Below are 56,636 nucleotides of genomic sequence, written 5' to 3'. Positions count from 1 at the left end.
TGGCTAATCACAGACTCGAATGGCAAGCAAATGACGGTTGAAGGTGACGGAGTGGTAGGCCAGCAGCCCTTTATTCCAAGCAATGATGAATACACGTACAGTAGCGGAACAGCGTTAGAAACCCCTGTCGGCGTTATGCAAGGACACTACAAAATGCTGGATGAAAAAGGGCAAGAGTTCATCACCGAAATTGAACCATTTCGCTTGGCTGTTCCAAATGTTTTAAATTAGTAAATTGGAGATTCAGTGGCTACCTATATTGTTGGTGACATCCAAGGCTGTTTTGATGAATTGCAGCGACTACTAGAAAAAGTATCTTTCTCTGCGAAAAAAGACCAACTTTGGCTTGCTGGTGATTTGGTCGCCAGAGGGCCTAAATCATTAGAAACGTTACGCTTTGTGAAGTCACTTGGCGCAAGCGCAATCGTCGTGCTTGGTAATCACGACCTTCACCTTCTTGCAGTGGCTCACGGGATAAAAAAGGTCAAAGACAAAGATAGAACCGCACCTATTTTCACGGCCCCTGACAAAGAGGAACTACTGACATGGCTAGCTCAGCAACCTCTAATGGCCGAGCATGACGAGTTCGTGATGTGTCACGCTGGCATATCACCGCAGTGGAATCTAAAAACAGCGAGAAAGTGTGCCCGTGAAGTTGAGCGCATCATCCAAAGTGAAGAGCTGCCTTGGCTATTAAAAAACATGTACAGCAATCAACCTGATTCCTGGGATGACTCTCTACAGGGTTTGGACCGATACCGTTATATTATCAATGCTTTTACGCGGATGCGCTTTTGTTTCCCTGATGGTCGTTTGGATATGGATTGTAAATTGCCACCGCAACAAGTTTCCGGTAACGAACTTATTCCATGGTTTGAGGTGCCTGAACGTATCCACTTAAACAAAGCGGTGCTCTTTGGGCACTGGGCTGCACTGCAAGGTTATATGAACAGCGAAGTCATCGGGCTAGATACTGGCTGTGTTTGGGGCGGAAGCCTAACCATGATCCGTTGGGAAGATAAGAAAATTTTTACTCAGGATGCGTTAAGTTAAACACTGAATAACAGTCGATAATCCATAGTAGGAGGAATACCTGTCACTTAACACCTCCTGTAGGGTCATTCCAACGAGCCTTAACGAGACTAGAAATCTAATATCCTCGCGCTGCGAATAGATAGAAATACCTTTGACAACAAAGTACTCGTATAGAGGCTCCTGAATCTCGCTCTTTCGTCGCTTTTCAGGATGACGGTAGGTTGGGATGGCCGCTCGCTGTTATACGAACGGCATTACCGTATTAACTACGCGGTGTTAATCTCGAATTACTTTTCTAACACAGTAAAGCGCATGTTGTAGGCGTTTTTCTCATCGGCTTGATACATTTCTGAGTAAGTTTCCTTAAACTCGTCTCCCCAATCTGGGAACTGAGTATCACCATCAATGGCCGCTTCAATGTGTGTTACATACAGTTTATTGGCCATAGGCAGACAAGTGGTGTAAATCGCACCACCACCAATGATCATCACTTCTTCCACATCACCTGCGACTTCCAGAGCCTGCTCAATCGATGTTACGGTAGTGACACCTTCGATCTTTAGTGTCTCATCACGGCTAATAACAATATTCAAGCGACCAGGTAAAGGGCGACCAATAGACTCATAGGTTTTGCGTCCCATCACAACCGGTTTTCCCATGGTACAACGCTTAAACCAAGCGAAATCGGCGGGAAGGTGCCAAGGCATTTGATTGTCTTTGCCAATGATGCGATTGTCGGCCATCGCGGCAATCATACTAATGATCATGTTAGGTCCTTATACAATAGGTCTGCGGCGATAGAATAACAGCCCTGGAACCGCAAGACCAACTGCTAAACCTGCAATAATAAACATGGCCTTAAGAAAGTTTTCCATACAGGTTGCAACAAGCTCGGGTGAGTAGCCAACATGATTGATCTCTACCATAGCGATCATTGCTTTGTAAGCAAACACACCCGGCACCATCGGGATCAAAGCAGCCACAGTAAACACTTTTGGATGCGCGAGAAAACGGTGAGACCAGTACACACCGATCATCCCAACTAACGTCGCAGCAAAAAAGGTTGCCCACTCAATAGGAATGCCAAACTGCATCATCAAGTAGCGGCTACCATGACCAATCGCACCACCAACAGCGCAATACACTAAAGCTCTTTGTGGCACGTTAAAAACCAATGCAAATCCTACGGCGGGAATCGCCGCAAAAAACATGTCATTCAACAGGCCAAACATCAAATCAAATAAACTCATTAGATAGCCCACCCCCAAATTCCAGTTACACTCATCGCAGCAACGATCCCCAAACATGTCGCCAACGTTAGTAAACTAGCCATCACAAATCGAGCAATCCCCATATTAATGTGGCCTTTCAACATATCTGCGACAGAGTTAATGAGTGGGAAACCAGGTACAAGCATTAATACTGACGATGCCATTGCTACGGTAGGTAGATTACCGATTTGGTAAATTTCCGCCTGTGCTGAAATTAAGGTAGTCACAAAAGCGGTCGCAGCAAAGTTCAATAGAGGGTTGAAATGACGATGACCAATTTCTTGGCGAACGATCATGCCACCAGCTGAAGCTAAAAAGGTCATGATGAAGACTCCCCAATCACCACCAGCTAGATGACTGAATGCCGCACAAGACAAGCCAATCATAAACACCACCAACCAGCGGTTATAACGCTCTGGACTGATAGCGTTCAGCTTTTTCTGCGCCATGGTTGCATCGAGCAAACCACGTTCCATCATGATACAGATTCGTTGAATTTGCGTAATAACGCGCATATTGATGCCACGATCAGCGCAGCTTCGGGTGGTGGTGATGCAATGCCCATCCATTACCGTCGTCACAACCAATGCATTAGCTGATAGTGCTACCGCAACTTCATTCACCCCACAAGCAAGGCCAATACGACGCATAATATCGCTCACAAGAGTACTTTCAGCACCATGAGCGAGTAGCATTTGTCCGGCTTGGGCGACAAGACGAGAAATCGATCGTTGAGTAGATACCGCCAACTCTCTAGGCGGTATGGTTTCTAGAGTCATAAATAAGTCTAATTCCTTTTAGGGTGTTACTCATTCATACGCGCGAGGGCCAAACTAACCCTCAAAAAACACGACGTATCGGTTATTGTGCCGTAAATCACATCACCTAAATATGATTTAGATACAAAAAAAGCCGCAATAAATAATTGCGGCTTAATGAATTATAGGCAAACAGGCATTGTTTGACCGTTCTGATTAGTCACGAACGTAGACAACGTGACCGTCATCTTCTTCATCGTCCCAGTCATCCCAATCGTCGTCGTCATCTTCAGTGATAACGTCTTTACCCGCCATCGCATCTTTATGGTAATCATCCCACATGAAGTTAACTTTATCTTCTTCAGCCACTTCTTCCTCTTCGCGAGGTAGGTTATCCATAAAGTCAGCCAGTTTGTAACAAAGCTCTTTAGTACCGTTACGATTGATCGCCGAGATCTTAAAGTACTCGTCTTCCCAACCTAGTGCGTCTAAGATTTCTTGGATCTTCTCATTCGCTTCTTCTTCAGGCATTAGATCAACTTTGTTGAACACTAACCAGCGCGGCTTACTTGCCAGTTTTTCGCTGTATTGTTCTAGTTCATCAATGATCGTCAATGCATTTTGCACCGGATCGGACTGATCAATTGGCATAATATCGATCATGTGCAGCAATACTCGACAACGCTCTAAGTGCTTCAAGAATCGAATACCAAGGCCAGCGCCATCTGCTGCACCCTCGATCAAACCAGGGATGTCTGCAACAACAAAACTTTTCTCTGGTACGACACTTACGACACCCAAGCTTGGGATCAAAGTCGTGAATGGGTAATCAGCGACTTTCGGTTTTGCTGCTGATACTGCGCGGATAAAGGTTGATTTACCGGCATTAGGTAGACCAAGCATACCCACATCAGCAAGAAGCAATAGCTCAAGGCGAATTTCGCGTACTTCACCTTTTGTACCCAATGTTCTCTGACGAGGCGCGCGGTTTACTGAAGATTTGAAACGCGTGTTACCTAGACCGTGCCAACCGCCTTTTGCGATCATCACTTTCTTACCGTGTTCAGCAACTTCCGCCACGATTTCATTTGTGTGGATATCCACAGCGCGCGTACCCACAGGTACACGAAGAACGATGTCTTTACCACGCTTACCTGTACAGTTACCACCGCGACCGTTTTCACCACGCTCAGCTTCGTAGAAGCGCTGGAAACGGTAATCAATCAGGGTATTTAGGTTTTCATCGGCTTGGATATAAACATCACCACCGTCACCGCCATCACCGCCATCAGGGCCACCTTTAGTGATGAATTTTTCACGCCAGAAACTGACAACGCCACTACCGCCATCACCAGCCTGAACTTTTACTACCGCTTCATCTACGAACTTCATCTTTTACTCCGACTACTTCGTGCGTGGATTAAATCTTACTATGTCATCCGACAATTTTAGCAGATGACAGATCTAAGCTCCCAGATTCAAATCGCTTAGGATCTTAGCGAGAAACTTCGATATGTCGACTGCCACAAATAAAAAACCCCGCCGATTCGGCAGGGCTTTTGAATTCAGCTTAAAGCTATTAAGTAATTTGGTTAAAAACCTAATTACTCAGCTTCGATGCTTACAAACTTACGGTTCTTAGGACCTTTCACTTCGAACTTCACTTTACCTTCAGTAAGAGCGAATAGAGTGTGGTCTTTACCGATACCTACGTTGTTACCAGCGTGGAACTTAGTACCACGTTGACGAACGATGATGTTACCTGCAAGTACAGATTCACCACCGAAACGCTTAACACCTAGACGTTTGCTTTCTGAATCGCGGCCGTTACGAGTAGAACCACCAGCTTTTTTGTGTGCCATTGTTAAACTCTCCTAATAGATTAAGCGTTGATACCAGTGATCTTCACTTCAGTGAACCACTGACGGTGACCCTGTTGCTTACGAGAGTGCTTACGACGACGGAACTTAACGATTTTAACTTTATCGCCACGACCGTGTTGTACAACTTCAGCAACAATTTTGCCGCCCTCTACAAGAGGAGCACCAACTTTGATGTCTTCGCCGTTAGCAACAAGAAGAACTTTATCAAATTCTACAGTTGCACCAGTTTCAACGTCTAATTTCTCTAAACGAAGAGTTTGACCTTCGCTTACACGGTGTTGTTTACCACCAGATTGGAAAACAGCGTACATATTTTACTCCGCTTTTTCCGCACAGCCTTTCTTGAGGGTGTGCGCTAAACTAATCATCAATAGGGCGCAGATTCTACAGAATAGATGCTCCTATGACAAGCCATATTTTGAAAAAATTGGCGAAAAGCTAATCGCCAAAGAAAAGTGCGGCAATCATGCCCTTTAGTAATGTATTAATCAACGTTTTTTAGTGTATTATTCGACAATTATATAAATCGAATAAGCCTTGCAGGGTCTAACTTCAGCCGGATATACGATGGATTTTAAAACTATCCAAGCGCTTACTGCCGATGACATGGCAAAAGTGAATGAAACAATTCAAGCCCAACTTAATTCTGATGTCTCTTTAATCAACCAGCTCGGTTTTTATATCGTGAGTGGTGGAGGCAAACGTCTAAGACCGCTTTTAGCGATACTGTCAGCCCGTGCACTTGGTTACCAAGGCAATGGTCATACAATGGCAGCTGCGTTTATTGAGTTCATCCATACAGCGACTTTGCTGCATGATGACGTGGTAGATGAATCAGACATGCGCCGTGGTAAAGCCACTGCGAATGCAGCATTTGGCAATGCGGCTAGCGTATTAGTTGGGGACTTTATCTATACACGCTCATTTCAGATGATGACGGAACTAGGATCCATGAAGATCCTTAAACTAATGAGCAATGCCGTAAACGTGATCGCCGAAGGTGAAGTACAGCAGTTGATGAACTGTAACGACCCTGACACGACAGAAGAAAGCTACATGCAAGTCATCTACTCTAAGACTGCGCGCTTATTTGAATCCGCAACTCAAATCGGTGCAATCTTAAATGATGCTCCTGAGCATGTGGAAATCGCAATGCAAAATTACGGTAAGTATCTAGGCACTGCGTTTCAGCTCATTGATGACGTCATGGATTACACTTCTGATGGCGAAGACATGGGTAAAAATGTGGGTGATGACTTGGCCGAAGGCAAGCCAACTTTACCTCTACTCCATGCTATGCGTAATACCACACCAGAAAACTCAATCATGATTCGTGAAGCGATTGAGAAAGCAAATGGCATGGATCGCTTAGAAGAAATTCTTGCGGTCATGAAAGAAGCAGGCTCTCTGGAATACACAACGCAAAAAGCTCTAGAAGAAGCAGACAAAGCAATCGCAGAACTATCAGTGTTGCCAGAGTCTGAATACAAACAAGCGCTTGTTACTCTGGCTCATGTCGCAGTACAACGCACGAAGTAATCAATAGCTACCCATAACGCAAGACTTATAGCAAAAAGGAAGAGCATGCTCTTCCTTTTTTACGTTTGATACCTAATGACGACGCCCCGAGGCGCTAGTAATATCTGTCACTACCGCCATGCAGTTGTGGATCATCTTCTATTTCATCAAAGCTAACGGCGAGCTGCTGTTCAGTCCCTTGTTTGGACAACAATACCGTCTCTGCTTCATGGTCGACCACTAATATCGTACCGACGCCTTGTTGGCACTCAACAACCATGCCTTTACGGATTCGACTCGCTTCCATCATCTTCTCCTTCACTACGTGGTTTTATTCGACCATTTTTACGAAGTTGAGAAATCAAGGATCAAAAAAGCCGATCAAAATGATCGGCTTTCTTCTTATATAGGCTTTCTAGATTACTTTGCGAATTCAACACCAATGTTGATGTCGCCATTTAGTGTTTCTAGCATACCGTCTAATGCAGACTTTTCGTAATCGCTGAGTTTGCCGTAGCTTAGTACTTCTTCAACGCCTTCTTTACCCAGTTTCACAGGTTGCGCGAAGTAAGTCGCGTGTTCGCCGTCGCCTTCAACGTAAGCGCACTCAACTACGCCTTCTTCACCTTGAAGAGCACGAACCAGAGACAGACCAAAGCGACATGCAGCTTGGCCCATTGATAGTGTTGCACTACCACCACCCGCTTTCGCTTCTACAACTTCAGTACCTGCATTTTGAATACGTTTCGTTAATGCTTCTACTTCTTCAGCTGTAAACTCAACACCTTCTACTTGAGACAGTAGAGGTAAGATCGTTACGCCAGAGTGACCACCAATAACTGGCACGCGAACGTCACCTGGATCTTTGTCTTTTAGCTCAGCAACAAACGTTTCTGAACGGATAACATCCAACGTTGTTACACCAAATAGACGACGCTTATCATAAACACCCGCTTTTTTAAGAACTTCAGCAGCAATTGGCACTGTTGTATTTACAGGGTTTGTGATGATACCAACACAAGCTTTCGGACAAACAACCGCAATCTTCTCCGCTAGCGATTTAACGATACCAGCGTTTACATTAAATAGATCCGCACGATCCATACCTGGCTTACGCGCAACACCAGCAGAAATTAGCACAACATCCGCGCCTTCTAGTGCTGGAGTAGGATCTTCACCAGCGTAACCTTTGATAGAAACTGGCGTAGGGATGTGGCTAAGATCAGCGGCCACACCAGGAGTTACTGGAGCAATATCATATAGGGCTAGATCAGAACCAGCAGGAAGACGGTTCTTAAGTAGAAGGGCCAGGGCTTGACCGATGCCACCAGCGGCACCAATAACGGCTACTTTCATGTAGTTCTCCTTGAGAGTATTTCTCTTATAAACGTATTCGTAGGGTAGTTTGTAACCAACTTAAATAAAGCTATCGGAATCACAACTTGATTACAATCAATTAACGCTAGCTTTGCGACCTCGCGCAACTCGCTGTTACCGTGCTACAAATGGGGCTTGGATTATTCTTTTATTCTGTTGAAATGACAAGGAATTCAAGAAAACAGATACAGCCCTACTTCAGCGCGCTAAAGAATTCTATGTGGTATATAGTTTACAGTGACGCATCTAACATAATCCTGGGACTCTTTGGCACCGCCTGAATATATATGCGAGAATATGCAAAATTGCTGACCCGTAATAAGAGATTTGTAATGACTATGCGCAATTCAGAAAAACAAGACAACTTAGTTCGCGCCTTTAAAGCTCTGTTAAAAGAAGAAAGCTTTGGCTCACAGGGCGAGATTGTTGACGCACTCAAACAGCAAGGGTTTGAGAGTATCAACCAATCTAAAGTCTCACGTATGCTGACTAAATTTGGCGCCGTCCGTACGCGCAATGCAAAAATGGAAATGGTTTACTGTCTTCCTGCTGAGCTAGGTGTCCCAACAGTCAGCAGCTCTCTGCGTGAACTGGTGCTAGACATCGATCGTAATGCAGCGTTAGTGGTAATTCACACCGGCCCAGGTGCAGCACAGTTGATTGCTCGCTTGCTTGATTCACTCGGTAAATCCGAAGGTATTCTTGGCGTTGTCGCGGGTGACGATACCATTTTCATTACGCCAACCATGGCAATTACGACTGAGCAACTCTTCAAATCAGTGTGCGAGCTGTTCGAATATACTGGTTAAGTTCTATAAAGCTTCAATCAGCTAACTCATTGTGGGTTATAAAAGAAGTCTCATTTTGTAGCCCATAATTTATGTAAATTTTTTGCTTACTCCGCTCATTCTTTAACCACCTATTTTGTGATTAACATCACGCAATTGATCTTTTTCATTTCAGTCACTAAACGTTAATTAAGTAATTGTTATAAAAAGAATTAAATCACAAATTGAATCCTATCCCCTGATACAAAATTCAGACTTATCAACTATAACATTTAACAATTGGATAATTTTCTGCCAATTTTTTGTTATGATTCGCTCGCTTTTTCAAACGATTGGATTGAAAAAGGTGCCGTTTCCAAATAGGAAACTCCAGAAGTGATTTATGGTTATTTCCGGGTAAATAATGAATATAAGGAAGGGAAATTCATGGCATTTAACAAACTTCTCAAAGTAGGCGCTATCGCTGCAGCCGTAATGGGCGCAGGCGCAGTTAACGCTCAAGAGTTTATTACCATCGGTACTGGCTCTGTGACAGGTGTTTACTACCCAACTGGTGGTGCTATCTGTAAGTTGGTAAATAAAGGTCGTAAAGACCACAACATCCGTTGTTCAGTAGAATCGACTGGTGGCTCAATTTACAACGTTAACACTATCCGTGCAGGCGAATTAGATTTTGGTATCGTGCAATCGGATTGGCAGTACCACGGCTACAACGGTACGAGCAAGTTTGAAGAACAAGGCCCGTACAAGAAGCTACGCGCAATGTTCTCTCTTCATACAGAACCTTTCAACATCATTGCGCGTGCAGATTCAGGTATTGAAAACGTTGAAGACCTGAAAGGTAAGCGCGTAAACATCGGTAATCCAGGCTCTGGTGACCGTGCAACGATGGGCGTTGTCATGGAAGCGATGGGCTGGACAAACGACAGCTTCAAATTGGCGTCTGAGCTAAAAGGCTCTGAACGCTCTCAGGCACTTTGTGATAACAAAATTGACGCCTTCATTTACATGGTCGGCCACCCGAACGGTTCAATCAAAGAAGCAACCACATCATGTGATGCGAAGCTAGTTTCAGCAACAGGCCCTAAAATCGATAAAATTGTTGCCGACAACCCATACTACGCCTTTAGCTCAGTACCGGCTGGTATGTACCGCGGTACAGACAAAGACGTAAACAGCTTTGGTGTTGCAGCAACAATGGTAACGACCTCTGACGTTTCAGACGATGTCGCTTACAACGTGGCAAAAGCTGTGTTTGAAAACTTTGATACCTTCAAACGTCTACACCCTGCATTCGCAAACTTGAAGAAAGAAGATATGGTGAAAGCTGGTCTTTCTATTCCTCTTCATCCAGGTGCAGAAAAATACTACAAAGAAATGGGTCTAATTAAGTAATTTCCTCAGACTCTACATACAGGCAGGAAAGAATATTTTCTGCCTGTTTGAGCATACAGGTTGTAGCACGTTCTAACTGTATGCTTCATTCGCCAGTTTTCTTCTGAAAACTGCGAGCTCATACCCAAGAAAACTTAAACGCCGCCTAACAGAGTATCCAACAATCAACACTTTGAGTTCAGGCAGCAAAATACTCGAAAGCAAACTTCGCTCCATTCACTACACTGATAGAGGCGAAGTGTGGTTCTCGATAAAAATCAGACAGGACCATCAATAATAAGGAAAAAGTACATGGCGACGAATCAAGCTCCGTCACAAGATGTGCAAGAAATGGTGGCTCAGGCAGACACAGGTGCACGTAGCCCTTCGGGAATGCAAGGACGAATCCTTTGGTTTGTTCCTCTGTGTTGGTCACTATTTCAATTATGGTACGCATCCCCGTTACCATTTATTTTCAATTTTGGCGTACTAAACGACACGGAAGCGCGATCTATCCACCTTACTTTCGCGATCTTTTTGGCTTTCACTGCTTATCCAGCGATGAAGAATTCTCCTCGCGATCATATCCCTCTTGTTGATTGGATACTCGCGTTGGCTGGCAGCTTTTCAGCAGCCTATATATACCTTTTTTATACCGAGCTAGCAGGACGCTCAGGCGCACCGACAACGGTTGATATCGTTGTTGCTGTTATCGGTATGCTCCTCCTTTTAGAAGCAACACGCCGAGCACTTGGTCCACCATTAATGGTCGTGGCTGCTGTTTTCCTTACTTACACCTTTGCAGGCCCTTACATGCCTGACGTTATCGCGCACAAAGGGGCAAGCTTGAACAAGGCCATGTCTCACTTGTGGCTAACAACAGAAGGCGTATTTGGGGTTGCGCTAGGTGTTTCTACCTCTTTTGTCTTCTTGTTTGTATTGTTTGGAGCAATGCTGGAACGCGCTGGTGCTGGTGCTTACTTCATTAAAGTTGCCTTTTCGTTACTTGGCCATATGAAAGGTGGTCCAGCTAAAGCGGCCGTTGTTGCATCAGGTTTATCTGGTCTGGTTTCTGGTTCTTCAATCGCAAACGTAGTAACAACTGGCACCTTTACCATTCCACTGATGAAGCGTGTTGGCTTTCCCGGCACAAAAGCGGGTGCGGTAGAGGTAGCGGCTTCAACCAATGGTCAGTTAACACCGCCAATCATGGGTGCAGCAGCATTTTTGATGGTGGAATACGTCGGTATCTCCTACGTTGAGGTGATTAAAGCTGCCCTACTTCCAGCGCTAATCTCTTATATTGCTTTAATTTACATTGTTCACCTTGAAGCATGTAAAGCAGGCATGACAGGCCTTCCTCGTCGCCACAACCCAACACTAGTACAAAGTCTGCTGTCCTTTACTGGCACAATCTTAGGATTGTGTGTGATCAGCGCATTGGTTTACTACGGAGTGGGTTGGACAAAGGACGTCTTTGGTGATGCCGCGACACCAATTGTTACCGTCGCACTATTAATCGCGTACGTTGGGTTGGTGAAAGTCTCAGCAAATCACGTGCAAGATGGCGCAATTGAGATTGATGCAGAATTAACAGAAGTACCTGATCCTGGCCCAACCGTTAAGTCAGGCTTGCACTACCTACTCCCTATCGTCGTATTGGTTTGGTGTTTGACTGTCGAACGTTTCTCACCTGGCCTTTCGGCATTCTGGGCAACGGTGTTCATGATTTTCATTTTGCTTACTCAACGTCCGTTGATTGCACTGCTGTCAAAGCAAGGTGACATGCTTCAGCAAACCAAAGATGGCTTTGTCGATCTTGCCGAGAGCTTAGTTTCTGGTGCGCGTAATATGATTGGTATCGGCGTTGCAACCGCGGCAGCGGGCACCGTTGTTGGTGTTGTTACACTAACGGGTATCGGCCTAGTGATGACCGACTTCGTCGAGTTTATCTCTGGTGGCAGTATCATTCTTATGCTGCTGTTTACCGCCATCATTAGCTTGGTTCTGGGGATGGGTCTGCCAACCACGGCGAACTACATCGTGGTCTCTACGCTAATGGCGCCGGTTATTGTTACGCTCGGCGCGGCGCATGGCTTGATTATTCCGTTGATAGCGGTGCACTTATTCGTTTTCTACTTTGGTATTTTGGCCGACGATACCCCACCTGTAGGTCTTGCAGCTTTTGCAGCAGCCGCAATTGCGAAATCAGATCCAATTCGTACCGGTATCCAAGGTTTTACTTACGATATTCGAACCGCTATTTTGCCGTTCATGTTTGTGTTCAATACCCAGCTATTGTTAATGGGGATCGACTCTTGGTGGCATTTGGCGCTCACGGTCATCTCATCGATCATTGCAATGCTGATATTCTCTGCGGCAACTCAAGGGTGGTGGTTCACGCGTAACAAGTGGTGGGAAACAGTCCTATTATTAGTACTGACGTTTTCGTTTTTCCGTCCAGGTTTTTGGTGGGACATGCTGTACCCAGCGAAAGTTCTTTCTCCTGGCGTTGAGGTAGCTCAAATCACGGAAACACTAAATGTAGGAGAATCATTGGAGTTACGTGTTGCCGGTGAAAACCTTGAGGGCGACTACATTGAGAAAACGGTTCGTCTTCCATTCGAAGACAGTGCGACAACAGCAGACGCACGTATTTCATCTATGGGTCTAATGCTGACCGAAAGTGACAACAAAATGATTGTCGATATGGTTGAATTTGGTAGTCCAGCAGAGTCCGCAGGTATCGACTTTGATTGGGAAATCAAGTGGGTTATCCAGGATGCAGACCGTCCGATGAAAGAGTGGGTGTTTGTACCATGCTTAATGATTTTGCTGGTGCTTGCAATGAACCAAAAACGTCGTGCTCGTAAGGAACAATTGAGCGCATAACCGATTTGGCCCCGAGGATAAAGGGGCCTTAATGAGAGACATTGAATGTACAAACAAATTCTTGTTCCGGTTGATCTAAATGACCAAGGCTTTTCAGACCGAGCGGTTGAACTAGCGGTTTGGCAGGCAAAGCAAGCAAATGCTCAAATCCATCTTCTGACGGTACTACCTGGTATTCACATGTCGATGGTTGCCACATACTTTCCGAAAGATGCTGCGGCCAAAATGAAGCAAGACGTGAAGCAGCAACTAAAAACTTTCGCTAATGAGCATATTGCTGAAGATGTGGTTTACCAAGTGCATGTTGCTGAAGGCAAGGCCTACGCGACCATTCTTGATTATGCAGAACGTTTAGGCGCAGATCTCATCATTATGCCAAGTCACAAGCGCTCTAAAATCAATAAAGTAATGCTTGGCTCCGTCGCGAGTAAGGTTGTGGAATATTCTCCAATCAATGTGATGGTCGTAAAACCGCAAGGCTAAGTAAATACAGAAACGAAAAAGGACGCTAACATTAGCGTCCTTTTTATATTAAACAAGTAAGGGTTATGCCATCACTGGGTAATCGGTATAACCTTCTGCTCCACCCAAATAAAAGTGTTCTGGTTTCGCCTCATTAAGAGGTGCATTTTTCTTAAATCGCTCAACTAAATCTGGGTTTGCGATAAAGGGAACGCCAAATGCGACCACATCAACTTTGTTTTCTGCAATTGCTGTTGCCGCTTCTTGTGCACTGTAGCCCACGTTCGCCATTAAGTGGCCTTGATAGTTTTCGCGTGCTGGCTTGAGAACATCTGCTTTTTGTACGCCTTTCAGATCCGCACGCACCACGTGCCAATAAGCAAGATCGAAAGAATTAAGTTGCTCTGCTAAGTAACGCACCAAGCCAACTGGATCACTGTCTTTCATGTCATTAAATCCATTTAGCGGAGATGTACGCAGACCGACTCTTCCAGGTCCCCACACCTCAACGACTTCTTTCACTATCTCAAGTAAAAATCGAGCACGATTTTCAACCGAACCACCGTATTCATCGGTACGTAAATTTGAACCGTCACGAAGGAAGTTATCAATAAGATAACCATTTGCGCCATGTATCTCGACCCCATCAAAGCCTGCTTTCTTGGCGTTTTCTGCACCTTGTTTAAACGCCGCAACAATGGAAGCTATCTCATCCACTTCGAGTGCTCGTGGTACCGTATATGCTTGCTTACCCGAAGGGGTATGGACTAATTCATCACGAATGGCCAATGCGCTCGCCGCTACAGGTGTTTTTCCTTCATTCAGATCAGGATGACAAGCTCGTCCCGCATGCCAAATTTGCAGTACAATCTTACCGCCTCTCTCATGAACCGCATCCGTTACCTTTTTCCAAGCTGCGATTTGCTCTTCGCTGTAAATGCCCGGCTCTGCCATGAAAGCAGACGTACCTTCCATCACCATGGTGCATTCAGCAATGATTAGTCCGGCACTCGCACGTTGAGCGTAGTATTCAACCATAAGGTCATTAGGAATATGGTCCGCACCAGCACGAGCTCGCGTTAAAGGCGCCATAATGGCACGGTTATCTAATGCTAATTGACCGAGTTCGATAGGAGAAAATAAGTCTACAGAGTTGGACATGTTGTTTACCTCAAATGACAATAACTTGATGGCTAAGGATGAGGTGCCAGACTATAATCAGATTAATATTGAAACAATATGGATAATTGAAAGTGATTGTTCGCAATTTAGAAACAATTGACTTTAGAACGCTTTCTATCTTTGTCACAAGCTGTCGACTACTGAGCTTAACCAAGTGCGCGCTGGAGTTAAACCTACCAAAATCTACTGTTAGCAAAGCCATAACCAAACTCGAACAACACTTTGAAGCCAAACTGCTAGAGCGCACAACCCGAAAGTTAGTGATCACCGAAGCTGGCCAAATGGTTTTAGAGCGTGCTGCAAGCTTAGTTGAGGAATTCCACTCAATTGGCCATGACGTTCAGGAGATGGAACAACAGATCCAAGGCCGGCTGCGTATTTCCGCGCCACCAGCGTTGGATGCGTATATGGCGGAGCACATCTTTTTGCCATTTTTAAAACAATGGCCAAAAGTACAAATTGCGTTAGAAGCATCGAACGATTTTGTTGATCTCTTTTCACACGGCTTTGATATGGCAATTCGAGTCGGTCAGATAGTTGATGATCGATTGATCGCAAAAAAATTAGGCTATACCACTCGAGTTCTGGCTGCTAGCCCTGAGTATTTAGCTGAGTTCGGCGTACCTGAAACGCCAGAAGATCTGACAAAACACAACTGTTTGAGGTATCAATATGTTTCAGAAATAGGGCCTTGGACGCTGATCTCACACGATAATACCGTCAATGTTTCAATAACCAGTAACTTCTCAAGTACAACTGTAGAAGCAATATTGAAAGGTGCACTTAAAGGACTAGGCATCGCTAACTTACCTGTGCAAAACATGACGCAAGAGCTAGAAAGTGGCACCTTAGTCAGAGTGTTGCCGCAATGGCACACGGTACCAATGCCTATTTATCTAGTCTATCGTCCTGGAGCAAACCGCCCACGGCGCGTACAAGCAATGATTGACCATATCATGAGCTTAAGATCTCAATTTGAATTTGGCCCTAGGCATGGTTTGTGTTGCGGAGAAGCATAACCTAGCAACTATCAGGCACTAGCATGCGGCTCGGATAAATGCCGCAAGCTTCTCACTAGCATGCTGTTCACTCAATGCAGACATATCACCCGCGGCTTCCACTTTACCATCTGCCACAAACACAAAGTGGCTGGCAATCGCTTTGGCATCGCTTAAATGGTGCGTGACCATCAATACGGTTATTCCCCGCTCTGCTGCGAGTTTTTTTACCAAGCTCAGCATCTCTTCACGCAACACCGGATCAAGCGCCGAGAACGGCTCATCCAATAGCCACATGGGATGAGGCTGAACAAAACAACGCGCTAAGGCAACACGTTGACGCTGGCCACCAGAAAGATGCTCTGGCAAACGGTCGAGGTACTCTGCAACACCAACTTGCTGCGCGGCTTGTTCAATCTGACGATTTTGGTCCACCGTAAGCTTTAGCCCTGGGTGTAAGCCCAAACCGATGTTGTCACGCACCGATAAGTGAGCAAACAAATTGTGCTCTTGGAACAACATAGAGAACGGACGCAGATAAGGCTCTTTACGCACAATGGACTCACCATCAACACAAATATCACCACGGTCAGGATGGATGAATCCTGCCACCAACGCCAGCAAGGTTGACTTCCCTGCCCCACTTGGTCCCATCAGCGACACAATCTGTCCTTGCTCAATCGTTAAGTCAAAACGAAACAGTTCACGTTGGTAGGTGTACTGCACATCATCCAACACTAACATTACGCTCTCTCCTTCGTTTTCAATACTTTCTCAATCAAGGCAAAACAGCCCACACTCAACAACAATAAGGTCACCGATACCACCGCAGCCGCGTCCATCTGATAGCTGCCAAGCAGCTGGAATAAATACAGAGGTAAAGTGCGGAACTCTTGCCCGCCAAACAACGCAATAGCACTTAAATCGCCAATCGCAAACATAAAGCTGATCGCAAACGCATGTGCAAACGGCTTGCGTAGCGCCTGCCACTCCACCACTTTAAACCGTTGCCAGCCACGCATGCCTAAGCTGGCACATACATACTGATACTGTTGTTCAATGTGCAGCATTGGCTGCGCTAGCGTTTTGATCACGTAAGGCAAAGCCATCAAACCGTTCACCAAAATCACGACAAAAAATGCCAAGCTAAAAACATCGGTAAATGCGCGCAGTAGTAAGAATAAACCGGTGCTAATCACCAGACCTGGAGTCACCAAAATAACGGTGCCGATTAACTCAATCTGATCGGCTCGCGTGTTTTTGTACTGCAACCGCCAACGGCGACTGGTCAATAGTATGGGCACCCCAGCAGCGACCGCAAGCGCGCTAGCGACACAGGCGACTTTGAGGGAGTTCAATAGCGCAGACCAAAAACGCTCATCGGTTAATACTGTCCAAACTTGTTGGTTGATGCCACTCAGTAACACCATCAATAACGGCGGTATTACCAGTAAAAAGGCACCTATGATCCAAAAGCTATCCCAAGCTTTTGACCACCCATGATCCTTCGTTAAATATTGCTGTACCGATGTGCTTCCAGCACTGATAGAAACAGGCCTTGTTAACTTCTGCACTCCAATAGCAAGCAGTCCACATAACAGCATCTGCCACAGCGCCAATAACGCCCCAGCTTGTAAATCAAAATCAAACTTAATCGCTTGGTAAATGGCCAATTCAATGGTGGTGGATTTTGGCCCGCCCCCCAACGCCATTACAGTGGCAAAACTGGTAAAGCACAACATAAACACCAACCCACAAACGTGGGGAAGCTGCTGCCTTAAACGCGGCCATTCTACCCAGCGAAACTTATCCCAATGGCTCATCCCAAGATGCGCGCAAAGCTTATGCTGCTCGGCAGGAATAGACTCCAAGGCTTGCAGAAGCAATCGTGCCGCGTAAGGTAAATTAAAGAACACATGGGCGAGTAAAATGCCGTTCAAACCGTAAATAGAGAATGGCAGTTTAGTGTCGAAACTTTGCAACCACTGCGCCAACAAACCACTGTTGCCATAAATCGCTAACAGCCCAAAAACACCAACCAAAACCGGCAAAACCAGTGTCGATGCAAACAGCTTAAGCAGTAATGATTTACCAATAAATTGGCGACGCGAAAGTGCGTGCGCTACTGGAATGGCAAAGCCAACACTGAGCAATGTGGAAAGAAACGCTTGGTAGAAACTGAACTTGGTGACATGTTGATAGTACGGGTCGCCCCATACCACAGACACATCAAGTGAAGGGGCTTGAACAATCAAAGCACCTAGGGCAGAAATAACAAAGGTCGCGATGATCATCGCGACCCCTAAACCTATTTTTGGAACAGAATTCAAAGGTAAAACCTATCTCATTCAGATGAGGATGGAAACGTCAGCTAAAACGTCAATGCGCTTTGCCATTCGCGAATCCAAGACTTACGCATTTTTGCCACTTCATCAGCACTAAAGCTCAACGACTTGCTTGGAACACTCAAAGTTTCAAAACCTTTAGGTAACTCAACGTCAGTGACTGGGTACATCCAGTTACCCGTTGGCATCGCCGATTGGAACTCATCACTTAAAATGAAACTCATAAATTGATCAGCAAGTTCTGAATTTTTTGCCCCTTTCACTTTGGCGGCGACTTCAACTTGCATGTAGTGGCCTTCAGCAAAATTCGCCGTAGCAAACTTCGAATCGTTTTCCGCAATTAAGTGGTACGCAGGTGAAGTGGTGTAAGAAAGCACTAAATCGGACTCACCATTGAGGAACATAGAATACGCCTCAGACCAACCTTTCGTGACCGTTACGGTTTTGCTCGCTAGCTTCTGCCACGCTTGCGTCACATCGTCGCCATAAATAGATTTCATCCATAGCATTAAGCCTTGGCCCGGCGTTGAAGTCCGCGGATCTTGGTAAATCACTTTCAGATCGTCGCGCGTTTCCACCAGCTCTTTCATGCTTTTCGGCGGATTAGCCAGTTTCTCTTTGTTGTACACAAACGCGAAGTAGCCGTAATCGTACGGTACAAACGTCGTGTCACTCCAACCGTTTGGTAACACTGTGTTAGCCGTATCCACATTGTGCTCGGCAAGCAGATCGGTTTTCTTCGCTTCTGCCATCAGATTGTTATCCAAACCTAATACGATGTCCGCTTTGCTATTACCGCCTTCAAGACGAAGACGATTCAGAATCGACACACCATCGTCCAACGCTACGAAGTTAACGTCACAGCCACATTTTGCTTCAAAAGCTTGCTCGATTTTAGGACCCGGGCCCCAATCTGCGGCAAAAGAGTCGTAGGTATAGATGGTTAATGTGTTTTCAGCGGCAAACGCTGAAGTAGAGGTGATTGCAGCTAAGGCAATCAGATTTAGAGTGGGTTTCACTGCTCGCTCTCCATGAGTATTTCAGAGAAATAAGTTGAGCGGCACAGGGTTTGAGGCGGCTATTAAGGACTTCCAATATCCAGACTCAATTCCTACGCCAGCATTATCTGGTTCAGGTAATACGGGTCCCTAGTTAAACACTTAGGTCTCAGCGCCCCAATGCATTGATTGACTCAATGCTAAATGGGTTTGCTCCCCGATGAGTTGGATGGATTGTAAAGGTATTTGAGTGGTTACACAATCAGCTCACGAGCGCTGGTCATAACCCCAACGAGGCACCAAACCTTGCTCAATACCTAAGTGGTCGAGAATTCTCGCCACCATAAAATCCACTAAGTCTTCAATGCTCTTTGGCTGATGATAGAAGCCCGGAGCCGCTGGCATGATGGTGACGCCCATTTGCGACAGTTTGTGCATGTTCTCGAGATGTAGCGTTGAAAATGGTGTTTCGCGAACCACGAGCAACAGCTGCCCGCGCTCTTTCATTACTACATCAGCGGCCCGTTCGATCAAGTTGTCCGACATACCGTGTGCTATGGCCGCAACGCTTCCCGCAGAGCATGGGCAAACCACCATTTGCTTGGGTGCAGCAGAACCAGACGCAACCGGCGAGAACCAATCGTCTTTACCGCAAACGGTGATGTTATTTGGATTGCAGTTCAGGTGCTCTACTAATGCTTGCTGCGCCGCTTCTGGGCCACTTGGTAGCTTAAGATTATGCTCGGTTGCCATCACAACACGAGCCGCCGAAGAAATCAGAACGTAGACATGATAATCCGCCGCAACCAAGCATTCTAAAAGACGAAGGCCGTAGGGAGCACCAGAAGCCCCCGTTAATGCCAACGTGATGGCTTTTTTATGAGAGGGTTGTGTTTTGTTTTGCATATCAATCAGGCTTTTTGTTTTAACTGCTCAAGAAGTTTTCCGTGAATACCACCAAAGCCACCGTTGCTCATGACTAGAATTTGGTCACCTGGTCGCGCACGTTCGACGATCTTGGCTACAAAGTTATCTATATCCGCATCGACAAACGCTGGCTGTGTGCATTGGTCGGCAATGTCTTGCACAGACCACTCGATATTATCTGGCTGGAACAAGAAGACTTCATCTGCACTGTGTAGTGACTCTGCAAGTGTGTTTTTGTGTACGCCACGCTTCATGGTGGCAGAACGCGGCTCTAACACAGCTAAGATGCGTTTTTCACCTACCTTGTTACGCAAACCACCGACAGTAAGTTCAATTGCCGTTGGGTGATGCGCAAAATCATCGTAAACCGTCACACCTTGTTCTTCACCTTTCAGCTCTAAACGGCGCTTGGTATTGATGAAACGCCCTAATGCTTGGCAAGCAAGAGCCGGAGTGACTCCAACATGTCGTGCAGCAGCGATTGCCATCAGCGCATTATCCACATTGTGGTCACCCACCAAATTCCATTCGACGGTACCAACCTTCTCGCCTTGCAACGCAACGTCAAATTTTGAGCCATCAAGCACTAATTTGTGCGCTTGCCAGTCACCATTCTCACCAGAGAACTGTTTTTCAGTCCAGCAGCCACGCTCTAATACATCCGCTAACGCCTGATCTTTTCTCGGCGCTAAGATCAATCCATTGCCCGGTACAGTTCGCACTAAATGATGGAATTGGCGCTTGATCGCTTCTAGATCATCGAAGATATCAGCATGATCAAACTCAAGATTGTTCATGATTAAAGTGCGAGGATGGTAATGCACAAACTTAGAACGCTTATCGAAAAAAGCACTGTCATATTCGTCGGCTTCAACGACAAAAAACATGCTTTCACCCAAACGAGCAGACACTCCGAAGTTACCGAGTACCCCACCGACTAAGAAACCCGGTTGATAACCACAATCTTCAAGTATCCAAGCAAGCATGCTCGACGTGGTCGTTTTCCCATGTGTACCCGATACCGCCAATACCCAACGATCATGCAGCAAAAACTCGTTGAGCCACTGCGGGCCAGAGGTGTAACGCATGTTAGTGTTGAGCACATGCTCGACACAAGGGTTGCCACGGCTCATCGCATTACCAATCACCACAAGATCTGGTTGAGGGTCGAGTTGAGACGGGTCAAAGCCTTCAATAATTTCAATACCTTGAGACTCAAGCAGTGTGCTCATTGGCGGATAAACGTTGGCATCAGAACCAGTGACTTTATGTCCTAATTGGCGCGCTAGAATCGCTGCGCCGCCCATAAATGTGCCACAGATACCCAAGATATGAATGTGCATAAACTAAACCTTGTAATGCGTTTTTTAATGCTTTCATTATCGCGATTACCGCCTGAAAAGCGAGTGACTTTAGCCTTCTTCTTGCAGTCCCTTTCACAAATATGACAAGGTTGAACACAGACTGTACAACCTCTTGCTTACTGATGAATCCCTCAAACAAGTCTACAAATAAATTGAGATCTCAAACAGTTACTTCATTACCATTAAAAAGATCTGCGACTTAAACTTACATCCAGCGCAATCGTTTAACATCCATAAAGAGATGCTCACTTGCGCACTACCCCCAATGAAATGAAAATGTAAGGATTAACCATGTCAGGACTGCGCACCCTAGGCGAGTTCATTGTCGAAAAACAAGCGGATTTCCCCCACGCTAGCGGTGATCTATCATCCCTTTTAGCCTCCATTCGTTTAGCTGCAAAAATCGTTAACCGCGAAATCAACGCAGCGGGTCTCGGTGATATCACTGGTGCTGTAGGCACGGAAAATGTCCAAGGTGAAGATCAGCAAAAGCTCGATGTTTACGCGAACGATAAGTTCAAAGCCGCGCTTGAAGCTCGTGATCAAGTGTGTGGCGTTGCCAGTGAAGAAGAAGACGAAGCAGTTGCGTTCAATAAAGAACTCAACCAAAACGCCAAATATGTAGTACTGATGGACCCACTTGATGGTTCTTCTAACATCGATGTGAACGTCTCTGTTGGTACTATCTTCTCGATTTACCGTCGTGTTTCTCCAATCGGTACTCCACCAACTGAAGAAGACTTCCTACAACCTGGTCACAAACAAGTGGCTGCGGGCTACGTAATTTACGGCTCCTCCACCATGTTGGTATACACAACTGGTAACGGCGTAAACGGCTTTACTTACGACCCATCTATCGGCAGCTTCTGTCTTTCTCATGAAAACATGATGATTCCTGATGATGGTAAGATCTACTCCATCAACGAAGGTAATTACATTCGTTTCCCTCAAGGGGTGAAGAAGTACATCAAGTACTGCCAAGAAAACGTGCCAGAAGACGGTCGCCCATACACTTCTCGCTACATTGGCTCGCTGGTTGCTGATTTCCACCGCAACCTACTGAAAGGTGGTATCTACCTTTACCCAAGCACACAAAGCCACCCACAAGGCAAGCTACGCCTGCTTTACGAATGTAACCCTATGGCATTCCTCATTGAGCAAGCTGGCGGCATTGCATCGGACGGCGTGAATCGCATTATGGACATCAAGCCTACTGAGTTGCACCAGCGTGTACCTTTCTTTGTGGGTTCGAAGAACATGGTTCGCAAAGTTGAAGAGTTCCTTGAACTGCACCGCGACGAAGAATAATTTCAGACCTTTGTCCAACGCGGCAGGTGTTTACCTGCCGCGTTTTTGTCGCTAAAGTGAAACGCGAATTTATCATCAGATGAAGCCGCTTTTGTGTGACTCATCGTTAATGAAAAGGAATATTCTAATGAGCTTAAACCATGTACCAGCAGGCAAGTCGCTGCCTGAAGATATCTATGTCGTGATCGAAATTCCTGCAAATGCAGATCCAATCAAGTACGAAGTAGATAAAGACTCTGGTGCTGTATTTGTCGACCGTTTCATGTCTGCACCAATGTTCTACCCATGCAACTATGGCTACGTGAACAATACCCTGTCTCTTGATGGCGACCCAGTCGACGTATTGGTACCAACACCATACCCACTCATGCCAGGTTCAGTCATTCGCTGCCGTCCTGTTGGCGTTTTGAAGATGACAGATGAATCGGGTGAAGATGCAAAAGTGTTTGCGGTTCCCCACTCAAAAATCTCGAAAGAGTACGATCACATCCAAGATGTGGACGATATCCCAGAACTACTGAAAGCGCAGATCACGCAATTCTTTGAGCGTTACAAAGAGCTTGAAGCAGGCAAATGGGTGAAAGTGGATGGTTGGGCAGATGTTGCTGCCGCCAAAGCTGAAATCCAAGAATCTTACGAACGAGCTCAGAAAAAATAAGCATCACTGCTGATACAAAATTAAAAAGAGCTGCTCTAGGGCAGCTCTTTTGCTTTCATCTTACCTGTGTCAACTAGATAGGTGCGCCTGCTGAAGACATTCGTCCAGCGTCGTAGTCATGTTGAAAGAAGGGGTCAACATCATCACAAATGCCAAAATACGGCCGCCCGATAACACCGAGCATATAAGCACTTTGCTCACAATACTCTTGTTTGCCTTGCTGGTAACCCGCTTGATAAGCCATTATCAGTTCTGGCGTCGCATGGTTAACATCATCCAGCTTCGCAATTCGCTCCTCAGATAACTCCCGTAATCCATCTAAAGCTGACTGCTTACCAAACACTTGCCAATCGGTCACATTATTCGAAGTCGGTAGTGTTGTTTGTGCGCATGCAGCAAGAAGCAACGCCATTACTCCAATTACGAATGCTTTCATCGTGACTCCTTAGTGTTTAGCTCGTTGCTATTGATAATGTCAGTATAGCTCACACCTTTTGACACCAATCTCCGGAAGCGATTTCTTCGGTTAGCTGCTCAGTATCTTGATATAAGTAGATCCAAGCTTGGCCAAACGGCGTAACGATGCTCTCTCGGCGATATTCCACTGGCACATCTTCCAACTTATCTAGCTCGGATAAGGTTTCATCATCAATCAGATACACTTCACCTTGAATCGAGCGTTGCCCAACAGACAACGCTGGATAAGGGCCTAAGTCATACATTGCAAATTGAGCATCCGTTTCATGTAAACCAAGAAACTGCGCCGAGCGCAAATACTGATGGTTGTACTCTCCCTTACGTAACGTGCCGTAGACAAAAATCAAATGCAGCATAACCACTCCTTAGTCATGACTGTGTATGCTTAGGTTAAAGCACTTTAATCGAACTCAAACTGATAGAGTAGGTCAACGGCGCTATCTACACCAGATACCGCTTCTAAATACAAGTCTTGCATCAATCGGTAACGCACAGTGAACTCACCTAGGGAGTTAAAGATGCCGACACCATATTTCACCTGCAAACCTGGCAGAATATAACCACTCACCGTCACTTGCGAATCATCGCCCGACCCAGCAGTGTCCAGCTGTAAATCCTGTACGCCAAAGGCTTCACCGATTTCACCAACCACACGACCACTCTTCGCCAAGCTTAAACCAATTAAGGTAGTCGTCATTGCATTACCACCGGCTTCACCATCAATATCTTGACCACGAAGTAGATAAGAAAGTGCATTGGCTTGGTTCATCGCGGGCTCTGAGAAAATTTCTATACTCGGATCAGATGCTGGGCCTGACACTTGTACCCCCGCAATGACATCATCTTGGGTATTGTCTGGATTACGAATCGCTTTGATAGACAAGTAAGGTTGATCTGGTGGACCATTCATCAGAATCTTACCTTCTTTAATCAATAAGTCCTGACCAAACGAGCGATAAGAACCGTCGACAACATTCACTTCACCAACGATGAAAGGACCTTTGTCTTTTTGTGTCACGTTTAGGTTCCCTTTCAACCCACCTTTTAAACCAAAAGCGGCAAGTTGGAAGTCATCACCAATTTTAATGTTGATGTTCGTTTCCACATCAAACGGCATTGCAGCGACATCGTCCACTGGCTGCAAGTTTTTATCGAGAATAACGGTATCACTCGATACGCCTACCGCACTTGGTGGAAGCTCTTCGACGACAATTCTGCCCCATGGCAAATTAATATCACCCTCAATTTTCGCAAGCTGAGGAGTCACATCTATTGTCATGTCAGGCTCAACTTTGATTTTTACCATTGGGGGCAAATCAACATTGAGCTCTTTAGCAAATACACGCGCTTTAGTGCGCCAGTTCTGTAAGTCCTGCCAGTCGGCATCACCAGTAACGTTCAACTCACCATCCGGGGTTAAAATTCCGGCATCCAAGTCCGCTTGATGACCTTTAAAGTTGATGACGACCTGTCCTGAGTTTATATCTATCGGTGTGACTTCACCCTGTAGCTTCATCTGGTCAATCAAGAACTGGCCGTTCAACTTCGGATGCATGACGTCACCTGATATCGCGAGGTCAGTATTCATGTTTGCTTTAAACAAGCTGTACTCACCAATCAACGGTGCCAAGAAATCCAAGTGGAACGTAGAGAGTGAAACCTTACCATCAATAGTGGGCTTTTCAGACGAGACATTCAGTAAAGAAACCTTACCAGACAAGTCACCGTTATCTTTCACATCAAATAGCCACTCGGCATCAAGCTTGTCTTTCGCTAATGCTGCTTTAAAGTTGAAGCTTTCCCAACCGACTTTAATTGGCTGTTCAAGCGCTTGTTCAACTTGGCCTTTTGGCATATTGACACTTAAGGTTACTTCAGGCTTTTTCTCTGGTGCCCATTTAGCAAAAGCCTGTGCATTAACCGAGCCTTGCAGCTTGGTTTCTGGCGGCAGGAATTGTTTGATTTGATCAAAATCAAAATCATTGATGGCTAACTTCGCCTGGCCACTCTTACCGACACTAATGTCTTCGGTTAGACATACGCTCGACTCCGCTTGCAACCAACAATGCGCTTGAACGTTCGCGATCTGTTTGTCGATATTGACCTTGACCGCGGTCGATTTTTGCAACGCCCACGGGCCTTGTTGCGAGCTCAGCGTCAAGCGGCGCAGCGCCCCATCCCAAATCATTTCTGGTTTCTGCTGGAATGTCCCTTCAATTTCTAAACTGGTCGACACCAGGTCAGACACTACATCGAGCGTCAGTTGATGCAGTTTTTCATCCCCAGAGACTTCAAGGTCAGCACTATCAACTTTTATGTCGTCATAGGTAATGTTGTTCGCAATAAGGCTTATGTTCGCTTTTGGTGCTGGCAGAGGCTTCACATCACCCTTTAAGGTGATCGTTTCTACGTTCGCCTGTTGCTGCCAGTTTATCTGATTTAAAGCGAGATCAAGATTGATGTCTGGTTCTTTCAAGCTACCACGTAGTGCGACTTTACCTTGCATCTTACCTGCAAGGTCCGGAACACTTTTCGCAAAATCAGGGAAGTTAACCTCAACATCCATCAGAATTTGCTTATCTATCTTACCCTTTGCACTCAGTTGGTTCGGACCATGAGAAAGCGCTAAACCCTGAGTGGTAAGTTGGATGTCTTCGCCTTTGCCGTTCTTGTCAGACGCTTCAAGTTGCCCTTCAACATTCAGCGGATACCCTCGCAAAATGCCGTCAATGTCTAACTTAGGCAAACTGACTTGCCAACCGCCTTGTTCTGTTAACGACCCCGAAGTCGAAAGGTTACCGCTGATATCCCCTTCAGCTTCTTTCCATTGTAAACCTGGTTGAATGTTTTTCAGGTTTAAGTCAGCTTGCCAGTTGATTGGCGCGGCCCAATTGGCCATGACTTTCCCAGAGAGTTCGCCTCCCAGGGTTTTCACTACAAGACTTTCGAGGTCAATTTGCTCTAACGTACCTTTGCCGTTTAGTGCGACATCAACGGCGGGAATATCTTTGCCTGACGCTTTGGTTTCTAATGCGACTTCATAGCCATCAAGTGAGCCTTTTGCCACCAAGCTTGGTACAGAAACCTGGTAATCGCTTTGTCCAAATAGCGGCCATTGCGCCTGTACATTTTTAATCACGACATCAAACGGTAACTGCGTTTTAAGCGGTTGAATATCACCTTTGATCTCCGCTTGTACAAGCTCAGAAAGCGTAGCATTTAGTGACAAATCACCAACCGAACCCGAGACCGAAAGCGACAGTTTTTGTCCCTTCGCATCTGCTTGCTTCACTAACGCGTCCAATTGCGCTTTGATAGGGTAATCAGAAGAAAGCGTCACTTGTGTGCTCAACTTGCCTTCCACTTCTGGCATGTCGAGCTCTAATGTTTTGACATCAACACGCTCACCGCCTGCTCTTGCAACCAAACCAAGATGATTGACGATCACTGGCGTTTCACCTGCCAGTTTAAAGTTGTGAATATCCAGACGGCGCGCTTCCACCGTCAGTGGAATCCATACTTCGGGTAACACAATATCTTGCGGCGTAGCATCGGCCTCTTTCGGCTCTTCAACAACCGCTTCTGGGGCCGCTTCACTTGGTGCGAGCGCAACATTAATGTCTTTCAACGCAGTAGGTGCGATCACCAAACGATCACCTTGCATCGACAAAGCGGTCGAGAATGTTTGCCAATCAATTTGATTGCCCAGCACATTGACGTTGATGTCATTAAAGCTGACTTTATTAACAAAAATTGGCACTGGCGTACTGATAGAACGCAGTGGTGGTGTTTCCTCTTGCTCCTCGCTTGCTGGCGGTAGTTCTGGCATCTTAAAGTCAAGCCCCTGCAGTCTTAACTCATCGACACAGACCTTAGGGTCAAAGAAACAGCGGAAGTTCACTGCCAAAGCTAAACGCTCGACTTTGGCATCGATATTCAAAGACTCATCGACAAAACTGACGTTATGCAGTTCGAAGCGAGGAAACAATGAACCCTGCACTTTTTCAATCTGCAATTGTGGTAGTGCTTTTTCAGCTCCCCACAAGGCAAATTTGAGGCCTGGGTGGGTAAATAAAACTGTCGCGACAATAATGATGAGCAACAGCAATAGACCAATCAAACTGAGCGACAGCCATTTGGTCCACTTAAACATCATTTTGATCATAGCTCAGGCCCCAATGAGAAGTGGATACGAAACTCTCGTTCTGGTTTTGCATCCAACCCCCATGCAAAATCAAAACTAACAGGGCCCACCGGAGACGCCCAGCGGATACCAACACCAGCACCTGATTTCCAATCTGGTGTTTCATTAAACGCATCACCAATATCGTAAAACGTTGCAGCCCACCAGTTTCCATAAACACGATATTGGTATTCTAATGTACTGCTAACAATGTATTTACCACCCGTCAAAGCACCACTCTCATCCACAGGTGAAATAGATTCATAGCCGTAACCACGAATATTATTGTCACCACCAGCGAAGAAACGCAGCGACGGTGATAGTTTTTCAAGCTCATCGGTAATATTCGCACCACCTTCTAAGCGGAACAAACCACGATGATTCTCTCCAATACCACGAATCCAAGAAGTCGAGCCAATTAAGCGGAGCACTCTAGTTTCAGAAAGCATAGCGGTATCACCATACTCAATAGTGATGCTTTGCTTGTCTCCCCACATTGGCATATTGCCCCCTCGAACCCTAGTCCGAGAAAATGTCGCACCTGGAAGTACGAAGTTGAATTCATCATCTTGTAAACCTTGCGTAAAGCTCTCGTACAAATGACGAACATAAACGGTATTATGCCAACCACCGTCTGCTAACCAATGACGTTCCACTGCAAGGTTAGACTCGATACTCTGCGTGTCACGGTTGTCTAGATTTTTAAGCCCATATTGAACTTGATAATAATCGTTAGCGACATCTTCTAAAGGAATTTTGTAAGAAGCAGTCACGGTTTGCTCTGGCTTAGATAGGGATAAAGCAGTGTTGAAACTGTGTCCTCGGGAGCTCACCCAAGGTTTCTTCCACTTCAACGTTCCTCGAACGCCGACATCCGTTGAGTAACCAATACCCGTCTCGATCTGATTCTTAGAAGCAGGAGATAAAGACACTTTAATTGGCAAGTCTCGGCCATCATCAAGCCTATCCAATTCAGGCTCAACAAAAACTGAGGAAAACCACTCCGTATTTGATAGCTTCTGGTTAAACTCGCCCAGCTTCGAAACGTTGTATGGGTCCCCTTCTTTAAAAGGTTGTAGTGATGCGACACGGTCTTCCCAGATGTGGTTGCCAATAAAAGAAACGTCGCCAAAATTGAAACGTATTCCACTGCTGTAGTGCAAACGGACATTAGCTTCGTTCAGATCAGGGATAACCTCTAATCGACTTAGCGTAAACTCACCATTGAAGTAACCACGCTGAAGCGCCAAGTTACGAATGCCTGACTTAAGGGTGTCGTATTGGCCTTGATTCAAAACTTGACCAACTTTGAGCGGAGAGCGCTCAATAAGTTTTGCAAACTCTTCATCGTCCTTGGCCTCTCCAGTGATGACCACATCCATGACTTTCACTTTCACTGGCAAGCCCGGCTTGATGAGCACAATTAACTCATCATTCGCTTCAGGAATAGAGTATGAAATTTTTGCATGATAATACCCAAGCGCGTTAAGCGCTTCAGTGATACTTTGATCTAATCTCGCTTGAAAACGCAAAGAAGTGGAGTAATCCTTCTCTGGAATAGATGATAGATACGCACTGACATTCTCTTCTAAAGCGCCATCAATGCCTTTCAAAGTCAAAGAAACATCGGCATAGGCACCATGAGAAAAGGCAAACAGGCCAACAATGGTGGGGAGAGCTTTTTTTATCATGCTTTTATGGCTGAATGAGGTTAAGTAAACGTAAATAATGATAACGCCAATTAGATTCTAAGTCTGTAATATTAATAGGTTTAACGCGGTCTATGTCATCACAGCATCAGATACAGACGAAATGAAAAAGTTCGCAAATTTAAGACACGTATTGAAGGACAAATACCATGCTCAACAAACAAACATTGATCAGTATAGAAGATGCCTTGCCAGGTAGAGATCAACCAATGCAGATTGACGATCATCATTTTGTAAATAAATCTAACCTAAAGGCGCCTCTTGCGTCACACCAACAGCAGATTTTGCTCGGAATGGGCTGTTTTTGGGGCGCTGAGCGCGTATTTTGGCAACTCGACGGCGTTGTATCTACTTCGGTCGGTTACGCTGGGGGGTACACACCCAATCCCACGTATGAAGAGGTCTGTACAGGTAAAACGGGTCATACAGAAGTCGTACGAGTCGTTTTCGATGAACGCGTCATCTCATTAGAAAAGCTACTGGCTGTTTTTTGGGAAAAACACGACCCAACTCAGGGAATGCGTCAAGGTAACGACTTAGGTACTCAATATCGTTCTGCAATTTACACTTATTCGACGGGGCAACTCGAGAGCGCAGAGAAATCGAAACTCTTGTATCAGCAAGCACTGCAAGAAGAGCAACGCGCGAACATCACCACCGAAATACAACCAGCAGGTCCGTATTACTTTGCGGAAACCTACCACCAGCAATATTTGGCGAAAAACCCTGATGGTTACTGTGGCATCGGAGGAACGGGAGTTTGCTTCCCACCAAGCCTCCAAGGATAAACCTAACCAGCAACAAAAAGAGCGACCGATATGGTCGCTCTTTTCTAAATCTAAGTGGGTACCAAGCTAACTAAGCCGATAATGATGCTATCACTTGGTTGACTTCTTTAAAGATGGTGAGCCTTTTATGATCGTTGACGTCAGGTAGTAACACTTTGCCATTGTCGAACTGAAAACAGCCAACCCCAACAATAAAAAACTGACCTTTGAACAACGTTTTAACAAAACGGGCCACTTGTAATGGTCGATATACAGCAAACTCACGTAGCATAACTCACCTCAATTCCTTTGAGAAAACACGGATTGCTTATTTTTCCTCTGCAATCTTAATGCGCAATTTGCGACGGAACTCATTTTAGCAAATTCTAAATATAACGCAAGATTACACCACTCCATACGTTAAATAAATGTTACCAACGGTCCTACAAATTTCTAGGTTCTGGATATATACTGGAAGCTTCCAAACCTCGTACGGAATATAACAATATGAAAGCTAAGACTCTCCTACCTCTATTACTGGCCTTAACGCCAAGCTTGACCTTTGCACACAACTTGTCAGTGGGAAAAAGCGTTCCTCCTGTCAATGTTGCCGCTTACGGCGAGATTGTTTTACAAGGCGAAGGCGTTGCATACCAACCCTGGGCAACTCAACATATGCAAGGCAAAGTTCGTGTCATTCAAGCCATTGCAGGCCGTAGCAGTTCAAAAGAAATGAATGCCCCTTTAATGTCGGCAATAACAGCGGCAAATTTTCCACAAGAAAGCTACCAGACCACAACTATCATCAACCAAGATGATGCAATTTGGGGGACAGGCTCTTTCGTGAAGTCTTCAGCTCAAGACAGCAAAAAAGAGTTCCCATGGTCATCCATGGTTCTTGATGAAAATGGCGTAGTTGCTAATACTTGGGACCTGAAAGAAGAAAGTTCGGCCATTATTGTTCAAGACAAAACGGGCAAAGTTCTGTTTGTCAAAGAGGGCGCACTTGAGCAAGATGAGATAACAAAAGTCATTGAGCTTATTAGACAGAACATCTAGCTTCATTGAATGGCTCCTTGTTCTTGTTGTAAGGAGCTATATGAATTTGATTAGAAGCATGGGCAGTGACAACTCTGCTCTTTATAAGTGCGACACTTCCACAGAGAGTATTACCAATATTTTTCGGCACGTATGTGTGGAGTTAAATTTTTCTGCTAGCCAACAAAAGAGTGAACTTTTATTCATTATGGGTGTTATATTATAACAGTCGGTAAGAGGAGCTCAGATGTACCACCACCAGCAAAAAACACTAAGATATTGGTATCGCACTGCTTTATTTTTCAGTGTTGCGTTGCTGATCGCTTGGAACTTTGCGGTTGTACTCCATCAAGTCGATCTGACGCCCGACCATCATACCCATCATCATTGCCAATTATTTTCTGGTGTTCAGCACGGTATAGCAAAGGTACAGCCTACCCTCTCTACACCGACTTTTACGCGCGCCCAGCATCATCATGTTTTTTTGCATCTCGTGTACGGCGAAGAAGTTCTTGGCGCTGCTCGTGCCCCTCCTTATTTTGCTTAATTTCCAAACTATTCCACACTCAAAATTATTGAGTTCATTTCCGCACCTAGTGTGTCAGGAACAATAACTTAGTGAAACTCGAATCTGAGCAATACCGCCTTTGGTTAATGCCAGTAAAATTAGGAAAAATACAATGTCATCAAAACACGTTTTAGCCCTTGCTATTGGCCTCACTTTATCGACAGCAGCGAATGCAAACGAATACCGCCAGCATGGTGCTCATGTGCATGGTCACGTCGAGTTTAATATCGCCCAAGATGGCAAAGATCTGTTAGTAGAGATCACAGCTCCTGGAGCTGATGTTGTGGGTTTCGAACATGCTCCAGAAAACGCACAACAAGAGCAAGCGCTTAAACAAGCCGTCGCTACACTCGAAGACAGCAACGCATTGTTCGCTATTAACTCACAAGCTGATTGTAGTGTTGAAGAAGCTTACGTGAACCACAACCTAAGCGAAACTCATGAGGAACATGATCATAGTGAGCACGACCATGATGACCATGCACATCACGATCATGAAGGGCACGAACACCATGATCATAATGAACATCATGATAAACATGACCACCATGACGCTCATGATGAAGCGCACGATCATGGCGGTCACGGTGAATTTTCGGTGCAATATCGCTTCAGTTGCGAACAAGTTAATCAGCTTAGCCAAATCCAAACCGATTGGTTTAACCAATTCCCAACTACAGAGTCCATCAGCGTCAATATATTCACTGATACCATGCAATCAGCAATTAAATTAAGCAAAGATAACACCCAAATCGTAATCAAATAACACGAGTGGCGTGTAAGTACCCACTTACACGCCACAGCTTTGGTGATTTAATATGACTGAAACCACACCAAATGTTGTCGAGCTAGAGGATGCCCAATTTTTCTGGCCCGCTTCAACCAACGCAACCATCCACATTCCCAAATTACACATTACACAAGGCGAGCATGTGTTTATCAAAGGTCCAAGTGGCTGCGGTAAATCGACCTTGCTCGCTTTGTTGACGGGGATTAACACATTAACTTCAGGCTCTCTATCTGTACTCGATACTGACCTTGCTAGTTTAAGTGCCAGTCAGAGAGACCGCTTTCGCGCCAATCATATTGGCTACATCTTTCAACAGTTCAATTTATTGCCGTACCTTAACGTACTTGAAAACGTATTATTGCCATGTCAGTTCAGTAAAATACGACGTGACCGTGCCCATTTAGGTGCCTCATCTCAAACGTTAAATGAACAGGCTCAGGCCCTACTAGAACGACTGCACTTGCCAAACGAGCTTCATACACGCCCTGTCTCTGAATTGAGTATTGGTCAACAACAACGTGTGGCTGCGGCTCGAGCTCTGATAGGACATCCAGAGTTAGTGATCGCTGACGAACCAACCTCAGCTTTAGACTATGACAATCGTAAAGCATTTATTGAGCTCCTTATGGAGCAAGCGAATCAAGCCAATGCCACACTGGTATTCGTTAGCCACGACCCAACACTCGAACCCTTATTCGATCGCACGCTCAATCTACCCGACATTAATCAAGTATCTAGCCTAGGAGCCATATCATGAGTGCTGTTGTAAAGCTCGCCTGGAAAAGCTTGATGAACCGCAAAGCGACGGCAATTCTAACCATCATGACCGTTGCGATTTCAGTGGTACTCCTCTTGGGCGTCGAGCGTATCCGAACTCAAGCCAAGGATAGCTTCGCCAATACAATTTCAGGCACAGACCTCATTATTGGTGGACGTTCTGGGCAAGTGAACCTATTGCTCTATTCTGTGTTTCGTATTGGTAATGCGACCAACAACATCGATTGGAAAAGCTACCAAGAGTTTGCCAATCATCGTTCAGTCGATTGGGCTATTCCAATCTCGCTTGGCGACTCGCATAAAGGCTTCCGAGTTATGGGAACCAATCACAGTTACTTTGAGCATTACAAGTTTGGAAGTAAGCAACCACTAACATTTGGCAAGGGTAGAGAATTCAATGGTTTATTTGAAACCGTGCTAGGTTCTGATGTCGCTAAACAACTTGGTTATGATATCGGTAGCGAAATCATCATTGCCCACGGCATTAGCGACGTTGGCTTTAGCCGTCATGACAATCTGCCATTTAAAGTTGTCGGTATCCTTGCTCCTACAGGAACACCAGTCGACAAAACTGTCCATGTATCATTGGAAGCCATCGAAGCCATTCACGTTGGGTGGGAAAGTGGTGCGCGTTTGGGCCCGACACCCAAGGCACAAGATCTCAAAAACAGAGACTTTCAGCCCAAACAAATTACCGCTATGCTCGTTGGTTTGAAATCTCGTATTCAAACTTTCGCCCTGCAAAGACAAATTAACACCTACCCCAAAGAGCCGCTTAGCGCCATTATGCCCGGCGTTGCGTTGCATGAGTTATGGGGAATGATGTCGGTTGCAGAGCAAGCCCTAATGGCAGTATCTGGTTTTGTCGTGATTGCAGGGTTGTTAGGTATGTTAAGCAGTCTATTAACTAGCCTACAGGAACGCCGCCGTGAAATGGCGATTTTGCGTGCCATGGGAGCAAGGCCTCGTCATGTTTTCTCACTCTTAATTAGTGAAGCCAGCTTGCTTACTGCTGCTGGTATTATTACTGGCGTTACTGGGCTGTATGCCATTCTTGCTATCGCGCAGCCGATCATCCAACAGCACTATGGAATACATCTCACCTTAAGCATCTTATCTACTTATGAGTGGATGCTATTAGGTTTCGTACAATGCGCTGGTATTGTGATTGGTTTCATTCCCGCACTCCGCGCCTACCGACAGTCACTGAGTGACGGAATGACAATAAGGATTTAATAAAATGTGGAAAAAAATACTCGCAAGTTGCTTGCTGGTCGTCGCATTCACAGCGCCTGTTATGGCCAGCGAAGAACCATTGAAGCTTGACTGGATTGACCTTGTTCCAGAAAAAGAGCGTAAATTGTTCGACAGTATAGGCATGCCTGCATCTGATCACAGTGGTGGCGCAGCGCAGCAGTCCAAGATTGGTAACGTTCGACCAGAACTGAACGGAAGCCAAGTTAAAATTCCAGGGTTTGTTATCCCACTTGAAGGTGATGCCGATACCGTCACCGAGTTTTTATTAGTGCCATACTTTGGAGCTTGTATTCACGTGCCACCACCGCCTCCAAACCAGATCATTTACGTGAAGTTTCCGAAAGGCGCGCCTGTTCAAGAGTTGTGGGATGTCATATATGTGGTTGGAACGTTGAAAACCGAGACGATAAACCACGAACTAGCAGAAACGGCTTACGTTATTGAGGGATCAGAAATAGAAGCCTACGACGATATGTAATTTAAGTCGTCGATAAGCCTCGCTACACCTAAGGCGTCACACTGGCGCCTTTTTTAGCTTTGTGCTACACGATATAACGAGATAAATACGCTAATACGCCCACATAAATAACCAAAAGAAACGCTATCGACAGGTGCTTTTTGAGTTTACCTGCTTCTGAGAACTTCATAGCCCCTCCAAAATAACGATAACAATTTTAACAACTCATTATCATTTTGAATAGCCCTATTCGTTCAAAAACTGAGAACTCCTGTCTGGTCGCTTGGTCAGATAAGGTGTAAATTTAAACGTGCAAACCGCGCAGTTCTTGGTAGGAAAACGAATGGCAGACCCGACAAAGCAACCTGTTGTCATCGAACATCAGTCAGACACAAAAAAAAATACGCAACAAGAAAAGAAACAAGGCTACATAAAAGACAGTGCTAGTAAGGTAAAAACCATTGCCCAAATACACGGTCTTGACGCCTTACTGCAAACCGAACCGCCAGCCAAATCTGCGTTTGAAAGAGCCCAATTGCGAGAGCAAAGACGCCAAGAACAGCGACAAAAAAACTTAGAACAGATTTTAAAATTAGCGCACAGTTCATGCCGAGATGAGACAGCGGGAGAGCCAGACCAAGATTGGTTGCATCGATTTTTTGAGATGGCTCAAGACATCCATAACAGCGCGATGCAAAAGCTATGGGCTCAAGTGATGAAGCGTGAAGTGACCAATCCGGGTTCAACGTCCATGAAAGCGTTGAAAACCCTCAAAGACATGTCACCAAAGGAAGCACAAACTCTGCAAAGAGCCGCCTCTTTAGCGTGCAGTTTTGGAGGGGATCACAGCAGAAAACTGCTGATTGGTTACAAAGCGCAAGGAGGCATATTTAGCTTCGGCAAGCGAGACGTCGCCAACAGCCTAAATATGGGAAGTTTTCAACTGCCGTATTCAAGCTTGTTGCTCTTAGTTGAATTAGGGCTGCTGCACAGTGCCGAACTTGAATCTGGCGAAATTAGTATCGAGACACCGTTGGTCCTCACCTACCAAGGTAAAAACTTGTCACTGAACGTAAACAGTAAAGGTGTCCGCCTTTTATATTACCGCTTCACACCGACAGGTAATGAGCTCTGTACCTTACTCGGAAACAAACCACATGCCGAATACTACGATCAAATGCTTGCACTGTTAAATCATAGGTTTAGTGTCCATAGTGAAGCTAAAAGTACGGTTCATCATACCGTCTAGCCAGCTTGAGAAGCATTTGATCACCTATGATCCAAATACTTCTCAAGCTGCTCAAAGAGCTTTAGGTCACCTATGATCTAAATGCTTTTTTATCGGATCACACCGCGTTGTTTAAGATCGATTAAGCACAAATCCACCAGCTCATCGACACTCTTTTCTCCCGCGGGCAAATCGATTTCAGGGTTCTCTGGCGCTTGATATTCCGAATCAATACCAGTGAAATTAGGAATCTCTCCCGCACGGGCTTTACGGTATAAACCCTTAGGATCTCGACCTTCGCAAACCTCTAGAGATGCATTGACATACACTTCGATAAACTCGCCTTCTGGCAATAAATCGCGTACTAACTTCCGCTCTGCACGATGCGGTGAAATAAACGCCGACAGAACAATTAAACCCGCATCTGCCATCAACTTCGCCAGTTCACCAATACGACGAATGTTCTCGCGACGGTCCTGTTCAGAAAAACCTAAATCGCTACACAAACCATGTCGTACATTGTCACCATCCAATAAATAGGTGTGGTAACCCAGTGCTGCAAGGCGATTTTCCAACGCCCCTGCTACGGTTGATTTACCCGCTCCAGATAAACCAGTGAACCACAATACGGCAGGTTTTTGCTTCTTTAATTCAGCACGAAACTGTTTATCAACCGAATGCTGGTGCCAAACAATGTTTTCATCTTTTACCGTCGTTTCGGCAGTCATAACGTATCCTTGTAAATATCGGAATTAAAACGGGAAAAAGACCGGGATCAAAGTAAGTACTAATACAGAGTACACAATCGAAATTGGCACTCCAATTCTCACGTAGTCGGTCAATTTGTAATTTCCTACGCTGTACACCAGCAGGTTAGTTTGGTAACCGTAGGGAGAGATAAAGCTCGCACTCGCGCCGAACAAAACCGCCATGATGAATGGCATCGGATCCACGCCATAACCCACCGCCATGCTATAGCCGATAGGAAAAGAAAGCGCAGCCGCGGCATTGTTTGTCACCAATTCAGTGAGTACCAATGTCATGATATAAGTCGCCACCAAGGCACCAAATACTCCCCAGCCATTAAACGCTTCAATAAACATCACTCCCATTCTTTCTGACAATCCAGAAGAGATCATCAGTTGAGCAATAGACAAAGCGGAACCGACAATCACGACGATATCGATCGGAAAACGGCGGCGCAGTTCTGAAATCTGCACAATACCAAACGCAATAAGCGCGATAAGGTACGCAGCTAGACCTTTAATAATCGGTACTAACTCTAATAGAGCGCATCCAATTACGGCTGCAAAGCCCAGTAATACAATAGAAGACTTATTCGTATCAAGCCGAGCGCTAGAGTCCAAGTCATGCACTAAAACAAACTCTTTACGATGAGCTCGGCGTTCAGACTCAAAACGCTTTCCTGGAACCAGAACTAACGTGTCTCCTGGCGCTAAGGTAATGCTACCCAAGCCACCTTCTAGGCGTTCGTGGCCTCGGCGAATCGCCACAACAACGGCATCGAATCGGTCGCGGAATCGGCTCTCTTTGAGGGTTTTGTAGCAAAACGTCGCCGACGAGCTCACCACAACTTCGATAAAGTTTTGCCCATTTAAGTGCTGCTGACCAAACAACTTGAGGCCCGGAATTTCTTGCAGGGTCGCGACGCTCTCAACATCGCCACAAAATAACAGGCGGTCTTTTGCATTGAGCACAAAATCCGGTCCCACAGAAGAAACAGTAACACCATCGCGCACCACTTCTGCAAGAAACAGTTTGCGCAGCGCACGTAAATTATTCTCGCTGATCGTACGCCCAACTAGCGGTGAGCCTGGCTCAACGCGAGACTCAAGAAAGTAAGGTAAATCTTCTTGGTTTTGATCATCATAATTCGGTAGCAAGTAGCTGAGCGGGATAAGAATCAACATCCCTCCCACCAGCACAGCCAAACCTATCATCGTAGGTGTAAAAAAGCTCAGGCTCGGTAAGCCTGCGTCTTCGACAAAGCTGTTGATGATTAAGTTAGTCGACGTACCAATCAAAGTTAACGTGCCACCAAAAATGGCGGCATAAGACAAGGGAATAAGTAATTTCGAAGGTGCATGCTGCTGATTACGCTTAATCGCCCCAATCAATGAGACAACCACAGCGGTATTATTCGTAAATGAAGAAAGCAAGGCGGTCGACACACCGAGCTTAGCAATCACGCTGCCTAACTGACCCTCAGAGATACTTCGGCTCACCCAACTGATCAGCAGTGTTTTTTCTAGAGCACAGGATGCAAGAATCAATAGAACCAGGGTTAACAATGAAGAGTTGGTAAAATTGGATGCGATAGTGGCTGAATCCATCATCCCAGCCATGAATGCAATAAAAGCGGCACCCGCAAAGACGTAACTAGGCTTAATTTTCGTGACAAGCAAGCAAGTGATAATGCCAAGCAAAATCGCTAACACAAACCCTTGTTCCCACATAGCCTTTCCTTACCAAATAGCCCCAAAGGGCACAACAACGACTCATTTATCCATGAAACACCGACAAACGAGTAAACAGACAAAAATCAGCGCAAGCGAAAAGAACATCAGAATGCTCGGTTTTCTTGGGCTCCACCGAAGCATTCTGGTATTAGGAGAATACCTAACGACATTTCGCAATTCAGTTAGGTAGCGACGCCCCAAGTACAACAGCAGACAGAGCCTGAAATTATCGTACTTGGGTAAGCCAGTTACTTTTTCAGAAACTGGCTGACGTCTTTTGCTTCCCAGTGTGGGAAGTGTTTACGGACAAGCGCATTAAGCTCAACTTCAAACGCAGAGATGCCCGTCAAATCGCGCTCAACCACGGCGAGGCTCTCTTTAACCATGCCAGCACCAACCGTCACGTTTGTCAGACGATCGATAATGATAAAGCCACCGGTATCTGCACAGTCTTGATAATTGTCCAGCGCGACTGACTCATTAAGAGACCATTCACACAAACCAATACCATTCAATGGCAGCTCTGCCGAGCTATGAGTCGAGAGATTATTAATGTCATATTGATGACGAATCGCTTCAACATGACCTACGGTTTTCTTACCTGCGATTTTGATGTCATAGTCACGACCCGGTTGCAGGGGGTGCTCTGTCATCCATACCACATCGGCAAGCAAATGGTTTGTGGTTTCCACTTGAGCATTATCTAGAACAATCAAATCGCCACGGCTAATATCGATCTCATCGCTTAGCGTCAGAGTGACAGCTAATCCGGCACGAGCTTCTTCGATATCACCATCAAAGGTCACAATACGAGCCACAGTTGACGTTTTACCCGATGGCAATGCTTTAATGGCATCACCGACTTTGATCGAACCAGAAGAAATGGTCCCCGCAAAACCACGGAAATCGAGGTTAGGACGATTAACGTATTGCACAGGGAAGCGGAATTCACCCGCGCCTTTTTCTTGATCCACATCGACCGTTTCAAGAAGCTCAAGCAATGATGGGCCTTTAAACCAAGTCAGGTTTTGGCCTTTATCCACCACATTGTCCCCTTCAAGCGCTGAGATCGGGATGATTTGAATATCAATATCCCCTGTCAGATTCTCAGAGAACTTCAGATACTCATCGCGGATCTCTTCAAAGCGCTCTTGGGAGTAATCCACTAAGTCCATCTTGTTGATCGCGACAACAAAGTGCTTCAAGCCCAACAGGTTGGAAATGAAAGAGTGACGACGAGTTTGATCGAGAATGCCCTTACGTGCATCAACCAGAATCACAGCTAAGTCACATGTCGATGCACCTGTAGCCATGTTACGTGTGTACTGCTCGTGTCCAGGAGTATCTGCAATGATGAATTTACGTTTCTGCGTCGAGAAATAGCGGTAAGCTACATCAATCGTGATCCCCTGCTCGCGCTCAGCTTGTAAGCCATCGACCAACAACGCAAGGTCAGGTTTTTCACCCGTGGTGCCCACACGTTGGCTGTCTGAATGCACTGCCGCTAGCTGATCTTCATAAATTTGTTTTGAGTCATGGAGTAAGCGACCGATTAATGTACTTTTACCGTCATCCACCGAGCCACAAGTCAAGAATCTAAGTAACGACTTGTACTGGTGTTGTGTTAAATAGCCTTCGATACCAAGCTCGGCTAATTGAGCTTCAACTGCACTGTTCATTATCTTTCCTTAGATCCTTTAGAAGTAACCTTGACGTTTCTTAAGCTCCATCGATCCTGACTGATCGTGGTCGATCGCTCGGCCTTGGCGCTCACTCGACGTTGCCACTAGCATCTCTTCAATAATGCCAGTTAAAGTGTTTGCTTCAGACTCGATGGCCCCGGTCAATGGATAACAACCAAGGGTACGGAAGCGCACACTCTTCTCTTCAATCACTTCACCCGGTTGAAGCTCCATACGATCATCATCAACCATGATCAGCATGCCATCGCGTTCAACAACTGGGCGTTTGTCCGCGAGGTAAAGCGGCACGATCTCGATGTTTTCTAAATAGATGTATTGCCAGATATCAAGCTCAGTCCAGTTAGACAGCGGGAATACACGAATGCTCTCACCCTTATTGACCTGGCCGTTGTACGTCTTCCATAGCTCAGGACGTTGGTTTTTAGGATCCCATGTATGGTTCTTATCGCGGAATGAATACACGCGCTCTTTCGCCCGTGATTTCTCTTCGTCGCGGCGCGCACCACCAAAGGCCGCATCAAAACCGTACTTGTTCAGCGCTTGTTTTAAGCCTTGAGTCTTCATGATGTCAGTGTGCTTAGAAGAACCATGAACAAACGGACTACAGCCCATGGCTAGACCTTCTGGATTCTTATGTACCAAAAGCTCAAAACCGTATTTGGCCGCGGTGCGATCACGAAATTCAATCATCTCGCGGAACTTCCAATCGGTGTCGACATGCAGCAATGGAAATGGAATCTTACCTGGGTAAAAAGCTTTACGCGCTAGGTGCAGCATCACTGATGAGTCTTTACCAATCGAATACATCATGACTGGGTTATCAAACTCAGCCGCAACTTCGCGGATAATATGGATACTCTCCGCTTCGAGTTGTTTAAGGTGAGTTAAACGTTGTTGGTCCATGTTTTGTATTTCCTTTTTAAGCTTGAAGGCGCATTACGTCTCTAATCTTTGGTCTGAAATTATATGGAGTTGGCAATAGCACTTTTGTTGAATTCAGTACTAGACAAAAACCAGTCTAACTTTTGAGACAGTCGCACTACCTCTCCGACAACAATCAAAGATGGCGATTGTGCTTCCTTCGATAAATCAGAGAGTTGGGAGAGTTCTCCCGTAAATACTTTTTGTTGAATCTGCGTGCCACGCTCAATAATGGCAATCGGAGTCGACGCTGAACGGCCATGCTTAATGAGTTGATTCTGAATATAGTGTGATTTCATCAGCCCCATGTAGATCACTAAAGTCTGATTCCCACGCGCCAACGTGGACCAATCCATCTCATCACTTTCTTCTTTCAAGTGGCCAGTCACAAAGATGGCCGATTGCGCATAATCACGATGAGTCAGTGGAATACCAGCATAAGCGGTTGCGCCAGCTGCTGCGGTAATGCCAGGGACAACTTGAAAACGAACGCCGGCATCAGCAAGCACTTCTAACTCTTCACCACCACGACCAAATACAAACGGATCCCCACCTTTAATGCGCACTACTTTGTAGCCCTGCTTGGCAAAATCCACCAAAAGCTGATTCGTCTTCTCCTGCGGCACACTGTGATGCCCAGCTCGCTTCCCAACGCACACCAAAATCGTATCGCTTGGAATCAATGCCATGATTTCTTCAGACACCAAGTAGTCGTACAAAACCACGTCAGCTTGCTGCAAGCAGTTCAGTGCTTTCACCGTCAGAAGTTCAGGATCGCCTGGTCCTGCACCTACTAAGGCGACTTCACCAGGCTGTAGCGATTGCTTTGCAAAACGAGTAACACCAGCGACTGGGTTGTCAGAAACTAACCGGGGCTTTGGTTTAGGAAAAGAAGTGACTGAATCGTTCGTTGCCATGTGCTTGCTCATCGTCCATTGATATCGTCATGCAAGCATTATGGCGGGGCGTTTATATTACCTGAAATTCTAAAATTTCATTTTTTATTCAAAAATCTGCTAAGAAGTTTTTGTTTGGTCTCATTCAAAAGCGTGAAAAAGTCGGCGGTTAATATGAATAAGGTTCAGTAAACTGATTAATGTTCACAGTTTTCTGTATCTTTATCATCGAGTTGCATCTGTGTTTGATACATTACGCAGTGCGATTTCCCCTTATCATTGAATTGGAGCACCAAATGAAAGTGGCAGTTCATCCTATTTCCCTCGCAGTATTAAGTGGCATGCTAACGCTTGCTGGCCCAACAATGGCCGATACCATCAAGCTTCGTATTATCGAAACCACCGACATTCACACCAACGTGATGGATTACGATTACTACAAAGACCAACCATCACAGCAAATCGGTTTAAGTCGCGCAGCGACAATAGTGAAACAAGCTAAGTCCGAGACAGAAAACACGGTACTAGTAGATAACGGTGATTTAATTCAGGGCAGCCCAATGGGCGATTACATGGCGGCGAAAGGGATTAACGCTGGCGAAATCCACCCGGTATACAAAGCGATGAACCAGTTGGATTACGATGTGGGTAACATTGGTAACCACGAATTCAACTACGGCCTTGAGTTCCTGAAAAACTCTATCGACGGTGCGAACTTCCCTTATGTTAGTGCTAACGTTTTCGACAAGAAGACAGGCGAGCACTACTTCAAACCTTATCTAATTAAAACGCACACGTTCAAAGACACTGATGGTCAAAGCCACGAAATCAAAGTGGGTTACATCGGCTTCGTCCCGCCACAAATCATGGTATGGGATAAGAAGAATCTAGAAGGAAAAGTCTTCGCTGAAGACATCACTGAGACAGCGAAAAAGCTGGTTCCTCAGATGAAGAAAGAAGGCGCAGACGTTATTGTGGCGATTCCACACTCAGGCATTTCTACTGATCCATACAAACTAGGCGCTGAAAACTCTGTTTACTACCTCACAGAAGTTGAAGGTATTGATGCGATTGCTTTTGGCCACTCTCACGCCGTCTTCCCAGGGAAAGACTTCGCAAACCTACCTGGTGTTGATATAGATAAAGGGACCATCAATGGTGTAACGTCCGTGATGCCGGGCCGCTGGGGAAGTCACGTAGGTGTGATGGATTTGATGCTGAAAGAGAAAGACGGCAGATGGCAAGTCGTCGAAGGCCAAGCAGAAGCACGCCCTATCTTCGATAAAGTAAATAAGAAGTCATTAGCTAAAGCCGATGCAGATATTGTGAAAGCGTTAGAAGAAGATCACAAAGGCACTCGTGAATTTGTAAACCAACCAATCGGCAAAGCAAATGATGTCATGTACAGCTTCTTGGCATTAGTGCAGGACGACCCCACCATTCAAATCGTTAACCTTGCTCAGAAAGACTACGTAGAACGCTTTATTCAAGGCGACCCAGACCTTTCTGACATTCCAGTACTGAGTGCGGCAGCACCATTTAAAGTCGGCGGTCGTAAGAACGATCCGAATAACTTTACAGAAGTAGAATCCGGTCAGCTCACCTTCCGTAATGCGGCCGATCTTTACTTATATCCAAACACCTTGGTTGCGATGAAAGTGAAAGGTAAAGAAGTTCGCGAATGGCTAGAGTGCAGTGCGGGTCAATTCAACCACATCGACATCAACAATCCTAAACCGCAATCTTTGATTGATTGGGATAATTTCCGTACGTACAACTTCGATGTTATTGATGGGGTTAACTACCAAATCGACGTTACCCAACCGCCGAAGTACGATGCGGATTGTAAAGTGATTAATCCAGATTCTCAGCGCATTGTGAATCTGACGTTCAATGGTAAGCCTGTCAATCCGAAGCAAGATTTCATCATCGCAACCAATAACTACCGTGCTTATAGCAATACTTTCCCTGGTACAGGTCCAGATTTCATTGCATTTGACGCACCAGATGAAAACCGCTCTGTCGTCGCCACTTATATTTCTCGCGTGAGTGAAGAAAAAGGAGAAGTGACACCAAGCGCTGACAACAACTGGTCTTTCGCACCGATTAAGTCCGATAACAAGCTAGATATTCGTTTCGAAACCTCCCCTAGCGATAAAGCGGCGCAGTTCATCAAAGAGAAAGGACAATACCCAATGAAACGCGTGTCAACAGACGACATTGGTTTCGCAATTTATCAAATCGATCTGAATAAATAAGGTTGATTTGACAGCAACACTAAGCGGCTCTCATGAGCCGCTTTTTTGTTATCAATAAAACCCGTTAAAATAAAGAAAACCGTTTCCGAGTTATCACATGCACATCGATCTTTTTTCAGACTTAGTCAATCATGGCTTTTTAGAGACAGAAGCAAACCAACTTATTGAAAATGGTGAGTTGCTCGAACTGCCTACACGCCACATTCTTAATCACCAAGGGGAGTTGAGCTCACACCTTTACTTCATCATTGAGGGGTTATGCCACGCAAGCTATCTCACGGAGCACGGCAAAGAATTCAGTAAAGAATTTTATTGGGAGAAGGACTGGGTTATCGGGTTTGAGAGCATAATAAAGGACCAACCTTCGCCTTACTTATTGGAAACGCTGAGCGCTTGTCAGCTATTTTGCTTGCCAATTGAAACGTTGCATCACTGGCGAGCAGAAAAGCACGCCATTTACTTAAAGCTACTCGAAAACCAACTGGTTAATAAAGAGAATAAAGAACGCTTTATGTTGCTCTACTCTCCAGAGGAACGATATCAATTATTTTGCGCTCATTACCCAGATTTAAAGCAACGTATTACCGATAGTCAAATTGCGGCCTACCTGGGCATTACGCCAATCAGTTTGAGTCGAATCAAAGCACGCTTAACCAAAGATCACACTCTCAAATAAACTCAAAAAAGAAAAAAGCTCTTCAAACGAAGAGCTTTTTCTCTGCTATTTGAGCTATTTAAGAATTCGCGCCCGGAACTGGCGCCCTTTCATCTTGCCGTTACTAATGGTTTGTAGAGCCTTTTTAGCCACAGACTTTTCGACGGCAACATAAGCGCGCACAGGGAATAGGTGAATCTTTCCGACTTGAGAGCCTGGAATACCATTTTTTCCTGTCAAACAACCTAAAATATCACCCGGTCGTACTTTCTGTTTCTTACCGCCATCAATGTTAATCGTCACCATTTTCGCTTGGTATGGCTGCTGATTTGATTTGGCAGGCAATGTTGCTGGTACCACGTCCATCTCTAGGTATTCTTCAATACGAGCTACACGTAAACCGTCTTTCTCACCAAAAAAGCTAAACGCTAAACCTTTACTACCCGCACGACCTGTACGACCAATACGGTGCACATGAACCTCAGGATCGCGTGATAGCTCAAAGTTAAAGACAGCATCAAGATTATCAACGTCTAAGCCACGCGCCGCAACGTCTGTTGCAACAAGGATAGACACACTCTTGTTAGCAAACTGCACCAATGCTTGGTCGCGTTCACGCTGCTCTAAGTCCCCATGGATATCGATAACGCTGAATCCTTTGTGATGCAACTCATCTGCGACACTTTGCACTTCTTTTTTGGTATTACAAAAAACCACCGCGGACTCTGGCTGGTGAGTCAGCAGCAAATTCGCCAACGCTTCATCACGTGCTTCCGAGCCTTCAACTTTATAGAAGTACTGCGCAATGCTTGAGGTATCATGCGTCGATTCCACCTTAATCACTTCCGGTGTCTGCATTATACGCTGCGCAATTTGCTCAATTTTCTCTGGAAAAGTAGCACTGAAAAGTAGAGTTTGGCGCTGCTTTGGCGCTGCATCGATGATTGCATCTAATGCGTCTTGGAAACCCATGTCCAACATGCGATCAGCTTCATCTAGCACCAAGGTATTCAGTTCGCTAAGATCAATTCGGCCTTTCTCAAGGTGATCCAAAATACGACCAGGAGTACCAACTAGGATATGCGCACCATGCTCTAACGAACCAATTTGTGGCCCCATTGGCATCCCACCGCAGAGAGTAAGCACTTTAATATTATGAATGCCGCGACCTAAAGTACGAATTTCCTTCGCTACTTGATCTGCAAGCTCACGTGTTGGACACAATACTAATGACTGGACACGAAAGCGTTTGACGTTGAGGTTCGATAAAACCCCTAAACCAAATGCAGCGGTTTTACCTGAGCCCGTTTTACCCTGCCCGATGACATCACGATGTTTTAGGATTGCAGGCAAGCTCAAAGCTTGAATTGGCGTCATGTGGGTATAGTTCAGGGAATCAAGTGTGGCGAGTAACGCTGGGTTCAGCCCAACTTGATCGAATGTTTGTTTGCTCACGGGGATATCCTCAGGTGAGATGGAAAGAGGGCACATTATCACCAGATTTGGTGGGAAAACCAGTGCTAATTAACCTTTGTTAATGAGTATGAGCTCAAAACAAAGTAAAGTCAGTCACTCTATTCTCATTACGGATAACAACATGCTCACTTGGATTACTTTGCCCTTTGCTCAGCTAACAACCACACAGCTGTATGAAATGATGAAATTGCGTGTGGATGTATTCGTTGTTGAACAAACCTGCCCTTACCCTGAACTTGATGGTAAGGACACACTGGAAGGCGTTTATCATCTAATAGGCTATCACGGTGATGAACTGGTTGCTTGCGCAAGATTACTGCCCGCAGGCACTACGTATGACAATGTGAGTATTGGTCGAGTGGTGACAAAGCAGACCGCGCGAGGCGGTGGCTTAGGTCATAAGTTATTGGACAAGGCCTTGGCACAATGCGAAACATTATGGCCAGGACAGACAATAGATATAGGTGCTCAAGAACACCTCATCCAGTTTTATGCTAGTCATGGATTCAAGGTTATCTCAGAGTGCTATCTTGAAGATGGTATCCCTCATGTGGATATGCGGAAAGAATCCGTAGCGCTATAAGTTTCAATTCGATTGGTTACTATGAAAACTAATCGAATTAAAAAACTAACTAAAAAGACGCGATATATTCGCGTCTTTTCATTTGAAGCGTTTACTTGTTACGCCCAAAGGTCCCATCCGACAAACGGAAAAACATAACGGACCGCCCGCTTTTTTCCAGCTGTAGCATATCTAACTCGCCTTCGTCACTAAGCTTAAAGCGAATCAACTGTCCCTGCTTTATTTGGCTTAGCGGCTTATCACTGCCTTCTATTTTGACCAGAGCGCTAAGATCCGCCATAGAGAGCTGATTACTTCTGAAAACCTGCGCTAATGTATCACCATTTTTAACCGTGTACTCTTTCCAATCTTCAGATTTCGGTCCAGAGTTCTGAGAGGTTCTCTGCTGGCTTAAACTCTGCGCGTTCAGCTCAATCGCTACGCGTTGATGATCGACCTCAGTCTGCTCAACTGGTTGATCTGTTTTATTTGGCAAAGGAATAACAAGGAGTACCAGAATCAATGGCACTAAGACCATCAAAGCACGCTGATGAAATTTAGGCAGACGCAACCAAAACTGCTTAACAGGCTGTATACGCTCCAACCATTGCTCTTTGTTGAACGGCTGCTTCCAGTCGATAGCAGCGAATTTTTGTTTAACCAATTCGACATAGTCGACTTGCTGCTTTTTCTTTCTGCGACGATTCATTGTAATGAGTCCCTTAATACTTCTACGGTCAGTATAAAAATACCGACGCGGAGAGTATATGTTTTTCACCAAACTAAAATGGAATTGGGATTAAATTAGCAGAAATTTCACTTGGAGTAAGAGATAAGTCACAACCTGGCCGCCTCAATTAAGCATTCAGTCGCAATCATTTAAACCTAAGCTCGAAACTGGTATCCTGTTACCTTTATCACTCCTAATAAGAGCGACATTCATGTCTGAAATTAAATTTGAAACTGCAGAACAAAAAGCAAGCTACGGCATTGGTCTGCAAATGGGTCAGCAACTTGCAGGCTCTGGTCTTGAAGGTCTTAGCGTTGATGCTATCGCAGCAGGTATTGCAACAGCACTAACTGGTGACATGCCATCAATCGAAATTGATGAAATCAACAAAGCACTACAAGAACTTCACACTCGTGCAGAAACAGCTCGCCAAGAAGCAGCAAAAATTGCGGCAGCAGAAGGCGAAGCGTTCCTAAAAGACAACGCTCTACGACCTGAAGTTAACGTTCTAGACTCTGGTCTTCAGTACGAAATCATTTCTGAAGGTACTGGTGCAGTTCCTACAGCAGAAAGCTCAGTTCGCGTTCACTACCACGGTGAGCTAACTGACGGTACTGTATTCGATAGCTCTGTATCTCGCGGTCAACCTGCTGAATTCCCTGTTACAGGTGTAATCAAAGGTTGGGTAGAGGCACTACAACTAATGCCTGTTGGCTCTAAGTGGAAGCTATACGTACCACAAGATCTTGCGTACGGTGAGCGTGGCGCTGGTGCGGCTATCCCTCCATTTGCAGCTTTAGTTTTCGAAGTAGAACTATTAGATATTATCTAATTGAAACCATTTTCAATTATGATTAAATAAAACGGCGCACTAGCGCCGTTTTTTTGTCTAAACTGAATAGACTTTCTCACCTCTGAACCTTTCACTCTGATAGCCTTTAAAAATAAAATCACTTTTAAAAAACGCTCAACCTTTGGAGGTACTATGCGTAAAACACTCCTAACTCTAGCACTCCTATCAATCAACATTGGTAGTGCGCACGCATTCTTAGATTCAGTCACTCAAAAAAGTAAAGAAAGTGGCCTGATGGACATGGTCGGCAGCAGCTTGAACACCGAGTCGTCTCCATTAACAGACATGCTAACTAGCCAATTACCAGTATCCACTGAGCAAGCAGCCGGAGGCAGTGGTGCACTACTCGCTTTGGCTCAAAGCCAGCTTTCGCAAGAAAATAGTAGTGAGTTACAGTCTTTGATTCCTGGACTTTCAAACTTGCAAGGAGCACAAAGCTTACTAGGAAATATTGAGAATATCAGTGCAGTAAAAAGTGCATTCGATACGTTAGGTTTAGACCCATCTATGATCAGTCAGTTTGCTCCAGTAATCTTGGATTACTTGAACAAGCAAGGCGCTAGCGAAGGGCTTCTAAGTTCGTTGGGCGGGTTGTGGAATACTAGTAAATAAGCGCAAGTGATAGTCACTTTTTAAATTGCCAGTCTGCATGGGTTGAAATAAATGCAGGCTGGATATAAAGGTTTACTGAATTACAGATACAAAAAAGCCGAGCTAATGCTCGGCTTTCTCGTTCTTACGAACTGATTACTCAGCAGCTTCTTCAGCAGCTGGGCGATCTACAAGCTCAATGTAAGCCATTGGAGCTTTATCACCAGCACGGAAGCCAGCTTTTAGGATACGAGTGTAACCGCCCTGACGAGCAGCAAAACGTGGACCTAGTTCGTTAAATAGTTTTGCAACTACTTCGTTGTCACGAGTACGTGCAAATGCTAGACGACGGTTAGCAACACTGTCAGTCTTAGCTAGTGTAATCAAAGGCTCAACTACGCGACGTAGCTCTTTTGCTTTTGGCAAAGTAGTCTTGATAACTTCATGACGTACTAGAGAGCTAGCCATGTTGCTGAACATCGCTTTGCGATGTGAGCTGTTGCGGTTGAGTTGACGACCACTCTTACGATGGCGCATGACCTAATCCTTCTAACTAGTATCGATTAATCTTCAGCGATTGATGCAGGTGGCCAGTTTTCTAGGCGCATGCCCAGAGACAGACCACGTGACGCAAGTACGTCTTTAATCTCAGTAAGAGATTTTTTACCAAGGTTAGGCGTTTTAAGTAGCTCAACCTCAGTACGTTGTACTAGATCACCGATGTAGTGAATCGCTTCTGCTTTCAAACAGTTAGCAGAGCGAACTGTTAGTTCAAGATCGTCTACAGGACGCAGTAGGATCGGATCGAATTCTGGCTTCTCTTCCTTCTCCTCAGGAACTCGTACATCACGAAGATCTACGAATGCATCCAATTGTTCAGCTAGGATTGTAGCTGCACGACGGATTGCTTCCTCAGGTTCTAGAGTACCGTTTGTTTCCATATCGATAACAAGCTTGTCTAGATCAGTACGCTGTTCTACACGAGCTGCTTCTACAGCGTAGGCAATTTTGTCTACTGGGCTGTAAGTAGCATCTACTAGTAGGCGACCGATAGGACGCTCGTCTTCTTCGTTATGGATACGCGCAGAAGCTGGAACATAACCACGACCACGTTCAACTTTGATACGCATTGCGATCTCAGCGTTGTCATCCGTCAGGTGACAAATTACGTGTTCAGGGTTAGCGATCTCTACATCACCATCATGGGTGATGTCACCTGCAACCACAGGGCCCGAGCCTGATTTGTTCAAAGTAATGAACACTTCATCTTTGCCTTCGGCAACGCGCACAGCCAAACCTTTAAGGTTTAGAAGAATTTCAAGAATATCTTCTTGAACGCCTTCTTTCGTGCTGTACTCATGAAGTACGCCTTCAATTTCTACTTCTGTTACAGCACAACCTGGCATAGAAGATAGAAGGATGCGGCGAAGTGCATTACCCAGAGTATGACCAAAGCCACGCTCTAATGGCTCAAGAGTTACTTTTGCGTGAGTCGAGCTGATTTGTTCGATGTCAACTAGACGTGGCTTAAGAAATTCTGTTACAGAACCCTGCATTGTGTCCTCTCTTTAGTTTAAACCTTACTTAGAGTAAAGCTCGACGATCAATTGTTCGTTGATGTCAGCTGATAGATCAGAACGTTCAGGCATACGCTTGAATGTACCTTCCATCTTGCCACCATCTACTTCAATCCAAGTTGGTTTTTCACGTTGTTCAGCAACTTCTAGAGCTGCTTTGATACGAGCTTGCTGTTTAGCTTTCTCGCGAATAGAAACAACGTCATTAGCCGCTACTTTGAAAGAAGGAACGTTTACAACTTTACCGTTTACTAGGATAGCTTTGTGGCTAACTAGCTGACGTGCTTCTGCGCGAGTTGCGCCAAAGCCCATGCGGTAAACTACGTTATCAAGACGACCTTCAAGAAGCTGAAGTAGGTTTTCACCAGTGTTGCCTTTTAGGCGAGCAGCTTCTTTGTAGTAGTTACGGAATTGTTTTTCTAGAACGCCGTACATACGACGTACTTTTTGCTTCTCACGAAGCTGAACGCCATACTCAGATAGACGACCGCGACGAGCGCCGTGTACACCTGGTGCGTTATCAATTTTACACTTGGTATCGATCGCGCGAACACCAGACTTAAGGAATAAGTCAGTGCCTTCACGACGGCTAAGCTTCAGCTTAGGACCCAAATATCTTGCCATGATTCTTCTCCAATTGTCCTAGAAACGTTATACGCGACGTTTCTTAGGTGGACGACAACCGTTATGAGGGATTGGTGTAGCATCAACGATGTTTGTGATGCGGAAACCAGCGGCGTTTAGTGCACGAACAGTAGATTCGCGACCTGGACCAGGACCCTTAACCATAACTTCCAAGTTCTTTAGGCCGTATTCTTTAGCCATTTCAGCACAACGCTCAGCAGCAACCTGTGCAGCGAACGGAGTAGACTTACGAGAACCACGGAAACCAGAACCACCTGCAGTAGCCCATGCAAGAGCGTTACCTTGACGGTCAGTAATGGTTACGATTGTGTTATTGAAAGAAGCATGGATGTGCGCAACGCCATCTGCAACTTGCTTGCGTACGCGCTTACGAGCGCGAGTTGGTTGTTTAGCCATTGTACTCTACCTTCCCGATTATTTCTTGATCGGCTTACGCGGACCCTTACGGGTGCGAGCGTTGGTTTTAGTACGCTGTCCACGTAGTGGTAGACTGCGACGATGACGAAGACCACGGTAACAGCCAAGGTCCATAAGACGCTTGATGTTCATAGATACTTCACGACGTAGATCACCTTCTACAGTGTACTTAGCTACACCATCACGCAGTTGATCGATCTGCTCTTCAGTTAGTTCACTGATCTTAACATTTTCAGCAATACCCACTTCAGCTAGGATAGCTTGAGAGCGAGTTTTACCGATGCCGTAGATCGCTGTTAGAGCGATTACTGCATGTTTCTGATCAGGAATGTTAATGCCTGCTATACGGGCCATTATTCACTCCTAAGTGTTTCTATAAAAGAATTAGCCGCAGCAAAGCCCGTTATGGATACGCTGCGGAATACTACTTCTTTTGCACGCAAAAGGTAGGCCGAGGAATATACTCGACCCAACCTTCATTTTCAAGTAAAAATTTCTGCTAATTAGCCTTGGCGCTGTTTGTGCTTTGGCTCACTGCAAATCACGCGAACGACACCGTTACGCTTGATTACTTTACAGTTACGGCAGATTTTTTTAACGGAAGCACGAACTTTCATTGCTAAACTCCGTAAATGAAACTGAGTCTACCGCCGGATTAACGGCCGTAGCCTTTCAGATTCGCTTTCTTCAACACAGAATCATACTGTTGAGACATCAGATGAGTCTGTACCTGTGCCATAAAGTCCATAATTACAACAACTACGATTAGTAGCGATGTACCGCCGAAGTAGAAACGTACGTTCCACGCGACCATCATGAACTCGGGAATCAGACAGATAAAGGTAATGTACAGTGCACCAGCAAGGGTTAAACGTGTCATTACTTTATCAATGTATTTCGCTGTCTGCTCACCTGGGCGGATACCGGGTACGAATGCACCAGACTTCTTCAAGTTATCTGCTGTTTCACGCGGGTTGAAAACCAACGCCGTGTAGAAGAAACAGAAGAAGATAATTGCTGCTGCATAAAGCATTACATACAACGGTTGACCTGGGCTAAGAGCCAAAGACACGTCAGTTAACCAACCGAACGCGCTGCTCTCACCGTTTTGACCAAACCACTGAGCCAATGTTCCTGGGAACAATATAATACTTGATGCAAAAATCGCTGGAATTACACCTGCCATGTTAATTTTAAGAGGCAAGTGCGAGCTTTGCGCAGCAAATACTTTACGACCTTGTTGACGTTTCGCATAGTTAACGACGATTCGGCGTTGACCACGTTCCATGAAAACAACGAAGTAAATTACTGCAAAAGCTAATACCGCGATTAGCAACAGAAGAAGTACATGCAATTCACCTTGACGCGCTTGCTCGATTGTTTGACCGATTGCAGAAGGCAATCCAGCAACAATACCTGCAAAAATCAGTATCGAAATACCGTTACCAATTCCGCGCTCTGTAATTTGTTCACCTAACCACATCAAGAACATGGTACCGGTTACTAAACTTACGGTAGCAATTAGCGTAAACATGGTTTGGTTGATAACAACCAGATTGTCGACCATGTTTGGTAGGCCAGTTGCAATACCTATAGCTTGGAAGGTTGCAAGTACAAGCGTGCCGTAGCGTGTATATTGGCTTATCTTACGACGGCCTGCTTCACCCTCTTTTTTGAGTTCAGCTAACGCTGGATGAACTACAGTTAGCAATTGGACAACAATAGATGCCGAAATATACGGCATGATGCCCAATGCTAATATAGATGCACGCTCAAGAGCACCACCGGAGAACATGTTAAACATTTCAACGATGGTACCTTTTTGCTGTTCGAACAAATCGGCAAGTACAGCAGCGTCAATACCAGGAATCGGCACAAAAGAGCCGGCTCGGAATACTAAAAGTGCACCAATTACGAATAACAAGCGCGACTTTAGTTCACTTAAGCCGCTCTGAGCACTACGAAAATCTTGTCCTGGTTTCTTAGCCATCTGTACCTCGTTCCTCGAGATTATTCCTCGATTTTACCGCCTGCAGCTTCGATTGCAGCTTTAGCGCCTTTAGTCACACGTAGACCTTTAACAGTCACTGCTTTGTTGATTTCACCAGAAAGAACAACTTTTACAAATTCGATGTTCTTAGTGATGATGTTAGCAGCTTTAAGACTGTTTAGATCAACTACGTCACCAGAAACTTTCGCTAGCTCAGCTAGACGAACTTCAGCAGACACTAGGCTCTTACGAGAAGTGAAACCGAATTTTGGTAGACGTTGTTTCAGAGGCATCTGACCGCCTTCGAAACCTGGACGAACACTGCCGCCAGAACGTGATTTTTGACCTTTGTGACCACGGCCACCAGTTTTACCTAGGCCTGAACCGATACCACGACCTACTCGCTTCGCAGAAGTTTTCGCGCCAGCAGCCGGTGCTAGAGTATTCAAACGCATTCTGATTACTCCTCAACTTTAACCATGTAGTAAACCTTGTTGATCATACCGCGAATACACGGAGTATCTTCAAGTTCTACTGTGTGGTTGATTTTACGAAGACCTAGACCGCGCAAAGTAGCTTTGTGCTTTGGCAGACGACCAATTGAGCTTTTAGTTTGAGTTACTTTAATAGTTGCCATGGTGTTCTTACTCCGAAATAGATTCAACAGTTAGACCACGTTTAGCAGCAACCATTTCTGGTGACTTCATGCTACCTAGTGCATCGATCGTTGCACGAACGATGTTAATAGGGTTCGTAGAACCGTACGCTTTAGATAGTACGTTGTGTACACCAGCAACTTCTAGTACTGCACGCATCGCACCACCTGCGATAACACCAGTACCTTCTGCAGCAGGCTGCATGTAAACTTTAGAGCCCGAATGGCGACCTTTCACTGGGTGGTGAAGAGTGCCTTCGTTTAGAGCGATCGTAGTCATGTTACGACGCGCTTTTTCCATTGCTTTTTGAATCGCTGCAGGTACTTCACGAGCTTTGCCGTAACCGAAACCTACACGACCGTTACCGTCACCAACTACTGTTAGTGCAGTGAAGCTCATGATTCGACCACCTTTAACCGTTTTAGAAACACGGTTAACTGCGATTAGCTTTTCTTGCAAATCATTCGCTTGAACTTGTTGTTCTTTAGCCATCTTCCAACCCTACCTTAGAATTTCAGACCAGCTTCGCGAGCAGATTCTGCTAGCGCCGCTACTCGACCGTGGTATTGGAAACCAGAACGATCAAATGCAACTGCAGTTACGCCCTTCTCTAGAGCGCGCTCAGCAATAGCTTTACCCACTGCTTTAGCTGCATCAACGTTACCAGTGTATTTCACTTGCTCACGGATCGCTTTTTCTACAGTAGAAGCTGCTGCGATAACCTCAGAGCCGTTAGCCGCGATAACCTGTGCGTACACGTGACGAGGAGTACGGTGTACAACTAGGCGAGTCGCACCCAGTTCTGCAATCTTACGACGTGCACGTGTAGCACGACGGATGCGAGATGCTTTCTTATCCATAGTGTTACCTTACTTCTTCTTAGCTTCTTTAGTACGCACATTTTCATCTGCGTAACGAACACCTTTGCCTTTGTATGGCTCAGGCTCACGGTAAGAACGAATGTCAGCCGCAACTTGACCAACTAGTTGCTTGTCAGCACCAGTGATCACGATTTCAGTTTGGCTTGGACATTCAGCTTTAATACCCGCTGGCAACTCGTGCTCAACTGGGTGTGAGAAGCCTAGTGTTAGACCTACAGCGTTGCCTTTGATAGCAGCACGGTAACCTACACCTTTAAGAGTTAGCTTCTTAGTAAAGCCTTCAGTAACACCAACAACCATGTTGTTAACTAGAGCGCGAGCAGTACCTGCTTGAGCCCATGCGTTAGCAACACCTTCTTTAGGACCGAAAGTCAGGTTATTTTCTTCCTGAGCGATTACAACTGCGTTGTTAAGAACGCGAGTTAGTTCGCCTTTCGCACCTTTTACAGTGATTTCTTGGCCGTTTAGTTTCACCTCTACGCCAGCTGGAATAGCGACAGGTGCTTTTGCAACACGAGACATAGTCTACTCCTTATTAAGCTACGTAAGCGATGATTTCACCACCAAGACCTGCTTTACGTGCAGCGCGGTCTGACATAAGACCCTTGGAAGTAGAAACGATAGCAATACCAAGACCACCCATTACAGAAGGAAGTTCATCTTTCTTCTTGTAAACACGTAGACCTGGACGAGAAACACGTTTAAGTTGCTCGATTACTGGTTTAGCTTGGAAGTACTTAAGTGTAACTTCTAGCTCAGGTTTTGCTTCGCCTTCAACAGCGAAGTCAACGATGTAACCTTCAGCTTTTAGTAGTGCAGCAATTGCAACTTTAAGCTTTGAAGAAGGCATTTTTACAGCAACTTTGTTTGCTGCCTGACCGTTACGAACGCGGGTCAGCATATCCGAAATCGGATCTTGCATGCTCATATGATTTACTCCAAATGATTAAGTGGCA

The 56,636-nt window shown here is 45.4% G+C and carries 62 protein-coding genes and 1 riboswitch (1 of these 63 cut by a window edge); of the genes, 23 read left to right on the top strand and 39 right to left on the bottom strand.

Annotation, left to right across the window (positions count from 1 at the left end; translation table 11 throughout):
* A protein-coding gene (gene apaG / locus R7044_RS07760) for a Co2+/Mg2+ efflux protein ApaG (protein ID WP_005379668.1) crosses the window boundary here: on the top strand, positions 1-231 show its 3' portion. The gene continues 150 nt to the left of window position 1, outside the view; the window shows 231 of its 381 coding nt (coding positions 151-381); its start codon lies beyond the left edge, outside the window; the stop codon is at positions 229-231.
* 15 nt (positions 232-246) lie between these two features.
* Positions 247-1,053: a bis(5'-nucleosyl)-tetraphosphatase (symmetrical) ApaH gene (gene apaH, locus R7044_RS07755; RefSeq protein WP_033906026.1), complete on the top strand. Its 807-nt coding sequence runs from the start codon at positions 247-249 to the stop codon at positions 1,051-1,053.
* 269 nt (positions 1,054-1,322) lie between these two features.
* Here the strand turns inward: apaH and folA are convergent, their stop codons facing one another.
* The 6 genes from folA to rplU all read right to left on the bottom strand — a co-directional run bounded on the left by folA (position 1,323) and on the right by rplU (position 5,258).
* Positions 1,323-1,802, bottom strand: a complete 480-nt coding sequence (folA, locus tag R7044_RS07750; RefSeq protein WP_005379666.1) for a type 3 dihydrofolate reductase — start codon at positions 1,800-1,802, stop codon at positions 1,323-1,325.
* Positions 1,803-1,811: 9 nt separating this feature from the next.
* Positions 1,812-2,285, bottom strand: coding sequence for a threonine/serine exporter family protein (locus tag R7044_RS07745; protein WP_005379665.1), 474 nt, complete (start codon positions 2,283-2,285; stop codon positions 1,812-1,814).
* Complete coding sequence (locus R7044_RS07740) at positions 2,285-3,085, bottom strand: threonine/serine exporter family protein (protein WP_005383089.1); 801 nt, start codon at positions 3,083-3,085, stop codon at positions 2,285-2,287. Before R7044_RS07740 ends, R7044_RS07745 begins: the two co-directional genes overlap by 1 nt.
* A 195-nt stretch (positions 3,086-3,280) precedes the next feature.
* Positions 3,281-4,456, bottom strand: a complete 1,176-nt coding sequence (gene cgtA / locus R7044_RS07735; RefSeq protein ID WP_005383091.1) for an Obg family GTPase CgtA — start codon at positions 4,454-4,456, stop codon at positions 3,281-3,283.
* A gap of 212 nt (positions 4,457-4,668) precedes the next feature.
* Entirely contained in the window at positions 4,669-4,926 is a 258-nt protein-coding gene (rpmA, locus tag R7044_RS07730) for a 50S ribosomal protein L27 (RefSeq protein ID WP_005383095.1), read from the bottom strand.
* Between the two features lie 20 nt (positions 4,927-4,946).
* Positions 4,947-5,258 carry a 50S ribosomal protein L21 gene (gene rplU / locus R7044_RS07725; RefSeq protein ID WP_005383096.1) on the bottom strand — a complete coding sequence of 104 codons (312 nt, stop codon included), beginning with the start codon at positions 5,256-5,258 and terminating at the stop codon, positions 4,947-4,949.
* Between the two features lie 256 nt (positions 5,259-5,514).
* On the opposite strand from rplU, the gene ispB reads away from it, so the two are divergent.
* A complete protein-coding gene (ispB, locus tag R7044_RS07720; RefSeq protein WP_025768368.1) occupies positions 5,515-6,486 on the top strand; it encodes an octaprenyl diphosphate synthase in 972 nt (323 codons plus the stop codon).
* A 94-nt stretch (positions 6,487-6,580) separates the two neighbouring features.
* Here ispB and R7044_RS07715 read toward each other — a convergent pair whose 3' ends face one another.
* Entirely contained in the window at positions 6,581-6,772 is a 192-nt protein-coding gene (locus tag R7044_RS07715) for a hypothetical protein (protein WP_005379661.1), read from the bottom strand.
* 113 nt (positions 6,773-6,885) lie between these two features.
* Entirely contained in the window at positions 6,886-7,821 is a 936-nt protein-coding gene (gene mdh / locus R7044_RS07710) for a malate dehydrogenase (RefSeq protein ID WP_005379660.1), read from the bottom strand.
* A 359-nt stretch (positions 7,822-8,180) separates the two neighbouring features.
* Here mdh and argR point away from each other — a divergent pair, with 359 nt between their 5' ends.
* From argR to R7044_RS07690, 4 genes are all read left to right on the top strand, one after another.
* On the top strand, positions 8,181-8,651 hold the full coding sequence (argR, locus tag R7044_RS07705; RefSeq protein WP_005379659.1) for a transcriptional regulator ArgR: 471 nt from the start codon (positions 8,181-8,183) through the stop codon (positions 8,649-8,651).
* 405 nt (positions 8,652-9,056) lie between these two features.
* Positions 9,057-10,025: a TAXI family TRAP transporter solute-binding subunit gene (locus R7044_RS07700; protein WP_005379657.1), complete on the top strand. Its 969-nt coding sequence runs from the start codon at positions 9,057-9,059 to the stop codon at positions 10,023-10,025.
* Positions 10,026-10,316: 291 nt separating this feature from the next.
* Positions 10,317-12,896, top strand: coding sequence for a TRAP transporter permease (locus tag R7044_RS07695; protein WP_017820274.1), 2,580 nt, complete (start codon positions 10,317-10,319; stop codon positions 12,894-12,896).
* A gap of 45 nt (positions 12,897-12,941) precedes the next feature.
* Positions 12,942-13,379, top strand: coding sequence for a universal stress protein (locus R7044_RS07690; RefSeq protein ID WP_005379654.1), 438 nt, complete (start codon positions 12,942-12,944; stop codon positions 13,377-13,379).
* A gap of 63 nt (positions 13,380-13,442) precedes the next feature.
* On the opposite strand, the gene R7044_RS07685 is transcribed toward R7044_RS07690, so the two are convergent.
* Complete coding sequence (locus R7044_RS07685) at positions 13,443-14,519, bottom strand: alkene reductase (RefSeq protein WP_225455463.1); 1,077 nt, start codon at positions 14,517-14,519, stop codon at positions 13,443-13,445.
* 92 nt (positions 14,520-14,611) lie between these two features.
* On the opposite strand from R7044_RS07685, the gene R7044_RS07680 reads away from it, so the two are divergent.
* Positions 14,612-15,559 carry a LysR family transcriptional regulator gene (locus R7044_RS07680; RefSeq protein WP_005379650.1) on the top strand — a complete coding sequence of 316 codons (948 nt, stop codon included), beginning with the start codon at positions 14,612-14,614 and terminating at the stop codon, positions 15,557-15,559.
* Positions 15,560-15,577: 18 nt separating this feature from the next.
* Here R7044_RS07680 and thiQ read toward each other — a convergent pair whose 3' ends face one another.
* The 5 genes from thiQ to mpl form a co-directional block, all read right to left on the bottom strand.
* Positions 15,578-16,282 carry a thiamine ABC transporter ATP-binding protein gene (gene thiQ / locus R7044_RS07675; protein WP_005379648.1) on the bottom strand — a complete coding sequence of 235 codons (705 nt, stop codon included), beginning with the start codon at positions 16,280-16,282 and terminating at the stop codon, positions 15,578-15,580.
* Positions 16,282-17,868, bottom strand: a complete 1,587-nt coding sequence (gene thiP, locus R7044_RS07670; protein ID WP_225455462.1) for a thiamine/thiamine pyrophosphate ABC transporter permease ThiP — start codon at positions 17,866-17,868, stop codon at positions 16,282-16,284. Before thiP ends, thiQ begins: the two co-directional genes overlap by 1 nt.
* Positions 17,869-17,909: 41 nt before the next feature.
* On the bottom strand, positions 17,910-18,902 hold the full coding sequence (gene thiB, locus R7044_RS07665; RefSeq protein WP_005379642.1) for a thiamine ABC transporter substrate binding subunit: 993 nt from the start codon (positions 18,900-18,902) through the stop codon (positions 17,910-17,912).
* Between the two features lie 72 nt (positions 18,903-18,974).
* Positions 18,975-19,111, bottom strand: a riboswitch (TPP riboswitch).
* Positions 19,112-19,148: 37 nt separating this feature from the next.
* A complete protein-coding gene (locus R7044_RS07660; RefSeq protein ID WP_025768362.1) occupies positions 19,149-19,787 on the bottom strand; it encodes a flavin prenyltransferase UbiX in 639 nt (212 codons plus the stop codon).
* 5 nt (positions 19,788-19,792) lie between these two features.
* Positions 19,793-21,151: a UDP-N-acetylmuramate:L-alanyl-gamma-D-glutamyl-meso-diaminopimelate ligase gene (gene mpl / locus R7044_RS07655; protein ID WP_225455461.1), complete on the bottom strand. Its 1,359-nt coding sequence runs from the start codon at positions 21,149-21,151 to the stop codon at positions 19,793-19,795.
* A 312-nt stretch (positions 21,152-21,463) separates the two neighbouring features.
* On the opposite strand from mpl, the gene fbp reads away from it, so the two are divergent.
* Together fbp and ppa are read left to right on the top strand one after the other, a co-directional pair.
* Complete coding sequence (gene fbp / locus R7044_RS07650; RefSeq protein ID WP_005383114.1) at positions 21,464-22,480, top strand: class 1 fructose-bisphosphatase; 1,017 nt, start codon at positions 21,464-21,466, stop codon at positions 22,478-22,480.
* A gap of 127 nt (positions 22,481-22,607) precedes the next feature.
* Positions 22,608-23,138, top strand: coding sequence for an inorganic diphosphatase (gene ppa, locus R7044_RS07645; protein ID WP_225455460.1), 531 nt, complete (start codon positions 22,608-22,610; stop codon positions 23,136-23,138).
* A gap of 73 nt (positions 23,139-23,211) precedes the next feature.
* Here ppa and R7044_RS07640 read toward each other — a convergent pair whose 3' ends face one another.
* The 4 genes from R7044_RS07640 to R7044_RS07625 are packed head-to-tail and all read right to left on the bottom strand — an operon-like array spanning position 23,212 to position 29,489.
* Positions 23,212-23,574 carry a DUF2799 domain-containing protein gene (locus tag R7044_RS07640; RefSeq protein ID WP_017633454.1) on the bottom strand — a complete coding sequence of 121 codons (363 nt, stop codon included), beginning with the start codon at positions 23,572-23,574 and terminating at the stop codon, positions 23,212-23,214.
* 49 nt (positions 23,575-23,623) lie between these two features.
* Positions 23,624-23,971, bottom strand: coding sequence for a gamma-glutamylcyclotransferase (locus tag R7044_RS07635; RefSeq protein WP_205390693.1), 348 nt, complete (start codon positions 23,969-23,971; stop codon positions 23,624-23,626).
* A gap of 44 nt (positions 23,972-24,015) precedes the next feature.
* Positions 24,016-27,780: a translocation/assembly module TamB domain-containing protein gene (locus R7044_RS07630; protein ID WP_225455459.1), complete on the bottom strand. Its 3,765-nt coding sequence runs from the start codon at positions 27,778-27,780 to the stop codon at positions 24,016-24,018.
* Positions 27,777-29,489: an autotransporter assembly complex protein TamA gene (locus R7044_RS07625; protein WP_005379622.1), complete on the bottom strand. Its 1,713-nt coding sequence runs from the start codon at positions 29,487-29,489 to the stop codon at positions 27,777-27,779. Before R7044_RS07625 ends, R7044_RS07630 begins: the two co-directional genes overlap by 4 nt.
* 167 nt (positions 29,490-29,656) lie before the next feature.
* On the opposite strand from R7044_RS07625, the gene msrA reads away from it, so the two are divergent.
* Positions 29,657-30,295: a peptide-methionine (S)-S-oxide reductase MsrA gene (gene msrA / locus R7044_RS07620; RefSeq protein ID WP_017820282.1), complete on the top strand. Its 639-nt coding sequence runs from the start codon at positions 29,657-29,659 to the stop codon at positions 30,293-30,295.
* Positions 30,296-30,365: 70 nt separating this feature from the next.
* Here msrA and R7044_RS07615 read toward each other — a convergent pair whose 3' ends face one another.
* On the bottom strand, positions 30,366-30,566 hold the full coding sequence (locus R7044_RS07615; RefSeq protein ID WP_005379612.1) for a DUF1107 domain-containing protein: 201 nt from the start codon (positions 30,564-30,566) through the stop codon (positions 30,366-30,368).
* 215 nt (positions 30,567-30,781) lie between these two features.
* On the opposite strand from R7044_RS07615, the gene R7044_RS07610 reads away from it, so the two are divergent.
* The 7 genes from R7044_RS07610 (at position 30,782) to R7044_RS07580 (ending at position 36,410) form a co-directional block, all read left to right on the top strand.
* Positions 30,782-31,333 (top strand): YtfJ family protein, encoded by a 552-nt coding sequence (locus R7044_RS07610; RefSeq protein WP_225455458.1) that lies wholly within the window; start codon positions 30,782-30,784, stop codon positions 31,331-31,333.
* A 226-nt stretch (positions 31,334-31,559) separates the two neighbouring features.
* Positions 31,560-31,859, top strand: coding sequence for a DUF2607 family protein (locus tag R7044_RS07605; RefSeq protein WP_005379608.1), 300 nt, complete (start codon positions 31,560-31,562; stop codon positions 31,857-31,859).
* A gap of 133 nt (positions 31,860-31,992) precedes the next feature.
* Positions 31,993-32,646: a zinc uptake protein ZrgA gene (gene zrgA / locus R7044_RS07600; protein WP_225455457.1), complete on the top strand. Its 654-nt coding sequence runs from the start codon at positions 31,993-31,995 to the stop codon at positions 32,644-32,646.
* Between the two features lie 52 nt (positions 32,647-32,698).
* Positions 32,699-33,427 carry an ABC transporter ATP-binding protein gene (locus R7044_RS07595; protein ID WP_225455456.1) on the top strand — a complete coding sequence of 243 codons (729 nt, stop codon included), beginning with the start codon at positions 32,699-32,701 and terminating at the stop codon, positions 33,425-33,427.
* Positions 33,424-34,683: an ABC transporter permease gene (locus tag R7044_RS07590; RefSeq protein WP_053306844.1), complete on the top strand. Its 1,260-nt coding sequence runs from the start codon at positions 33,424-33,426 to the stop codon at positions 34,681-34,683. The genes R7044_RS07595 and R7044_RS07590 overlap by 4 nt, the downstream gene beginning before the upstream one ends.
* A gap of 4 nt (positions 34,684-34,687) precedes the next feature.
* Positions 34,688-35,182, top strand: coding sequence for a DUF3299 domain-containing protein (locus R7044_RS07585; protein ID WP_005379600.1), 495 nt, complete (start codon positions 34,688-34,690; stop codon positions 35,180-35,182).
* 322 nt (positions 35,183-35,504) lie between these two features.
* Positions 35,505-36,410: a TIGR03899 family protein gene (locus R7044_RS07580; protein ID WP_182039609.1), complete on the top strand. Its 906-nt coding sequence runs from the start codon at positions 35,505-35,507 to the stop codon at positions 36,408-36,410.
* An 89-nt stretch (positions 36,411-36,499) separates the two neighbouring features.
* On the opposite strand, the gene cysC is transcribed toward R7044_RS07580, so the two are convergent.
* The 5 genes from cysC to cobA form a co-directional block, all read right to left on the bottom strand.
* Entirely contained in the window at positions 36,500-37,117 is a 618-nt protein-coding gene (cysC, locus tag R7044_RS07575) for an adenylyl-sulfate kinase (RefSeq protein ID WP_005379598.1), read from the bottom strand.
* A gap of 24 nt (positions 37,118-37,141) precedes the next feature.
* Entirely contained in the window at positions 37,142-38,866 is a 1,725-nt protein-coding gene (locus tag R7044_RS07570) for an SLC13 family permease (RefSeq protein ID WP_005379596.1), read from the bottom strand.
* A 251-nt stretch (positions 38,867-39,117) separates the two neighbouring features.
* Positions 39,118-40,548, bottom strand: a complete 1,431-nt coding sequence (gene cysN / locus R7044_RS07565; protein WP_047101905.1) for a sulfate adenylyltransferase subunit CysN — start codon at positions 40,546-40,548, stop codon at positions 39,118-39,120.
* 18 nt (positions 40,549-40,566) lie between these two features.
* Positions 40,567-41,475, bottom strand: a complete 909-nt coding sequence (cysD, locus tag R7044_RS07560) for a sulfate adenylyltransferase subunit CysD (RefSeq protein WP_005379592.1) — start codon at positions 41,473-41,475, stop codon at positions 40,567-40,569.
* 59 nt (positions 41,476-41,534) lie between these two features.
* Entirely contained in the window at positions 41,535-42,410 is an 876-nt protein-coding gene (gene cobA, locus R7044_RS07555; RefSeq protein ID WP_031780800.1) for a uroporphyrinogen-III C-methyltransferase, read from the bottom strand.
* A 275-nt stretch (positions 42,411-42,685) separates the two neighbouring features.
* Here cobA and cpdB point away from each other — a divergent pair, with 275 nt between their 5' ends.
* Both cpdB and R7044_RS07545 read left to right on the top strand, forming a co-directional pair.
* Complete coding sequence (gene cpdB / locus R7044_RS07550; protein WP_047101902.1) at positions 42,686-44,647, top strand: 2',3'-cyclic-nucleotide 2'-phosphodiesterase; 1,962 nt, start codon at positions 42,686-42,688, stop codon at positions 44,645-44,647.
* Positions 44,648-44,744: 97 nt separating this feature from the next.
* The gene (locus R7044_RS07545; RefSeq protein WP_005379584.1) at positions 44,745-45,323 is read left to right on the top strand and encodes a Crp/Fnr family transcriptional regulator; all 579 of its coding nucleotides are present in this window, start codon (positions 44,745-44,747) and stop codon (positions 45,321-45,323) included.
* A 54-nt stretch (positions 45,324-45,377) separates the two neighbouring features.
* On the opposite strand, the gene dbpA is transcribed toward R7044_RS07545, so the two are convergent.
* Positions 45,378-46,757: an ATP-dependent RNA helicase DbpA gene (gene dbpA, locus R7044_RS07540; RefSeq protein ID WP_005379583.1), complete on the bottom strand. Its 1,380-nt coding sequence runs from the start codon at positions 46,755-46,757 to the stop codon at positions 45,378-45,380.
* A 142-nt stretch (positions 46,758-46,899) separates the two neighbouring features.
* Here dbpA and R7044_RS07535 point away from each other — a divergent pair, with 142 nt between their 5' ends.
* Positions 46,900-47,361: a GNAT family N-acetyltransferase gene (locus R7044_RS07535; protein ID WP_017820295.1), complete on the top strand. Its 462-nt coding sequence runs from the start codon at positions 46,900-46,902 to the stop codon at positions 47,359-47,361.
* A 91-nt stretch (positions 47,362-47,452) separates the two neighbouring features.
* Here R7044_RS07535 and R7044_RS07530 read toward each other — a convergent pair whose 3' ends face one another.
* Positions 47,453-48,049 carry a LysM-like peptidoglycan-binding domain-containing protein gene (locus R7044_RS07530; protein WP_017820296.1) on the bottom strand — a complete coding sequence of 199 codons (597 nt, stop codon included), beginning with the start codon at positions 48,047-48,049 and terminating at the stop codon, positions 47,453-47,455.
* Positions 48,050-48,281: 232 nt separating this feature from the next.
* Here R7044_RS07530 and R7044_RS07525 point away from each other — a divergent pair, with 232 nt between their 5' ends.
* Positions 48,282-48,902, top strand: a complete 621-nt coding sequence (locus R7044_RS07525) for an FKBP-type peptidyl-prolyl cis-trans isomerase (protein ID WP_005383137.1) — start codon at positions 48,282-48,284, stop codon at positions 48,900-48,902.
* 153 nt (positions 48,903-49,055) lie between these two features.
* The gene (locus R7044_RS07520) at positions 49,056-49,535 is read left to right on the top strand and encodes a DUF2780 domain-containing protein (protein WP_017820297.1); all 480 of its coding nucleotides are present in this window, start codon (positions 49,056-49,058) and stop codon (positions 49,533-49,535) included.
* Positions 49,536-49,670: 135 nt separating this feature from the next.
* Here the strand turns inward: R7044_RS07520 and rplQ are convergent, their stop codons facing one another.
* From rplQ to rpsH, 13 genes are all read right to left on the bottom strand, one after another.
* A complete protein-coding gene (gene rplQ / locus R7044_RS07515) occupies positions 49,671-50,051 on the bottom strand; it encodes a 50S ribosomal protein L17 (protein WP_005383141.1) in 381 nt (126 codons plus the stop codon).
* Positions 50,052-50,077: 26 nt separating this feature from the next.
* The gene (locus R7044_RS07510) at positions 50,078-51,070 is read right to left on the bottom strand and encodes a DNA-directed RNA polymerase subunit alpha (protein WP_005383143.1); all 993 of its coding nucleotides are present in this window, start codon (positions 51,068-51,070) and stop codon (positions 50,078-50,080) included.
* A 24-nt stretch (positions 51,071-51,094) separates the two neighbouring features.
* On the bottom strand, positions 51,095-51,715 hold the full coding sequence (gene rpsD / locus R7044_RS07505) for a 30S ribosomal protein S4 (RefSeq protein ID WP_005383146.1): 621 nt from the start codon (positions 51,713-51,715) through the stop codon (positions 51,095-51,097).
* A gap of 27 nt (positions 51,716-51,742) precedes the next feature.
* On the bottom strand, positions 51,743-52,132 hold the full coding sequence (gene rpsK, locus R7044_RS07500) for a 30S ribosomal protein S11 (protein ID WP_001118870.1): 390 nt from the start codon (positions 52,130-52,132) through the stop codon (positions 51,743-51,745).
* Between the two features lie 18 nt (positions 52,133-52,150).
* On the bottom strand, positions 52,151-52,507 hold the full coding sequence (rpsM, locus tag R7044_RS07495) for a 30S ribosomal protein S13 (protein WP_005383154.1): 357 nt from the start codon (positions 52,505-52,507) through the stop codon (positions 52,151-52,153).
* Positions 52,508-52,656: 149 nt separating this feature from the next.
* A complete protein-coding gene (rpmJ, locus tag R7044_RS07490; RefSeq protein ID WP_000868186.1) occupies positions 52,657-52,770 on the bottom strand; it encodes a 50S ribosomal protein L36 in 114 nt (37 codons plus the stop codon).
* 38 nt (positions 52,771-52,808) lie between these two features.
* Positions 52,809-54,143, bottom strand: coding sequence for a preprotein translocase subunit SecY (gene secY / locus R7044_RS07485; protein ID WP_005379562.1), 1,335 nt, complete (start codon positions 54,141-54,143; stop codon positions 52,809-52,811).
* Positions 54,144-54,163: 20 nt separating this feature from the next.
* Positions 54,164-54,598, bottom strand: coding sequence for a 50S ribosomal protein L15 (gene rplO, locus R7044_RS07480; RefSeq protein WP_005383155.1), 435 nt, complete (start codon positions 54,596-54,598; stop codon positions 54,164-54,166).
* 5 nt (positions 54,599-54,603) lie between these two features.
* The gene (gene rpmD / locus R7044_RS07475) at positions 54,604-54,780 is read right to left on the bottom strand and encodes a 50S ribosomal protein L30 (RefSeq protein ID WP_005379565.1); all 177 of its coding nucleotides are present in this window, start codon (positions 54,778-54,780) and stop codon (positions 54,604-54,606) included.
* Positions 54,781-54,787: 7 nt separating this feature from the next.
* Positions 54,788-55,291, bottom strand: coding sequence for a 30S ribosomal protein S5 (rpsE, locus tag R7044_RS07470; RefSeq protein ID WP_004745894.1), 504 nt, complete (start codon positions 55,289-55,291; stop codon positions 54,788-54,790).
* Positions 55,292-55,305: 14 nt separating this feature from the next.
* Positions 55,306-55,659: a 50S ribosomal protein L18 gene (gene rplR, locus R7044_RS07465; RefSeq protein ID WP_005379568.1), complete on the bottom strand. Its 354-nt coding sequence runs from the start codon at positions 55,657-55,659 to the stop codon at positions 55,306-55,308.
* A gap of 9 nt (positions 55,660-55,668) precedes the next feature.
* The gene (gene rplF / locus R7044_RS07460) at positions 55,669-56,202 is read right to left on the bottom strand and encodes a 50S ribosomal protein L6 (RefSeq protein WP_005379570.1); all 534 of its coding nucleotides are present in this window, start codon (positions 56,200-56,202) and stop codon (positions 55,669-55,671) included.
* A 13-nt stretch (positions 56,203-56,215) separates the two neighbouring features.
* Positions 56,216-56,608 carry a 30S ribosomal protein S8 gene (gene rpsH / locus R7044_RS07455; RefSeq protein ID WP_005379572.1) on the bottom strand — a complete coding sequence of 131 codons (393 nt, stop codon included), beginning with the start codon at positions 56,606-56,608 and terminating at the stop codon, positions 56,216-56,218.
* Positions 56,609-56,636: the final 28 nt, after the last annotated feature.

The organism is Vibrio sp. 1402 (assembly GCF_033340275.1).
The sequence above is the reverse complement of the archived record's forward strand: the minus strand, read 5'-3'. Positions and strand labels throughout refer to the sequence as shown.

What these genes read in the sequence shown, in the direction of transcription:
- folA (WP_005379666.1), bottom strand. Translation starts at nt 1,802, where the DNA reads ATGATCATTAGTATGATTGCCGCGATGGCCGACAATCGCATCATTGGC.
- R7044_RS07745 (WP_005379665.1), bottom strand. Translation starts at nt 2,285, where the DNA reads ATGAGTTTATTTGATTTGATGTTTGGCCTGTTGAATGACATGTTTTTT.
- R7044_RS07740 (WP_005383089.1), bottom strand. Translation starts at nt 3,085, where the DNA reads ATGACTCTAGAAACCATACCGCCTAGAGAGTTGGCGGTATCTACTCAA.
- cgtA (WP_005383091.1), bottom strand. Translation starts at nt 4,456, where the DNA reads ATGAAGTTCGTAGATGAAGCGGTAGTAAAAGTTCAGGCTGGTGATGGC.
- rpmA (WP_005383095.1), bottom strand. Translation starts at nt 4,926, where the DNA reads ATGGCACACAAAAAAGCTGGTGGTTCTACTCGTAACGGCCGCGATTCA.
- rplU (WP_005383096.1), bottom strand. Translation starts at nt 5,258, where the DNA reads ATGTACGCTGTTTTCCAATCTGGTGGTAAACAACACCGTGTAAGCGAA.
- ispB (WP_025768368.1), top strand. Translation starts at nt 5,515, where the DNA reads ATGGATTTTAAAACTATCCAAGCGCTTACTGCCGATGACATGGCAAAA.
- R7044_RS07715 (WP_005379661.1), bottom strand. Translation starts at nt 6,772, where the DNA reads ATGGAAGCGAGTCGAATCCGTAAAGGCATGGTTGTTGAGTGCCAACAA.
- mdh (WP_005379660.1), bottom strand. Translation starts at nt 7,821, where the DNA reads ATGAAAGTAGCCGTTATTGGTGCCGCTGGTGGCATCGGTCAAGCCCTG.
- argR (WP_005379659.1), top strand. Translation starts at nt 8,181, where the DNA reads ATGCGCAATTCAGAAAAACAAGACAACTTAGTTCGCGCCTTTAAAGCT.
- R7044_RS07700 (WP_005379657.1), top strand. Translation starts at nt 9,057, where the DNA reads ATGGCATTTAACAAACTTCTCAAAGTAGGCGCTATCGCTGCAGCCGTA.
- R7044_RS07695 (WP_017820274.1), top strand. Translation starts at nt 10,317, where the DNA reads ATGGCGACGAATCAAGCTCCGTCACAAGATGTGCAAGAAATGGTGGCT.
- R7044_RS07690 (WP_005379654.1), top strand. Translation starts at nt 12,942, where the DNA reads ATGTACAAACAAATTCTTGTTCCGGTTGATCTAAATGACCAAGGCTTT.
- R7044_RS07685 (WP_225455463.1), bottom strand. Translation starts at nt 14,519, where the DNA reads ATGTCCAACTCTGTAGACTTATTTTCTCCTATCGAACTCGGTCAATTA.
- thiQ (WP_005379648.1), bottom strand. Translation starts at nt 16,282, where the DNA reads ATGTTAGTGTTGGATGATGTGCAGTACACCTACCAACGTGAACTGTTT.
- R7044_RS07660 (WP_025768362.1), bottom strand. Translation starts at nt 19,787, where the DNA reads ATGCAAAACAAAACACAACCCTCTCATAAAAAAGCCATCACGTTGGCA.
- mpl (WP_225455461.1), bottom strand. Translation starts at nt 21,151, where the DNA reads ATGCACATTCATATCTTGGGTATCTGTGGCACATTTATGGGCGGCGCA.
- fbp (WP_005383114.1), top strand. Translation starts at nt 21,464, where the DNA reads ATGTCAGGACTGCGCACCCTAGGCGAGTTCATTGTCGAAAAACAAGCG.
- ppa (WP_225455460.1), top strand. Translation starts at nt 22,608, where the DNA reads ATGAGCTTAAACCATGTACCAGCAGGCAAGTCGCTGCCTGAAGATATC.
- R7044_RS07640 (WP_017633454.1), bottom strand. Translation starts at nt 23,574, where the DNA reads ATGAAAGCATTCGTAATTGGAGTAATGGCGTTGCTTCTTGCTGCATGC.
- R7044_RS07635 (WP_205390693.1), bottom strand. Translation starts at nt 23,971, where the DNA reads ATGCTGCATTTGATTTTTGTCTACGGCACGTTACGTAAGGGAGAGTAC.
- R7044_RS07630 (WP_225455459.1), bottom strand. Translation starts at nt 27,780, where the DNA reads ATGATCAAAATGATGTTTAAGTGGACCAAATGGCTGTCGCTCAGTTTG.
- R7044_RS07625 (WP_005379622.1), bottom strand. Translation starts at nt 29,489, where the DNA reads ATGATAAAAAAAGCTCTCCCCACCATTGTTGGCCTGTTTGCCTTTTCT.
- msrA (WP_017820282.1), top strand. Translation starts at nt 29,657, where the DNA reads ATGCTCAACAAACAAACATTGATCAGTATAGAAGATGCCTTGCCAGGT.
- R7044_RS07615 (WP_005379612.1), bottom strand. Translation starts at nt 30,566, where the DNA reads ATGCTACGTGAGTTTGCTGTATATCGACCATTACAAGTGGCCCGTTTT.
- R7044_RS07610 (WP_225455458.1), top strand. Translation starts at nt 30,782, where the DNA reads ATGAAAGCTAAGACTCTCCTACCTCTATTACTGGCCTTAACGCCAAGC.
- R7044_RS07605 (WP_005379608.1), top strand. Translation starts at nt 31,560, where the DNA reads ATGTACCACCACCAGCAAAAAACACTAAGATATTGGTATCGCACTGCT.
- zrgA (WP_225455457.1), top strand. Translation starts at nt 31,993, where the DNA reads ATGTCATCAAAACACGTTTTAGCCCTTGCTATTGGCCTCACTTTATCG.
- R7044_RS07595 (WP_225455456.1), top strand. Translation starts at nt 32,699, where the DNA reads ATGACTGAAACCACACCAAATGTTGTCGAGCTAGAGGATGCCCAATTT.
- R7044_RS07590 (WP_053306844.1), top strand. Translation starts at nt 33,424, where the DNA reads ATGAGTGCTGTTGTAAAGCTCGCCTGGAAAAGCTTGATGAACCGCAAA.
- R7044_RS07585 (WP_005379600.1), top strand. Translation starts at nt 34,688, where the DNA reads ATGTGGAAAAAAATACTCGCAAGTTGCTTGCTGGTCGTCGCATTCACA.
- R7044_RS07580 (WP_182039609.1), top strand. Translation starts at nt 35,505, where the DNA reads ATGGCAGACCCGACAAAGCAACCTGTTGTCATCGAACATCAGTCAGAC.
- cysC (WP_005379598.1), bottom strand. Translation starts at nt 37,117, where the DNA reads ATGACTGCCGAAACGACGGTAAAAGATGAAAACATTGTTTGGCACCAG.
- R7044_RS07570 (WP_005379596.1), bottom strand. Translation starts at nt 38,866, where the DNA reads ATGTGGGAACAAGGGTTTGTGTTAGCGATTTTGCTTGGCATTATCACT.
- cysN (WP_047101905.1), bottom strand. Translation starts at nt 40,548, where the DNA reads ATGAACAGTGCAGTTGAAGCTCAATTAGCCGAGCTTGGTATCGAAGGC.
- cysD (WP_005379592.1), bottom strand. Translation starts at nt 41,475, where the DNA reads ATGGACCAACAACGTTTAACTCACCTTAAACAACTCGAAGCGGAGAGT.
- cobA (WP_031780800.1), bottom strand. Translation starts at nt 42,410, where the DNA reads ATGGCAACGAACGATTCAGTCACTTCTTTTCCTAAACCAAAGCCCCGG.
- cpdB (WP_047101902.1), top strand. Translation starts at nt 42,686, where the DNA reads ATGAAAGTGGCAGTTCATCCTATTTCCCTCGCAGTATTAAGTGGCATG.
- R7044_RS07545 (WP_005379584.1), top strand. Translation starts at nt 44,745, where the DNA reads ATGCACATCGATCTTTTTTCAGACTTAGTCAATCATGGCTTTTTAGAG.
- R7044_RS07535 (WP_017820295.1), top strand. Translation starts at nt 46,900, where the DNA reads ATGCTCACTTGGATTACTTTGCCCTTTGCTCAGCTAACAACCACACAG.
- R7044_RS07530 (WP_017820296.1), bottom strand. Translation starts at nt 48,049, where the DNA reads ATGAATCGTCGCAGAAAGAAAAAGCAGCAAGTCGACTATGTCGAATTG.
- R7044_RS07525 (WP_005383137.1), top strand. Translation starts at nt 48,282, where the DNA reads ATGTCTGAAATTAAATTTGAAACTGCAGAACAAAAAGCAAGCTACGGC.
- R7044_RS07520 (WP_017820297.1), top strand. Translation starts at nt 49,056, where the DNA reads ATGCGTAAAACACTCCTAACTCTAGCACTCCTATCAATCAACATTGGT.
- rplQ (WP_005383141.1), bottom strand. Translation starts at nt 50,051, where the DNA reads ATGCGCCATCGTAAGAGTGGTCGTCAACTCAACCGCAACAGCTCACAT.
- R7044_RS07510 (WP_005383143.1), bottom strand. Translation starts at nt 51,070, where the DNA reads ATGCAGGGTTCTGTAACAGAATTTCTTAAGCCACGTCTAGTTGACATC.
- rpsD (WP_005383146.1), bottom strand. Translation starts at nt 51,715, where the DNA reads ATGGCAAGATATTTGGGTCCTAAGCTGAAGCTTAGCCGTCGTGAAGGC.
- rpsK (WP_001118870.1), bottom strand. Translation starts at nt 52,132, where the DNA reads ATGGCTAAACAACCAACTCGCGCTCGTAAGCGCGTACGCAAGCAAGTT.
- rpsM (WP_005383154.1), bottom strand. Translation starts at nt 52,507, where the DNA reads ATGGCCCGTATAGCAGGCATTAACATTCCTGATCAGAAACATGCAGTA.
- rpmJ (WP_000868186.1), bottom strand. Translation starts at nt 52,770, where the DNA reads ATGAAAGTTCGTGCTTCCGTTAAAAAAATCTGCCGTAACTGTAAAGTA.
- secY (WP_005379562.1), bottom strand. Translation starts at nt 54,143, where the DNA reads ATGGCTAAGAAACCAGGACAAGATTTTCGTAGTGCTCAGAGCGGCTTA.
- rplO (WP_005383155.1), bottom strand. Translation starts at nt 54,598, where the DNA reads ATGCGTTTGAATACTCTAGCACCGGCTGCTGGCGCGAAAACTTCTGCG.
- rpmD (WP_005379565.1), bottom strand. Translation starts at nt 54,780, where the DNA reads ATGGCAACTATTAAAGTAACTCAAACTAAAAGCTCAATTGGTCGTCTG.
- rpsE (WP_004745894.1), bottom strand. Translation starts at nt 55,291, where the DNA reads ATGGCTAAAGAACAACAAGTTCAAGCGAATGATTTGCAAGAAAAGCTA.
- rplR (WP_005379568.1), bottom strand. Translation starts at nt 55,659, where the DNA reads ATGGATAAGAAAGCATCTCGCATCCGTCGTGCTACACGTGCACGTCGT.
- rplF (WP_005379570.1), bottom strand. Translation starts at nt 56,202, where the DNA reads ATGTCTCGTGTTGCAAAAGCACCTGTCGCTATTCCAGCTGGCGTAGAG.
- rpsH (WP_005379572.1), bottom strand. Translation starts at nt 56,608, where the DNA reads ATGAGCATGCAAGATCCGATTTCGGATATGCTGACCCGCGTTCGTAAC.